This window comes from Streptomyces sp. NPDC046985 (assembly GCF_040644415.1).
Classification (GTDB): Bacteria; Actinomycetota; Actinomycetes; order Streptomycetales; family Streptomycetaceae; genus Streptomyces.
The window spans coordinates 1-56,725 of sequence record NZ_JBEYWK010000031.1 but is presented as its reverse complement, the minus strand read 5'-3'; the positions used below and the strand labels follow the sequence as shown (position 1 = coordinate 56,725).

52 protein-coding genes are annotated in these 56,725 nt (G+C 74.9%); 39 read left to right on the top strand and 13 right to left on the bottom strand.

The annotated features are described in order from the left end of the window. Positions 1-301: 301 nt before the first annotated feature. From ABZ861_RS29715 to ABZ861_RS29680, 8 genes are all read left to right on the top strand, one after another. The gene (locus ABZ861_RS29715) at positions 302-631 is read left to right on the top strand and encodes a TcmI family type II polyketide cyclase (RefSeq protein ID WP_361636526.1); all 330 of its coding nucleotides are present in this window, start codon (positions 302-304) and stop codon (positions 629-631) included. After that, complete coding sequence (locus ABZ861_RS29710) at positions 628-1,899, top strand: beta-ketoacyl-[acyl-carrier-protein] synthase family protein (RefSeq protein ID WP_361636524.1); 1,272 nt, start codon at positions 628-630, stop codon at positions 1,897-1,899. The genes ABZ861_RS29715 and ABZ861_RS29710 overlap by 4 nt, the downstream gene beginning before the upstream one ends. Beyond that, a complete protein-coding gene (locus ABZ861_RS29705; protein WP_361636522.1) occupies positions 1,896-3,110 on the top strand; it encodes a ketosynthase chain-length factor in 1,215 nt (404 codons plus the stop codon). Before ABZ861_RS29710 ends, ABZ861_RS29705 begins: the two co-directional genes overlap by 4 nt. Before the next feature lie 82 nt (positions 3,111-3,192). Continuing rightward, the gene (locus ABZ861_RS29700; RefSeq protein WP_361636520.1) at positions 3,193-3,462 is read left to right on the top strand and encodes an acyl carrier protein; all 270 of its coding nucleotides are present in this window, start codon (positions 3,193-3,195) and stop codon (positions 3,460-3,462) included. Positions 3,463-3,477: 15 nt separating this feature from the next. Further along, on the top strand, positions 3,478-4,266 hold the full coding sequence (fabG, locus tag ABZ861_RS29695; RefSeq protein WP_361636517.1) for a 3-oxoacyl-ACP reductase FabG: 789 nt from the start codon (positions 3,478-3,480) through the stop codon (positions 4,264-4,266). A gap of 52 nt (positions 4,267-4,318) precedes the next feature. Then, complete coding sequence (locus tag ABZ861_RS29690; RefSeq protein WP_361636514.1) at positions 4,319-5,263, top strand: aromatase/cyclase; 945 nt, start codon at positions 4,319-4,321, stop codon at positions 5,261-5,263. Positions 5,264-5,265: 2 nt separating this feature from the next. After that, on the top strand, positions 5,266-6,786 hold the full coding sequence (locus tag ABZ861_RS29685) for an FAD-dependent oxidoreductase (RefSeq protein WP_361636512.1): 1,521 nt from the start codon (positions 5,266-5,268) through the stop codon (positions 6,784-6,786). Positions 6,787-6,908: 122 nt separating this feature from the next. Beyond that, positions 6,909-8,420, top strand: a complete 1,512-nt coding sequence (locus ABZ861_RS29680) for an FAD-dependent monooxygenase (RefSeq protein ID WP_361636509.1) — start codon at positions 6,909-6,911, stop codon at positions 8,418-8,420. A gap of 525 nt (positions 8,421-8,945) precedes the next feature. On the opposite strand, the gene ABZ861_RS29675 is transcribed toward ABZ861_RS29680, so the two are convergent. Continuing rightward, a complete protein-coding gene (locus ABZ861_RS29675) occupies positions 8,946-10,031 on the bottom strand; it encodes a methyltransferase (RefSeq protein WP_361636507.1) in 1,086 nt (361 codons plus the stop codon). A 953-nt stretch (positions 10,032-10,984) separates the two neighbouring features. On the opposite strand from ABZ861_RS29675, the gene ABZ861_RS29670 reads away from it, so the two are divergent. The 5 genes from ABZ861_RS29670 to ABZ861_RS29650 all read left to right on the top strand — a co-directional run bounded on the left by ABZ861_RS29670 (position 10,985) and on the right by ABZ861_RS29650 (position 18,188). Beyond that, positions 10,985-12,463, top strand: coding sequence for an FAD-dependent monooxygenase (locus tag ABZ861_RS29670; RefSeq protein ID WP_361636504.1), 1,479 nt, complete (start codon positions 10,985-10,987; stop codon positions 12,461-12,463). A 72-nt stretch (positions 12,464-12,535) separates the two neighbouring features. After that, on the top strand, positions 12,536-14,008 hold the full coding sequence (locus tag ABZ861_RS29665) for an FAD-dependent monooxygenase (RefSeq protein WP_361636501.1): 1,473 nt from the start codon (positions 12,536-12,538) through the stop codon (positions 14,006-14,008). A gap of 373 nt (positions 14,009-14,381) precedes the next feature. After that, positions 14,382-16,418 carry an FAD/NAD(P)-binding protein gene (locus ABZ861_RS29660; RefSeq protein WP_361636544.1) on the top strand — a complete coding sequence of 679 codons (2,037 nt, stop codon included), beginning with the start codon at positions 14,382-14,384 and terminating at the stop codon, positions 16,416-16,418. A gap of 23 nt (positions 16,419-16,441) precedes the next feature. Further along, positions 16,442-17,863, top strand: a complete 1,422-nt coding sequence (gene pcaB / locus ABZ861_RS29655; protein ID WP_361636498.1) for a 3-carboxy-cis,cis-muconate cycloisomerase — start codon at positions 16,442-16,444, stop codon at positions 17,861-17,863. A 43-nt stretch (positions 17,864-17,906) separates the two neighbouring features. Continuing rightward, a complete protein-coding gene (locus tag ABZ861_RS29650) occupies positions 17,907-18,188 on the top strand; it encodes a hypothetical protein (RefSeq protein ID WP_361636495.1) in 282 nt (93 codons plus the stop codon). Positions 18,189-18,195: 7 nt separating this feature from the next. On the opposite strand, the gene ABZ861_RS29645 is transcribed toward ABZ861_RS29650, so the two are convergent. The 4 genes from ABZ861_RS29645 to ABZ861_RS29630 all read right to left on the bottom strand — a co-directional run bounded on the left by ABZ861_RS29645 (position 18,196) and on the right by ABZ861_RS29630 (position 20,933). Continuing rightward, positions 18,196-19,101 (bottom strand): response regulator transcription factor, encoded by a 906-nt coding sequence (locus tag ABZ861_RS29645; RefSeq protein WP_361636492.1) that lies wholly within the window; start codon positions 19,099-19,101, stop codon positions 18,196-18,198. Between the two features lie 221 nt (positions 19,102-19,322). Beyond that, positions 19,323-19,595: a hypothetical protein gene (locus tag ABZ861_RS29640; RefSeq protein WP_361636490.1), complete on the bottom strand. Its 273-nt coding sequence runs from the start codon at positions 19,593-19,595 to the stop codon at positions 19,323-19,325. A 233-nt stretch (positions 19,596-19,828) separates the two neighbouring features. Next, positions 19,829-20,065 (bottom strand): DUF397 domain-containing protein, encoded by a 237-nt coding sequence (locus tag ABZ861_RS29635; protein WP_361636542.1) that lies wholly within the window; start codon positions 20,063-20,065, stop codon positions 19,829-19,831. A 13-nt stretch (positions 20,066-20,078) separates the two neighbouring features. Then, positions 20,079-20,933 (bottom strand): DUF5753 domain-containing protein, encoded by an 855-nt coding sequence (locus ABZ861_RS29630; protein WP_361636488.1) that lies wholly within the window; start codon positions 20,931-20,933, stop codon positions 20,079-20,081. Positions 20,934-21,242: 309 nt separating this feature from the next. Between ABZ861_RS29630 and ABZ861_RS29625 the strand changes: the two genes are divergently transcribed. From ABZ861_RS29625 to ABZ861_RS29595, 7 genes are all read left to right on the top strand, one after another. Continuing rightward, entirely contained in the window at positions 21,243-22,025 is a 783-nt protein-coding gene (locus tag ABZ861_RS29625; RefSeq protein ID WP_361636485.1) for an ATP-binding protein, read from the top strand. 355 nt (positions 22,026-22,380) lie between these two features. Further along, on the top strand, positions 22,381-23,358 hold the full coding sequence (locus ABZ861_RS29620) for a radical SAM protein (protein ID WP_361636483.1): 978 nt from the start codon (positions 22,381-22,383) through the stop codon (positions 23,356-23,358). A gap of 1 nt (position 23,359) precedes the next feature. Continuing rightward, complete coding sequence (locus ABZ861_RS29615; protein WP_361636480.1) at positions 23,360-24,148, top strand: hypothetical protein; 789 nt, start codon at positions 23,360-23,362, stop codon at positions 24,146-24,148. A gap of 69 nt (positions 24,149-24,217) precedes the next feature. Then, positions 24,218-25,069, top strand: coding sequence for a hypothetical protein (locus ABZ861_RS29610; protein ID WP_361636478.1), 852 nt, complete (start codon positions 24,218-24,220; stop codon positions 25,067-25,069). Continuing rightward, positions 24,991-25,605 carry a hypothetical protein gene (locus ABZ861_RS29605; RefSeq protein WP_361636475.1) on the top strand — a complete coding sequence of 205 codons (615 nt, stop codon included), beginning with the start codon at positions 24,991-24,993 and terminating at the stop codon, positions 25,603-25,605. The genes ABZ861_RS29610 and ABZ861_RS29605 overlap by 79 nt, the downstream gene beginning before the upstream one ends. Positions 25,606-25,665: 60 nt before the next feature. Continuing rightward, a complete protein-coding gene (locus ABZ861_RS29600; RefSeq protein WP_361636472.1) occupies positions 25,666-26,097 on the top strand; it encodes an NUDIX domain-containing protein in 432 nt (143 codons plus the stop codon). Between the two features lie 58 nt (positions 26,098-26,155). Continuing rightward, positions 26,156-27,280 carry a methyltransferase domain-containing protein gene (locus tag ABZ861_RS29595; protein ID WP_361636470.1) on the top strand — a complete coding sequence of 375 codons (1,125 nt, stop codon included), beginning with the start codon at positions 26,156-26,158 and terminating at the stop codon, positions 27,278-27,280. Between the two features lie 42 nt (positions 27,281-27,322). Here the strand turns inward: ABZ861_RS29595 and ABZ861_RS29590 are convergent, their stop codons facing one another. Continuing rightward, positions 27,323-27,448, bottom strand: coding sequence for a hypothetical protein (locus ABZ861_RS29590; RefSeq protein ID WP_361636467.1), 126 nt, complete (start codon positions 27,446-27,448; stop codon positions 27,323-27,325). A gap of 118 nt (positions 27,449-27,566) precedes the next feature. On the opposite strand from ABZ861_RS29590, the gene galE reads away from it, so the two are divergent. After that, positions 27,567-28,568: a UDP-glucose 4-epimerase GalE gene (galE, locus tag ABZ861_RS29585; protein ID WP_361636464.1), complete on the top strand. Its 1,002-nt coding sequence runs from the start codon at positions 27,567-27,569 to the stop codon at positions 28,566-28,568. A 184-nt stretch (positions 28,569-28,752) separates the two neighbouring features. Here the strand turns inward: galE and ABZ861_RS29580 are convergent, their stop codons facing one another. Next, complete coding sequence (locus tag ABZ861_RS29580) at positions 28,753-29,994, bottom strand: ParB/RepB/Spo0J family partition protein (RefSeq protein WP_361636460.1); 1,242 nt, start codon at positions 29,992-29,994, stop codon at positions 28,753-28,755. A 406-nt stretch (positions 29,995-30,400) separates the two neighbouring features. Between ABZ861_RS29580 and ABZ861_RS29575 the strand changes: the two genes are divergently transcribed. Then, complete coding sequence (locus ABZ861_RS29575; RefSeq protein ID WP_361636457.1) at positions 30,401-31,135, top strand: gamma-glutamyl-gamma-aminobutyrate hydrolase family protein; 735 nt, start codon at positions 30,401-30,403, stop codon at positions 31,133-31,135. A 288-nt stretch (positions 31,136-31,423) separates the two neighbouring features. Here ABZ861_RS29575 and ABZ861_RS29570 read toward each other — a convergent pair whose 3' ends face one another. Beyond that, the gene (locus tag ABZ861_RS29570) at positions 31,424-31,858 is read right to left on the bottom strand and encodes a YdeI/OmpD-associated family protein (protein WP_361636454.1); all 435 of its coding nucleotides are present in this window, start codon (positions 31,856-31,858) and stop codon (positions 31,424-31,426) included. 151 nt (positions 31,859-32,009) lie between these two features. Continuing rightward, on the bottom strand, positions 32,010-32,423 hold the full coding sequence (locus ABZ861_RS29565; protein WP_361636451.1) for a VOC family protein: 414 nt from the start codon (positions 32,421-32,423) through the stop codon (positions 32,010-32,012). 293 nt (positions 32,424-32,716) lie between these two features. Between ABZ861_RS29565 and ABZ861_RS29560 the strand changes: the two genes are divergently transcribed. Beyond that, positions 32,717-34,258, top strand: coding sequence for an alpha/beta fold hydrolase (locus ABZ861_RS29560; RefSeq protein ID WP_361636449.1), 1,542 nt, complete (start codon positions 32,717-32,719; stop codon positions 34,256-34,258). Positions 34,259-34,379: 121 nt separating this feature from the next. Here ABZ861_RS29560 and ABZ861_RS29555 read toward each other — a convergent pair whose 3' ends face one another. Next, on the bottom strand, positions 34,380-35,576 hold the full coding sequence (locus ABZ861_RS29555) for an MFS transporter (protein ID WP_361636446.1): 1,197 nt from the start codon (positions 35,574-35,576) through the stop codon (positions 34,380-34,382). A gap of 77 nt (positions 35,577-35,653) precedes the next feature. On the opposite strand from ABZ861_RS29555, the gene ABZ861_RS29550 reads away from it, so the two are divergent. Then, complete coding sequence (locus ABZ861_RS29550; RefSeq protein WP_361636444.1) at positions 35,654-36,937, top strand: ATP-grasp domain-containing protein; 1,284 nt, start codon at positions 35,654-35,656, stop codon at positions 36,935-36,937. On the opposite strand, the gene ABZ861_RS29545 is transcribed toward ABZ861_RS29550, so the two are convergent. Then, a complete protein-coding gene (locus ABZ861_RS29545; RefSeq protein WP_361636441.1) occupies positions 36,928-37,773 on the bottom strand; it encodes a phytanoyl-CoA dioxygenase family protein in 846 nt (281 codons plus the stop codon). The two genes, ABZ861_RS29550 and ABZ861_RS29545, sit on opposite strands and share 10 nt — an antisense overlap. A 117-nt stretch (positions 37,774-37,890) precedes the next feature. Here ABZ861_RS29545 and ABZ861_RS29540 point away from each other — a divergent pair, with 117 nt between their 5' ends. The 10 genes from ABZ861_RS29540 (at position 37,891) to ABZ861_RS29495 (ending at position 49,606) form a co-directional block, all read left to right on the top strand. Further along, positions 37,891-38,013 carry a hypothetical protein gene (locus ABZ861_RS29540; protein ID WP_361636438.1) on the top strand — a complete coding sequence of 41 codons (123 nt, stop codon included), beginning with the start codon at positions 37,891-37,893 and terminating at the stop codon, positions 38,011-38,013. Positions 38,014-38,088: 75 nt separating this feature from the next. Then, positions 38,089-39,465 carry an SUMF1/EgtB/PvdO family nonheme iron enzyme gene (locus ABZ861_RS29535; RefSeq protein ID WP_361636436.1) on the top strand — a complete coding sequence of 459 codons (1,377 nt, stop codon included), beginning with the start codon at positions 38,089-38,091 and terminating at the stop codon, positions 39,463-39,465. Continuing rightward, positions 39,456-40,865 (top strand): MBL fold metallo-hydrolase, encoded by a 1,410-nt coding sequence (locus ABZ861_RS29530; protein ID WP_361636433.1) that lies wholly within the window; start codon positions 39,456-39,458, stop codon positions 40,863-40,865. Before ABZ861_RS29535 ends, ABZ861_RS29530 begins: the two co-directional genes overlap by 10 nt. Continuing rightward, positions 40,862-41,866 carry an alpha/beta hydrolase-fold protein gene (locus tag ABZ861_RS29525; RefSeq protein ID WP_361636431.1) on the top strand — a complete coding sequence of 335 codons (1,005 nt, stop codon included), beginning with the start codon at positions 40,862-40,864 and terminating at the stop codon, positions 41,864-41,866. The genes ABZ861_RS29530 and ABZ861_RS29525 overlap by 4 nt, the downstream gene beginning before the upstream one ends. Beyond that, positions 41,854-43,698 (top strand): asparagine synthetase B, encoded by a 1,845-nt coding sequence (locus tag ABZ861_RS29520; protein WP_361636429.1) that lies wholly within the window; start codon positions 41,854-41,856, stop codon positions 43,696-43,698. The genes ABZ861_RS29525 and ABZ861_RS29520 overlap by 13 nt, the downstream gene beginning before the upstream one ends. After that, positions 43,640-44,737 carry a hypothetical protein gene (locus tag ABZ861_RS29515; RefSeq protein WP_361636426.1) on the top strand — a complete coding sequence of 366 codons (1,098 nt, stop codon included), beginning with the start codon at positions 43,640-43,642 and terminating at the stop codon, positions 44,735-44,737. Before ABZ861_RS29520 ends, ABZ861_RS29515 begins: the two co-directional genes overlap by 59 nt. Then, complete coding sequence (locus ABZ861_RS29510; protein ID WP_361636423.1) at positions 44,734-46,137, top strand: aldehyde dehydrogenase family protein; 1,404 nt, start codon at positions 44,734-44,736, stop codon at positions 46,135-46,137. Before ABZ861_RS29515 ends, ABZ861_RS29510 begins: the two co-directional genes overlap by 4 nt. 6 nt (positions 46,138-46,143) lie before the next feature. Continuing rightward, positions 46,144-47,265 (top strand): GntG family PLP-dependent aldolase, encoded by a 1,122-nt coding sequence (locus tag ABZ861_RS29505; protein ID WP_361636420.1) that lies wholly within the window; start codon positions 46,144-46,146, stop codon positions 47,263-47,265. Continuing rightward, positions 47,262-47,717 (top strand): pyridoxamine 5'-phosphate oxidase family protein, encoded by a 456-nt coding sequence (locus ABZ861_RS29500; protein ID WP_361636417.1) that lies wholly within the window; start codon positions 47,262-47,264, stop codon positions 47,715-47,717. The genes ABZ861_RS29505 and ABZ861_RS29500 overlap by 4 nt, the downstream gene beginning before the upstream one ends. 137 nt (positions 47,718-47,854) lie before the next feature. Beyond that, the gene (locus ABZ861_RS29495) at positions 47,855-49,606 is read left to right on the top strand and encodes an FAD-dependent monooxygenase (RefSeq protein WP_361636414.1); all 1,752 of its coding nucleotides are present in this window, start codon (positions 47,855-47,857) and stop codon (positions 49,604-49,606) included. Between the two features lie 345 nt (positions 49,607-49,951). Here the strand turns inward: ABZ861_RS29495 and hemG are convergent, their stop codons facing one another. Then, positions 49,952-51,430 carry a protoporphyrinogen oxidase gene (hemG, locus tag ABZ861_RS29490; RefSeq protein WP_361636411.1) on the bottom strand — a complete coding sequence of 493 codons (1,479 nt, stop codon included), beginning with the start codon at positions 51,428-51,430 and terminating at the stop codon, positions 49,952-49,954. A gap of 364 nt (positions 51,431-51,794) precedes the next feature. Here hemG and ABZ861_RS29485 point away from each other — a divergent pair, with 364 nt between their 5' ends. Then, the gene (locus ABZ861_RS29485; RefSeq protein ID WP_361636408.1) at positions 51,795-52,523 is read left to right on the top strand and encodes an SDR family oxidoreductase; all 729 of its coding nucleotides are present in this window, start codon (positions 51,795-51,797) and stop codon (positions 52,521-52,523) included. Positions 52,524-52,627: 104 nt separating this feature from the next. Next, positions 52,628-53,503 (top strand): NmrA/HSCARG family protein, encoded by an 876-nt coding sequence (locus tag ABZ861_RS29480; RefSeq protein ID WP_361636406.1) that lies wholly within the window; start codon positions 52,628-52,630, stop codon positions 53,501-53,503. 44 nt (positions 53,504-53,547) lie between these two features. On the opposite strand, the gene ABZ861_RS29475 is transcribed toward ABZ861_RS29480, so the two are convergent. Further along, positions 53,548-54,165: a DsbA family protein gene (locus ABZ861_RS29475; RefSeq protein ID WP_361636403.1), complete on the bottom strand. Its 618-nt coding sequence runs from the start codon at positions 54,163-54,165 to the stop codon at positions 53,548-53,550. Positions 54,166-54,399: 234 nt separating this feature from the next. Here ABZ861_RS29475 and ABZ861_RS29470 point away from each other — a divergent pair, with 234 nt between their 5' ends. The 3 genes from ABZ861_RS29470 to ABZ861_RS29460 all read left to right on the top strand — a co-directional run bounded on the left by ABZ861_RS29470 (position 54,400) and on the right by ABZ861_RS29460 (position 56,613). Further along, on the top strand, positions 54,400-55,428 hold the full coding sequence (locus ABZ861_RS29470) for a methyltransferase (protein WP_361636400.1): 1,029 nt from the start codon (positions 54,400-54,402) through the stop codon (positions 55,426-55,428). Positions 55,429-55,498: 70 nt separating this feature from the next. Continuing rightward, the gene (locus ABZ861_RS29465; RefSeq protein WP_361636397.1) at positions 55,499-55,930 is read left to right on the top strand and encodes a carboxymuconolactone decarboxylase family protein; all 432 of its coding nucleotides are present in this window, start codon (positions 55,499-55,501) and stop codon (positions 55,928-55,930) included. 20 nt (positions 55,931-55,950) lie between these two features. Beyond that, positions 55,951-56,613 carry a sulfotransferase family protein gene (locus tag ABZ861_RS29460; RefSeq protein WP_361636394.1) on the top strand — a complete coding sequence of 221 codons (663 nt, stop codon included), beginning with the start codon at positions 55,951-55,953 and terminating at the stop codon, positions 56,611-56,613. Positions 56,614-56,725: the final 112 nt, after the last annotated feature.

The window sequence follows — 56,725 nt, the reverse complement described above, 5'->3', positions numbered from 1 at the left end:
CGGGGGCCGGGCGTCCCGCGCGCCCGCCCGCGCCCGCCCGCGCGAGACCCGAAGGGCGACGGGCCGCCGCGCGCCCCCGCGCGTCCCGGGGGCCCGGCCGCGCGCGCGAGCGGCCGCCGAGGCGTGCGGCCGGCGCCTGGCCGTCTCGCTCCGGTGGAATTCGAGAACGCTGCGGGCGCGGCCCTACCGGCGTGCGGAACCGTCGAAAGCGGCTGGCGAGTGCAGTTTCGGCCGCACGATTCCCGAAGGCTCGGCCCGACCGCGATTTCCCTCCCATGCGACCGCTGAGGAGATACACCGTATGCACAGCACGCTGATTGTCGCCAGGATGGCAGCTAAATCCGCCGCCGATGTGGCCGATCTTTTCTCCGCGTTCGACGCGACGGAAATGCCTCACAGGATGGGGACGCGCCGCCGCCAGCTCTTCTCCTACCGGGGCCTGTACTTCCACCTCCAGGACTTCGACGAGGACAACGGGGGCGAGCTGATAGAGCGGGCGAAGTCCGACGCGCGGTTCGCCCGGATAAGCGAAGACCTCAAGCCCTTCATCGAGGCCTACGACCCCCAGACGTGGCGCTCGCCGGCCGACGCCATGGCGCGGCGCTTCTACGCATGGGAGGCGCGCGCGTGAACCGGCGACGCGTCGTCATCACCGGGATCGAGGTGATCGCGCCCGGCGGCGTCGGCAAGGAGAGGTTCTGGAGTCTGCTGAGCGAGGGCCGCACGGCCACCCGCAAGATCACGTTCTTCGACCCGGCGCAGTTCCGCTCCCGGGTGGCCGCCGAGGTCGACTTCGACCCGCACGCGCACGGCCTGACCCCGCAGGAGGTGCGCCGCCTGGACCGGGCCGCGCAGTTCGCGGTCGTCGCCTCGCGCGGCGCGGTCGCCGACAGCGGCATCGACCTGGGCGGCTACGACCCGCACCGCGTCGGCGTCACCGTCGGCAGCGCCGTCGGCGCCACGACGGGCCTGGACCGGGAGTACCGGGTCGTCTCCGACGGCGGCCGCCTGGACCTGGTCGACCACGCGTACGCGGTGCCGCACCTGTACGACTACATGGTGCCCAGCTCCTTCGCGGCCGAGGTCGCCTGGGCCGTGGGCGCCGAGGGCCCCTCCACCGTGGTCTCCACCGGCTGCACCTCCGGCATCGACTCGGTGGGCTACGCCGTCGAGCTGGTGCGCGAGGGCGCCGCGGACGTCGTGGTCGCCGGCTCGTCCGACGCGCCGATCTCGCCGATCACCATGGCCTGCTTCGACGCGATCAAGGCGACCACCCCCCGCTTCGACGAGCCCGAGCGGGCCTCGCGGCCCTTCGACGGCACCCGCAACGGCTTCGTGCTGGGCGAGGGCGCCGCCTTCTTCGTCCTGGAGGAGCTGCACAGCGCCAGGAAGCGCGGCGCCCACGTCTACGCGGAGATCGCCGGCTACGCCACCCGCTCCAACGCCTACCACATGACGGGCCTGCGGCCCGACGGCGTGGAGATGTCCGAGGCGATCGACCTCGCCCTGGCCGAGGCCCGGCTGGCCCCCGAGGCCGTCGACTACGTCAACGCGCACGGCTCGGGGACCAAGCAGAACGACCGCCACGAGACGGCCGCGTTCAAGCGCAGCCTGGGCGAGCACGCCTACCGCACGCCGGTCAGCTCCATCAAGTCGATGGTCGGGCACTCGCTCGGCGCCATCGGCTCCATCGAGATCGCCGCCTCGGCGCTGGCCATGGAGTACGACGTGGTGCCCCCCACGGCCAACCTCACCACGCCCGACCCCGGCTGCGACCTCGACTACGTCCCCGTGACCGCGCGCGACCAGCTCGTCGACGCGGTCCTCACGGTCGGCAGCGGATTCGGCGGCTTCCAGAGCGCCATGGTGCTGGCCAGCCCCGAGAGGAGCCTGGTATGACCGCGTCGGCGGTGGTCACCGGCCTGGGCGTCGCCTCCCCCAACGGGCTGGGCGCCGAGGACTACTGGAACGCGACGCTGGGCGCGAAGAACGGCATCGGCCGGATCACCCGCTTCGACCCGGCCGGCTACCCGGCCAGGCTGGCCGGGGAGATCCCCGGCTTCGCCGCCGAGGACCACCTGCCCAGCCGCCTGCTGCCGCAGACCGACCGGGTCACCCGGCTCGCGCTGGTCGCCGCGGACTGGGCGCTGGCCGACGCCGGCGTCGACCCCCGGGAGCGGCCCGCGTTCGGCATGGGCGTCATCACCGCCTCCGCGGCCGGCGGCTTCGAGTTCGGCCAGGGCGAGCTGCAGAGCCTGTGGGCCCGCGGCAGCCAGCACGTCTCGGCGTACCAGTCCTTCGCCTGGTTCTACGCCGTCAACAGCGGCCAGATCTCGATCCGCAACGGCATGAAGGGCCCCTCCGGCGTCGTCGTCAGCGAGGGCGCCGGCGGCCTCGACGCGGTCGCCCAGGCCCGCCGCCAGATCCGCAAGGGCACCTCGCTGATCGTCACCGGCGGCGTCGACGCCTCGGTCTGCACCTGGGGCTGGGTGGCGCAGTTGTCCACCGGCAGGCTCAGCACCAGCGACGAGCCCACCCGCGCCTACCTGCCCTTCGACCGCGAGGCCTGCGGCTACGTGCCCGGCGAGGGCGGCGCGATCCTCATCGCCGAGGACGCCGGCGCCGCCCGCGCCCGCGGCGCGCACGTCTACGGCGAGATCGCCGGCTACGGCGCGACGATCGACCCCAGGCCGGGCAGCGGCCGCGAGCCGGGCCTGCGCAAGGCGATCCAGATCGCGCTGGCCGACGCCCGCACGCCCGCGGACCGGGTGGACGCGGTCTTCGCCGACGGCGCCGCCGACCCGGCCCTGGACCGGATCGAGGCCGAGGCGATCAGCGCCGTCTTCGGACCGCGCGCCGTCCCGGTGACGGTGCCCAAGACCATGACGGGCCGCCTGTACGCGGGCGCCTCGCCGCTGGACCTGGCCGCCGCGTTCCTCTCGATCCGCGACGGGGTCATCCCGCCGACCGCGCACGTCGAGCCGTGCCCGGACTACCCGCTGGACCTGGTCCTGGGCCAGCCCCGCGAGGCCCCGGTGCGCACCGCCCTCGTCCTGGCCCGCGGCAGCGGCGGCTTCAACTCCGCCATGGTCGTCCGCGCCGCCGACTGACCCCCCGCCCGGTCCCCGGGGCGCGGCCCCTCGCGCGCCCACCGAACCCCACACCAGCCCACGGACGAAAAGGACTTCCACCATGGCCACCAAGGCGTTCACCCTCGACGACCTCAAGCGCATCCTGCGGGAGGCCGCGGGCGTCGCCGAGGGCGTCGACCTCGACGGCGACATCCTCGACACCGAGTTCGACGTGCTCGGCTACGAGTCCCTCGCGCTGCTGGAGGCCGGCAGCCTCATCGAGCGCGAGCACGGCATATCCCTCGACGAGGAGGCCGTCAGCGACGCGGACACCCCGCGGGCCTTCATCGAGGCCGTCAACGCCCAGCTCGTCCCGGCCTCGGCCGCCTGAAAGGGGGATCGGGACATGACGCAGCACACCACCGCCAGAGTCGCCCTCGTCACCGGCGCCACCAGCGGCATCGGCCTGGCCGTCGCGCGGCTGCTGGCCCGGCAGGGCCACCGGGTCTACATCGGCGCCCGCGGCGCCGAGAACGTCGCCGCCACCGTCAAGGACCTCCAGGCCGAGGGCCTGGACGTGGACGGCGCGGTCCTCGACGTCCGCGACACCGCCTCCGTCGACGGCTGGGTCCAGGGCGCGGTCGACCGCTTCGGCGCCGTCGACGTCGTCGTCAACAACGCCGGCCGCTCCGGCGGCGGCCCCACCGCCGACATCGCCGACGAACTGTGGGACGACGTCGTGGACACCAACCTCAACGGCGTCTTCCGCGTCACCCGCGCCGCCCTGACGGTCGGCGGGATGCGCGCCAAGGACCGCGGCCGGATCGTCAACATCGCCTCCACCGCGGGCAAGCAGGGCGTCGTCCTGGGCGCCCCCTACTCGGCCTCCAAGCACGGCGTCGTCGGCTTCACCAAGGCCCTGGGCAACGAACTGGCCCCCACCGGCATCACCGTCAACGCGGTCTGCCCCGGCTACGTCGAGACCCCGATGGCCCAGCGCGTGCGCCAGGGCTACGCGGCCGCCTACGACACCTCCGAGGACGCCATCCTGGAGAAGTTCCAGGCGAAGATCCCGCTGGGCCGCTACTCCACCCCGCAGGAGGTCGCCGGCCTGGTCGGCTACCTGGCCTCGGACACCGCCGCCTCCATCACCTCCCAGGCGCTCAACGTCTGCGGCGGCCTGGGCAACTTCTAGCCGGGCCCGCCCCCACGCGCCCGCCGAACACCACCCGTGAGGAGAACCCGTCATGACCACGCGTGAGGCCGAGCACCAGATCACCGTCGCCGCCCCGGCGGCCGCCGTCTACCAGTTGCTCGCCGACGTCACCAACTGGCCGCGCGTCTTCCCGCCCACCATCCACGTGGACCGGGTCGAGGCCGAGGGCGCCGAGGAGAGGATCCGGATCTGGGCGACCGCCGACGGCCGCCCCAAGAACTGGACCTCGCGCCGCACCCTGGACCCCGAGAACCTGCGCATCGCCTTCCGCCAGGAGGTCCCGGCGGCGCCCGTCAAGCACATGGGCGGCGCCTGGATCGTCGAGCCGCTCGGCCGGGCGCAGTCCCGCGTCCGGCTGCTGCACGACTACAGCGCCGCCGGCGACGACCCGCACGACCTGCTGTGGATCGAGCGGGCGGTGGAGGAGAACAGCGTCTGCGAGCTGGCCGCCCTCAAAGTCAACGTCGAGGCGGCGCACGCGGCGCAGACCCAGGAGCTGACCTTCTCCTTCACCGACACCGTCCAGGTCGCGGGCTCCGCCAAGGACGTCTTCGACTTCGTCGAGCAGGCCCAGCTCTGGGCCGAACGGCTCCCGCACGTGGCCGTGGCGCGCCTCACCGAGGACGCGCCGGGCCTGCAGGAACTGGAGATGGACACCCGCGCCAAGGACGGCTCGGTGCACACCACCAAGTCCTACCGGGTGGTCTTCCCCCACGACAGGATCGCCTACAAGCAGGTCACCCTGCCGGCGCTGATGACCCTGCACACCGGCGAGTGGACCTTCGCCGAGACCGACGAGGGCGCCGCCGCCTCCTCGCAGCACACCGTCACCCTCAACACGGACAACATCGCCCGCGTCCTCGGAGACGAGGCCACCGTCGCCGACGCCCGCGCCTACGTGCACACGGCGCTGTCCACCAACAGCCGCGCCACCCTCGCGCACGCGAAGGCCTACGCCGAGTCCAAGGCCTCCTGAGCGTGGCGCCCCACCCCGCAGCCGCCGCCCGGCCGGCGCCGCCCGGCGCCGGCCCGGCCCGGCGGGACGCCCAGGTCCTGGTCGTCGGAGCCGGCCCCGTCGGCCTGCTGCTCGCCGGGGAACTCGCCCGCGCCGGCGTGGACGTGGTCGTGCTCGAGAGGCGCAAGACCCCCTCCACCGAGTCCCGGGCCTCCACGCTGCACGCCCGCACCATGGAGATCCTCGACGCGCGCGGCCTGCTGCCCGCCCTGGGCGCCCCGCCCAACGAGCCGCGCGGCCACTTCGGCGGCCTCCCCCTCGGCCTGAACCTGCCCGGCGCCCACCCGGGCCAGTGGAAGACGCCGCAGACCAAGACCGAGGCCGTCCTTCAGCAGTGGGCGCTCTCCCACGGCGCCGACGTCCGCCGCGGCCGCGAACTGGTCGCCGTCGCCCAGACGGGCGCCCACGTCGAGGCCGAGGCCCTCGCAGAGGACGGCGTCCTGCGGCTGCGCGCCGCCTACCTGGTCGCCTGCGACGGCGAGGACAGCACCGTGCGGCGCCTCACCGGCGCGGACTTCCCCGGCCGCGACGCCGGCCGGGAACTGCTGCGGGCCGACGTCGCGGGCGTCGAGATCCCCGACCGCCGCTTCCAGCGCCTCGAGCGGGGCCTGGCCGTCGCCTGGCGCAACGACCGGGGCGTCACCCGCGTCATGGTCCACGAGTTCGGCGCGCCCGCCCGCCCGCGCACCGCGGACGTCTCCTTCGAGGAGGTCGCCGCCGCCTGGAAACGAGTCACCGCAGAGGACCTCAGCGGCGGCCGCCCGCTGTGGGCGAACTCCTTCGGCGACGCCTCCCGCCAGCTCGCCTCCTACCGGCACGGGCGCGTCCTGTTCGCCGGGGACGCCGCCCACCGGCAGATGCCGGTCGGCGGCCAGGCCCTCAACCTCGGCCTCCAGGACGCCTTCAACCTCGGCTGGAAGCTCGCGCTCACCGTGCACGGACTGGCCCCCGACAGCCTCCTGGACACCTACCACGAGGAGCGGCACGCGGTCGGCCGCCGGGTCCTGACGAACATCGGGGCCCAGACCCTGCTGCTGCTCGGCGGCCCCGAAGTGGAGCCGCTGCGCGCGCTGATGGGCGAGCTGACCGCGCTGGAGGAGGCACGCGCCCACCTGGCCGGGACGATCAGCGCACTCGACGTGCGCTACCCGGCGCCCGGCCCGCCGCACCCGCTGCTGGGCGCCCGGCTCCCGCACACCCTCGTGCGCAGCGCCGGGGGAGAGCGCGCCGCCACCGCCGCGCTGCTGCGCGCCCCCGGCGGTCTGCTCCTCGACCTGGCCGGGACCGGCGTGCGGACGCCCGCCGGCTGGGCCGACCGGGTCACCGCCGTCGCCGGCGACCCCGAGCCCGGCACGCTCCCCGGCGAGCCGGCGGCCCTGCTCGTACGGCCCGACGGCCACGTGGCCTGGACCGGCCGGGACGAGGAGGGGCTGGCCCAGGCGCTCGAACGGTGGTTCGGCCCGGCCCGCCCCCCGACCCCCTAGGCCCCGCCCGCGAAGCCCCGCCCGCCCCCCGCCCCCCGCTCGCCGACCCCCCTGCGTCGCGTCCCCACCGCCGCGCGCACGCCCCCCCCCAGCCGATCCCCCCCCGTCAGGAAGGACAACCCATGGAAGGGACAGCGGCGGACACCGACGTCATCGTCGTCGGCGCCGGCCCGACCGGACTGATGCTCGCCGGCGAACTGCGCCTGGGCGGCGCCCGCGTCGTCGTGATCGAGAAGCTCGCCGCGCCGACCGGGCAGTCCCGCGGCCTGGGCTTCACCGCCCGCGCCATGGAGGTGTTCGACGAGCGCGGGCTGCTGCCCCGGTTCGGCCAGGGCGAGACCCTCGCCACCAGCCCTGTGGGGCACTTCGGCGGCGCCCAGTTCGACTTCACCGCCCTCGAGGACGCCCACTTCGGCGCCCGCGGCATCCCGCAGGGACAGACCGAGGCCGTCCTGGAGGGCTGGGCCGCCGAGCTCGGCGCCGACGTCCGGCGCGGCTGGGAGTTCCTCTCCCTCGCCGACGGCTTCCTCGACGGGGACCGCGCCGAGATCGCCGTCCGCACCCCCCAGGGCGACGAGCGGCGGCTGCGGGCCGCCTACCTGGTGGGCGCCGACGGCGGCGCCAGCCGCGTCCGCAAGGCGGCCGGCTTCGGCTTCCCCGGCGCCGACGCCACCCAGGGCATGTACCTCGCCGACGTCACCGGCTGCTCCCTGCGGCCGCGGTTCCTCGGCGAGCGCCTGAACGACGGCATGGTGATGGCCGCCCCGCTCGCCGAGGGCGTGGACCGCATCATCGTCTGCCCCGACGGGGCCCCCGCCCACGACCGCGAACGCACCGTCACCTTCGAGGAGGTGGCCGCGGCCTGGAAGTCCATCACCGGCGAGGACATCTCCCACGGCGGCGCCCGCTGGGTCTCCTCCTTCACCAACGCCACCCGCCAGGCCTCCCAGTACCGTCGGGGCCGGGTGTTCGTGGCCGGCGACGCGGCGCACGTCCACCTGCCGGCCGGCGGCCAGGGCCTGAGCACCGGCGTGCAGGACGCCGCCAACCTCGGCTGGAAGCTGGCCGCCGCAGTCCGCGGCGACGCCCCCCGGACGCTGCTGGACACCTACCACGCCGAGCGGTGGCCGGTCGGCCGCCGCCTGCTGGCCAACACCCGCGCCCAGGGCGCCGTCTTCCTCGGCGGCCCCGAGGCCGACCCGCTGCGCGAGCTGTTCGCCGAGCTGGTCCGCTACGACGACGTCAAACGGCACCTGGCCGGCGCGGTCAGCCACCTCGACATCCGCTACGACCTCGGCCAGGGCGAGGACGCCCACCCGCTGGTCGGCCGCCGGACGCCGCCGCGGCTGCTGGTCGGCGCGGACGGCGAGCAGCGCACCGCGCGACTGCTGCACCCGGGCCGCGCCGTGCTGCTCGACTTCGCCGACGACGCCGGGGCGCGCCGCACGGCGGCCGGCTGGCGGGGCCGCCTCGACGTGCACACCGTCTGCGCCAAGCCGGTCGACGGCCCCGACGCGCTGGCCGGCGTGCCCGCGCTGCTGATCCGCCCCGACGGGTACGTGGCCTGGGCGGGCGAGCCCGCGCACGGCCTCGAGGCCGCGCTGGAGCGCTGGCTGGGCGCCCCCTCCGCCTGACCCCCGAGGCCCCCGGAGCCTTCCGCCCCGCCGGTCCGACCGGCGGGGCGGAAGACTCGCGCGCGCGGTCACGTTCGGCGCCCGCCCCCGCCGGACCGGGGACGTGCCGGGCCGGAAACGTGCGGGCCGGACGGGAACGTGCGGGCCGGGAACATGCTGGACCGGGAACATGCCGGACCGGGGCCGTGCCGGACCCGGGAACGTGCGGGCCGGGGGTGTTCCGGACTGGGAAAATGCCGGGCCGAGAACATGCCGGACCGGGGGCGTGCCGGGCCGGGAACATGCCGGCCCGGGGCCGTGCCGGGGCCGGGAACGTGCGGGCCGGGAGCGTGCCGGGCCCGGGGACGTACGGGCCGGGGGCGTGCCAGACCGGGAGCATGCCGGCCCGGGGCCGTGCCGGGCTCGGGAACGTGCGGGCCGGGGGCGTGCCGGGCCCGGTGCGCCGTGCGGGGCGGGCGCGTGGAAGGCCCCGGGGCCGCGTCAGGGGAGCGCGGCGCCGGGGCCCGTTCGGGGGGCGGGGGTCGCTCAGACCGCGACGGCCTCCACGACCGAGACGGCCGCGGCGGTCTCCACGACCCGCTCCAGCCTGAAGCCGGCCTTCGCCACCAGCTCCGCGTACTGCGACCGGGTGCGCTCCTTGCCGCCCACGAGCAGCAGCAGCCACAGGTCGACGAGCTTGCCGGAGTGCGGCTCGTCGCCGTCCTCCGGGACCACCATCTCCACCAGCAGCAGCTTGCCGCCCGGCTTGACCGCCGCGCGCACGTTCCGCAGGATCCGCAGCGCCTGCTCCTCCGGCCAGTCGTGCACGATGTGCTTGAGGACGTACGCGTCCGCGCCCGAGGGCATCGGGTCGAACAGGTCGCCGTCGGCCAGGGTCACGCGGTCGGCGACGCCCCGCTCCTCCAGCAGCCGCGCGGCGCCGTTCCCGGCGACGCGCGGGTCCGACAGGACGCCCTTGGCGTCCGGCGCGCTCTCCAGGACGCCGGCCAGCAGCGCGCCGTCGCCCCCGCAGAAGTCCACGACCGTGCCGAACCGCGAGAAGTCGTAGGCGGCCACGACCGGCGCGGTCTCGGCGGCGGACATGTTCCCCATCCCGCCGATGAACACCGCGCCGTACTCCGGGTTCCGCGTCAGGTACTCGAAGGCGCCCATGCCGCGCCGCTTGGGCAGGCTCGGCTCGCCGGTCCGCACCGCCTCCAGGAAGCCGTTCCAGTCGTCCCAGTGCGTGGGGTGGCCCATCAGCACGCAGACGTCGCGCATCGTCACCGGGTGGTCGGCGCGCAGCGCGTCGGCCATCGGCGTCAGCGCCCAGCGGCCGTCGTCCTCGCGCGCGAACACGCCCTGGGAGGCGAGCAGGCGCAGCACCCGGCCCAGCGCCTCGGCGTCCGCGCCGACCCGCGCCGCCAGGTCCTCGACCGGCAGCGGACCGTCCCGCAGGGCCTCGGCCACGCGCAGTTCGGCCGCGGCGTACAGGGCCTGGGTCACCATGGAGCCCATGGCCAGCTCGAGCAGAGCGAACGGGGCGGGGGCCAGCTCCCGGACCTGCCTCTGCAGACCCGCCCGGGTCCTCTCCGTGGCGCGGACGACTTCGGGGGACGGCAAAGCGGGCATGTCTCTCCTCCATGGCAGAAAGCGCGAGTTCTGTCCCCACCGCCGGAAGGGACCCGTCCCGCCACGGTAGGCAGCGGGGATGGACCCGCCCTGGACGGCGGCTTGCGCACCTCTGGAGCGCGCCCGCCCCCCGCGGCGGCGCAGCCGACCGCGCCCGGCCCCCCGGCGGCGGCGCTCCCGGCGCTCCCGCTCCCGGCGCGGGCGGCGCGGCGCGGGGCCGGACGGCGGCCCGGAACCGCTCGGCGGCCGCTCGACGCGCACCGCAGACCGGGTCCGTCCGGGACGAGGCGCCCGGCGCCCCGGCCGGGGGCCGCCCCGCGCGGTCCGCCGCCCCCACAGGCCGCCGGCGTCCGTGTCCGCCCGCCCCCACACCCGCCCTGCCCGAGACCCGTCCCGGCCTGAGACCCGTCCCGGCCCGAGACTCGTCCCGGCCCGAGACTCGCCCGCACCCAGACTCGCCCGCACCCAGACCCGCCCGCACCCAGACCCGTCCGCACCCAGACCCGTCCGCACCCAGACCCGTTCGGTCCGAGACTCGTCCGGTCCGAGACTCGTCCGCACCCAGACCCGCCCGGCCTGAGACCCGTCCCGGCCCGAGACTCGCCCGCACCCAGACCTGCCCGGCCCGAGACCCGTCCGGCCCGAGACCGGACCGGGGCGCGGCGGACCGGGGCCCGGCCGGGGCCGCCGTGACCCCCGGCCCCGCCCCAGCCCCGGCGGCGGCCCGGCCCGCCTCGCCCCGGCGGCGGCCCGCCCCAGCCTCGCGGCGCCCCAGCCTCGCGGCGCCCCGCCCCGCCGCGGCCGGCGCCGGGGCGAGTCCCGGGGCCGGGGCGGGGCCCGGTGCCGGGGGCGGACCTCAAGGATCGCCTGAGCGATCCTGCGGTCCGGCTGCACCGCCCTTCGACCCCCCTGGTCTTCCCTGGTGACCCATCGTCTGCAACGGAGGAATCGAAATGGCGAAGAGCGCGATCATCGTGGGCGCCGGGCCGGTCGGTCTGATGCTCGCGGGCGAGCTGCGGCTCGGCGGCGCGGACGTCGTCGTCTACGACAAGCTGCCCGCCCCCAGCGGCGAGTCGCGCGGCCTGGGATTCACCAGCCGTACCGCGGAGGTCCTCGACCAGCGCGGGCTGCTCGACCGGCTCGGCGACGTCCGCTGGGGCAAGCAGGGCCACTACGGCGGCGTCCGCATCGACTTCTCCCTCCTGGACGAGAGCCACTTCGGCGTCATGGGCCTGGCCCAGTCCGTCACCGAGGACATGCTCGGCCGCTGGGTCGCCGAGCTGGGCGTCCAGGTGCGCCGCGGCTACGAGCTGACCGCCCTGACCGAGACCGAGGACGGCGTGGTCCTCGGCTTCGAGGGCCCCGACGGACCCGCCGAGGCCGCCGGCGCGTACGTCGTCGGCTGCGACGGCGGCAAGTCCACCGTGCGCGCCCTGGCCGGCATCGACTTCCCCGGCCAGGAGGCCACCCGCGGCATGTACCTGGCCGACGTCGTCGGCGCGCACGTGCGCATGCGGCCCATCGGCGAGCGCGTCGAGGGCGGCGGCATGGTGCTGTCCGTCGCCCTGGAGCCGGGCGTGGACCGCATCGTCGTCCACGAGCCCGGGATCCGCCCGCACCACGGCGAGGGCGAGCTGGAGTTCTCCGAGCTGGCCGACGCCTGGCAGCGCATGACCGGCGAGGACGTCCACGGCGCCTCCGCCTCCTGGATGTGCGCCCTGACCAACGCCACCGGCCTGGCCGCCCAGTACCGCAAGGGCCGCGTCCTCCTGGCCGGCGACGCCGCCCACGACCACGCCCCGCTGGGCGCCCAGGGCGTCAGCGTCGGCCTCCAGGACGCCGTCAACCTCGGCTGGAAGCTCGCCGCCGTGCTCGGGGACCGGGCCCCTGAGTCCCTGCTCGACACCTACCACGCCGAACGCCGCCCGGTCGGCGAGCAGTTGATGCGCGACGTGCACTCCATGTCGCTGCTGTACCTCTCCGGCGAGGAGATGGAGCCGCTGCGCGCCGTCGTGCGCGAACTCGTCGCCCTGCCCGAGGCCGCCCGCCGCCTCGCGGGCCGCGTCTCCGGCCTGCACATCAAGTACGACGTGGGCCCCGGGGAGCACCCCTGGCTGGGGCTGCGCCTGGCTCCGCACCGCGCCGTCGAGCGCGCCGACGGCGCCCGCACGAAGGTCGCCGAGCTGCTGCACGCGGCCCGCGGCGTGCTCATCGTCACGGACGCGGACGACGGCCCCGCCCGCCTCGCCGCCCGCTGGGCCGACCGCGTCGACGTCGTCGCCGGCGCCTGGGCCGACCAGGACGCCGACCGCCGGGACGCCCCGCGGGCCGTGCTGGTCCGCCCCGACGGCCACATCGCCTGGGCGGCGCCGGCCGGCGGCGACCTCCAGGCCGCCCTCACCCGCTGGTTCGGCCCGCCGACGGCCGCCTGACGTCCCGCCGGCGGCCGCCCGACGGGCCGCCGCACGACACCCCCCGCCCACCCCGCAGTTGAGGAGCAGGACATGGCAAAGGGCGCGATCATCGTAGGCGCCGGGCCGGTCGGGCTGATGCTCGCCGGCGAACTGAGACTGGGCGGCGTGGACGTCGTCGTCTTCGAGAAGCTCCCCGCGCCCAGCGGCGAGTCCCGCGGCGTGGGCTTCACCCGGCGCGCGGCCGAGGTCTTCGACCAGCGCGGCCTGCTGGAGCGCTTCGGCGACGTCGCCTGGGCCCAGGGCCACTTCGGCGGGGTCCACATCGACTTCTCCAAGCTGGACGACAACCACTTCAGCGTCCGCGGCGTCCCGCAGTACCGCACCGAGGAGATCCTCGAAGGCCGGCTGAAGGAGCTGGGCGTCGAGGTCCGCCGCGCGCACGAGGTGCTCGGCTTCCGCGAGACGCACGACGGCGTCGTCGTGGAGTACGAGGGCCCCGACGGCCGCGGCGAGGAGAGCGCCCGCTACCTGGTGGGCTGCGACGGGGCGCGCAGCGTCGTGCGCCGCCTCGCCGGCATCGGCTTCCCCGGCTGGGAGCCCACCCGGGGGATGTACATGGCCGACGTCGTCGGGGCGGACGTGCGTCAGCGCCCCATCGGCGAGCGCGTGCCCGGCGGCATGGTCATGGCCTTCGACCTGGAGGACGGCGTCCACCGGATCGTCGTCCACAACGAGTCGCTGCGCCCGCCCGAGGACCGCAGCGGCCTCACGTTCGCGACGATCGCCGACGCCTGGCAGGACATGACCGGCGAGCGCCTGCACGACGCCGAGGTCCGCTGGATCAGCTCCTTCACCGACGCCACCCGCCAGGCCGCCCAGTACCGCAAGGGACGGGTCTTCCTGGCCGGCGACGCCGCCCACATCCACATGCCGGCCGGGGCGCAGGGCATGAGCGTGGGCGTGCAGGACGCGGCGAACCTCGGCTGGAAGCTGGCGGCCGCCGTCAACGGCTGGGCGCCCGAGGGCCTGCTCGACACCTTCCAGTCCGAGCGGCACCCGGTGGGGGAGCTGCTCATGCGCAACACCCGCGCCCAGACCAGGCTCTACCTCTCCGGCGAGGAGATGGAGCCGCTGCGCGCGGTCATGCAGGAACTCGTCCAGGACGCCGCGGTGGCCCGCCACCTGGCCGGCCAGGTGTCCGGCCTCGACGTCCGCTACGACATGGGCCCCGGCAGCCACCCGCGGCTCGGCCTGCGGCTGCGCCCCGACACCCCGCTCAAGCTCGCCGACGGCAGCCCCGCCGCCGTGCGGGACCTGCTTCAGCCGGCCCGCGGCGTGCTGTTCGTGACCCCCGCGGCGGCCGGCGCCGACGCGCTGCGCGCCACCGCGGCGCGCTGGAGCGACCGGGTGGACACGGTCGCCGGCGACTGGGCCGAGGGCGAGGGCGGCGCGCCGGACGCCCCGCACGCGCTGCTGCTGCGCCCCGACGGCCACATCGCCTGGGCCGCCCCGGACGAGGCCGCCCTCAAGGACGCGCTGGCGCGCTGGTTCGGCGCCCCCTGACACGCCCGGCGCCCGCGCCGGACCCGGCCGCAGAGTCCCCCCAGGGGTGCTCTGCGCGCGGGGCGGCGCCCCGCAGGCGCGCCCGCCCGGCCCGGAAGGCGCCCGGAAGGCGCCCGGAAGGCGCCCGCAACCGGGCCGGGACGGGTCTGCGCCCGCGACCGGCCCGGCCCGGAAGGCGCCCGCAACCGGGCCGGGAGGGGTCTTCCACCCGCATCCGAGCCCTGGTTGAGCGACGGGGCCGACCGTGGGCGGACACCACCCTGACCCCCGGGGGGAGCAGGCCGGTCCGGCGCGCCGGCGGGGCCGGCGCGGCGGCGCCGCGGTCCGGCCCTCCCCCGTCTCCCGAGCGGAGTGCTTTGTGAGCAGCGGACGCATGGAAGTGTGCCTGATCGGCGCCGGACCCCGCGGGCTGTCCGTACTGGAACGGCTCTGCGCGCAGGAGCGGAAGTCCCCCCGCTGGGACCGGCTGACCGTGCACGTAGTGGAACCGGACCCGCCGGGCGCCGGCCGGGTCTGGCGGCCCTCCCAGTCCCGGCACCTGCTGATGAACACCGTCGCCTGCCAGGTCACCGTCTACACCGACGCCAGCGTCGCCGTCGAAGGGCCGCTGGAGGAGGGCCCGAGCCTGTACCAGTGGGCCAAGGCGCTGGGCCCCAGCGCGCTGACGCCCGGCGCGGGCGCCCCCTACGACGACGAGACCCTCGCCGAGGCCCGGGACCTGGGGCCGGACACGTACCCCACCCGCGCCCTGTACGGCCAGTACCTGACCTGGGTGTTCGGCCGGGTGACCGCGAGCGCGGCCGCGCACACCACCGTCCGCCTGCACGCCGCGCGCGCCGTGGCCCTTCAGGACGCCGATCCCGGCGCGGGCGACGGCGGGGCGCAGACCGTGCTCCTGGAGGACGGCGCCCGCCTGACGGGCCTGGGCGCGGTGGTGCTCGCGCAGGGCCACGTGCGGGTGCGGCCCACCGACGAGGAGCGGGAGTTCGCCGCGTACGCCGCCCGGCACGGGCTGACCTACATCGCGCCGAGCAACCCGGCGGACGTCGACCTGTCCGCGATCGCCCCCGGCGAGACGGTGCTGCTGCGCGGCCTGGGCCTGAACTTCTTCGACTACATGGCGCTGTTCACGCGCGCCCGCGGCGGCCTGTTCGAGCGCGTCGACGGCCGCCTGGCCTACCGCCCCTCGGGCCGCGAGCCGCGGCTGTACGCCGGCTCCCGCCGCGGCGTGCCCTACCAGGCGCGCGGCGAGAACGAGAAGGGAGCGCACGGCCGCTGCCGCCCGCGGCTGCTGACCACCGCTTTCGTGACGGCCCTGCGCGAGCGGGCACGGGGCGGGGAGCCGATCCGCTTCGGCGCCGAGCTGTGGCCGCTGATCTCCAAGGAAGTGCGCACCGTCTACTACGAGACGCTGCTCGCGCGGCGCGCGGGGCCGGCCTCGGCGGCCGCCTTCGCGCAGGCGTTCCTGCGGGCCGGGGACGAGAGGGCCGAGGACGCGCTGCTCGCCGCGGCCGGAGTCGGCGACGACGAGCGCTGGGACTGGGACACGGTCGCCCGGCCCTACGGCGAGCGGGTCTTCCAGGACCCCGCCTCCTTCCGCGGCTGGCTGCGCGGCTACCTCGACGAGGACGTGCGCCGGGCCCGGGAGGGCAACGTCAGCGGCCCCTTCAAGGCGGCCCTGGACCTGCTGCGGGACCTGCGCAACGAGCTGCGCCTGGCGATCGACCACGGCGGCCTGGACGCCGACTCCCACCGCGACGAGCTGGACCGCTGGTACACGCCGCTCAACGCCTTCCTCTCGATCGGCCCGCCGGCCTCCCGCATCGAGGAGATGGCCGCCCTGATCGACGCGGGCGTCCTCGACGTGACCGGTCCGGGACTGCGGGTGGCCGCCGACCCCCTCGACCCCGCGGGCCCGGCCTTCGCCGGCGCCTCCCCGGACGTCCCCGGCCTGCGGGTGCGGGCCACCGCGCTGGTCGAGGCCCGGCTGCCGGAGACCGACGTGCGGCGCACCGCCGACCCGCTCATGGAGCGGCTGCTGCGCACCGGCCAGGCCCGCGCCCACCGCGTCGCGGGCGCGGACGGCTCGTCCTACGAGACCGGCGGCCTGGCCGTCTCCGAGCGCCCCTACCGCCTGCTCGACGCGCAGGGCGCGCCGCACCCCAGACGGTTCGCGTACGGGGTGCCCACCGAGGCCGTGCACTGGGTGACCGCGGCCGGCATCCGGCCGGGCGTGGGCTCGGTGACGCTGGAGGACTCCGACGCCATCGCCGCGGCGGTGCTGGCGCTGCCGGAGCCGCGCCCCGCGCCGCGGCCGCACGGGGCGCCGGCGGTCGCGGCGGGCCCGGCGCCGTCCGGCGACGCGCAGGCGGCGCTGTCCGGCAGCGCGGGCGCGGGAGCGGTCGCGTGAGCCGCCCCCGCGGGAGCGGTCGTGTGAGCCGTCCCGCCGACCGGGACACCGGGCTGCTGTCCCCGGTCCGCGCCGGCGCCCCCGTCGAGGCCGCCGTCGCCGACGGCGCCTGGGTCCAGGCGATGCTCGACGCGGAGGCCGCGCTGGCCCGCGCCCAGGCGCGCTGCGGCACGGTCCCGCCCGCGGCCGCCGCCGCGATCACCGCCGCCGCCCGAGCCGCCGACTTCGACGCCAGGGAGCTGGCGCTGGCCTCGCGGGAGACCGCCAATCCGGTGGTGGCCCTGGTCGCGGCGCTCACCGCGAAGGTCGCGGCCTGCGCGCCGGAGGCCGCCGAGTACGTGCACCGCGGCTCCACCAGCCAGGACGTCTTCGACACCGGCGCGATGCTGGTGGCGACCCGCGCCCTGCGGCTGATCGCCGCGGACCTCCAAGAGGTGGCCGGCGCCCTCGCCGCGCTGGCCGCCGATCACCGGGACACGGTGATGGCGGGACGCACCCTCGCCCTGCACGCCGTGCCCACCACCTTCGGGCTGAAGGCGGCGGGCTGGCGCCAGATGGTCCTGGAGTCCGCGCAGCGGCTGGAGCGGCTGGCCGAGGGCGGCCTGCCGGTCTCCCTGGGCGGCGCGGCCGGCACGCTGGCCGGCTACCTCCAGCACGCGGGCGACGACGCCGACCCGGCGGCCGTCCTGGAGGAGCTGACGGCCGCCTTCGCGGACGAGACCGGGCTGGCCGCGCCCGTGCTCCCCTGGCACGCGCTGCGCACGCCGGTCGCCGACCTGGGCGCGGCCCTCGCGCACACCGCCGGGGCGCTGGGGAAGATCGCCGCCGACGTGCTGGTGCTGGCCCGCACCGAGATCGGGGAGGCGGCCGAGCCGGCGGCGGCCGGACGGGGCGCCTCCTCGGCGATGCCGCACAAGCGCAACCCGGTCTTGTCGACGCTGATCCGCTCCGCCGCCCTCCAGGTCCCGGCGCTTGCCGCCGTCCTCGCCCAGTGCCTGCCGCACGAGGACGAGCGGTCGGCGGGGGTCTGGCACGCCGAGTGGCAGCCGCTGCGCGAGGCGCTGCGGCTGACCGGCGGGGCGGCGCACACCGCCGTGGAGCTGGTCCGCGGGCTCGCCGTGCGCCCCGAGCGGATGGCGGCCAACCTGGAGGCCACCGGCGGACAGCTCGTCTCCGAGCGGCTCTGCGCCGTGCTCGCCCCGCGGCTGGGCAGGGCGGCCGCGAAGGACCTGCTCACCCGGGCGTCGCTGCGGGCGGCGGAGACCGGGCGCCCGCTGGCCGCCGTGCTGGCGCACTCCGGCGCGCTGCGCGGGGTGCTCGCGCCCGCGGAGCTCGCCGCGCTGCTCGACCCGGCCGGTTACACCGGCGCGGCCGGCCCGCTGGTCGACCGGGCGCTGGCCGCCGGCCGCGGCCCGGCCCGCCCCGCCCCGAAGGACACGCCCTGACGCCCTGACCGGGAAGAGGGCCCGGTCCGGCGCGCTGCGCGGGGTGCTCGCGCCCGCGCAGCTCGCCGCGCTGCTCGACCCGGCCGGTTACACCGGCGCGGCCGGCCCGCTGGTCGACTGGGCGCTGGCCGCTCGCCGCGCGTGCGACGGGATCGCCCGCGGCCCGCCCCGCCGGTCCCCGCCCGCCGGTCCCGGCCCGACCTCGTCGGACGCGCGGGGGCGCCTCCTGACCCCGCACCCGCTGAACGTGGACACGGCGGATCCCGTCGGACGCAGGGGGAGGGGGGCTCTCGACGACGACGCGGGCGCGGGGAAGGGGGGGTGAGGGGGCGTCAGACGGCGCCGAGGCGGAAGCCGACGCCGCGGACGGTGACGATCCAGCCGGGGTCGCCCAGCTTGCCGCGCACGCTGCTGACGTGGGTGTCCACGGTGCGGCGCGACCAGGAGTCGCCCCACACCCGCTGGAGCAGCTCCCGGCGCGGGACCACCGCGCCGGGATGCTGCGCCAGCAGACGCAGCAGGTCGAACTCCTTGCGCGTGAGGGCGACCGGCGCGCCGTCCACGGTCACCTCGCGGGCGCCCGCGTCGATGCGCAGCCGGCCGTGCCGGATCTCCCGGACCGGGGCCGCGGCGGCCGCCGACTGCCACTGGGCGCGGCGCATGACGGCCTCGATCCGGGCCGTCAGCTCACGGATCCCGAAGGGCCTGGTGACGTAGTCGTCCGCGCCCGCCTGGAGTCCGAGCACGCAGTCGGTCTCGGACTCGCGGGACGTGACGATGATCAGCGGCACCCGGCTGACCGACCGGATCGCCCGGCACACCTCCAGCCCGTCCAGGTCCGGCAGCTCGAGGTCGAGCAGGACGAGGTCGGCGCCGCCGTAGGCGTGCAGGGCCGCGCCGCCGTGGGCCGCCCTGGTGCAGGTGTGGCCGTGCCGGCGCAGCTCGTGCGCCAGCCCGTCCCCGGCGTCGGCGCCCACGACCAGGACGCGCCGCCCGGAGACCGCCGGCGCCGGCCGGGGCGCGTCCCGGCCCGGCACGTCCCGTACCGAGGTCTGGCCGAAGTCGCCCGGCCCGGGGGCGCTCTGGCCGGGCGGGTGCTGGCCGGGGGGCCGGGAGTCGGCGCCGGGGCGCGGCAGCCGCGCTCCCCGGACCGGCGTGGGGGCCCGCCGCCCGTCGTGCTCGGGGTGCGGAGTGGACCTCTGGTGCTCCAGCAGTGCCTGCGCCTGAACCTGGCTCATGCCTCCCCCGGGGGGTCGTGGCGGTCCCGGACCGCTCCGGCCGCCTCCGCGCCGACGCTAACGGCGCACGGTCGAGCCCCGATGCAGCACCGATCCAGGCCCCGCCCGCCCGCCCGGCCGCCCGGCCGCCCACCCGGCCCGGTGCGTGGCCGAGGCCCGCCCCCTGCTGCCGCGCACGCCTCGGCGGCCGCGGCAGTCGTGAGCGGCCGCGGCGCCTCAGATCACACGAAGCGGGCGGCGGCGAAGCCGAAGACGACGAGCGTGGCGGCCGCCGCCGAGCGGTTCCGGCCCGCCGAGCGGAAGCTCGACCAGGACGGCGGCTGTCCGGCGAGGGCGCCGGGGGCGTGCTGGGAGCGGATGCGGGCGCTCCTGCCGCCCGCGCGCGCCCTGCGCGCGGCGACGCACGCGGAGAAGGCCCTCGGGCCCGGGTCGCGGACTGGCGCGTACCGGCTGATCGGCGCCGTGGAGAAGGGCGCCGCGGCCGGCGGGGACACGGGGGCCACGGCCTACGGCACGAACCGGCCCGAAGTCCTCAACTCCGCCCGCGATCCGCCGGACCGGCCCGACGCGCGCCCGATCGAGCAGGGCGCGCGGCCCTCTCGAACGACTGACCGGGCCACCCTGGACGGTGACGCACCGCCGCCGGCGGTTCCGGCGCGGGCAGAAGGCCGGCGGCGGCCCCCCTCAAGGACTCTGAGGGCGGCCGCCACGTTCGTCGGGCGGACTCTCAGGACCGGACGTCCGCGGGGACGTCACCGGCGCTCACGCTCTGAACGAAGGCGCCCCAGGCGCCGCGCGGAAAGAGCAGCGCGGGCCTCTGCTTGTCCTTGGAGTCGCGGACTCCGACCCGAGTGGTCAGGTCGGCTGCCTCGATGCAGTTGTTGCCTGTTCCGTCGCTGTAGGAGGACTTGTACCAGGCGTCTTCCGGTGCGACGTCAGTGGAGGGCTTGTGGTCTCGGTTGATGTCGATGGCTCCGCTACTTTCCAGTGAGTGCTTCCAGGAATTCGATGGTCTCCTCGAGGCCGAGCGCGGCCCCGACCATCGCGTTGAACCGGCGTGTGAACCGGTCGACCTCGCGCGGCTTGTCTGACGTGGACACAGCTCCCCACGCGTTGTCCGTCTGAACCCGCGACGGAAGCTCGCCGAGGTCCAGGATCGTGAAGTCGTTGCTCGACCGGTAGCCGCGTTTGAACGGCAGCACCTGGACCGAGATGTGGTCCTGACGGGCCAGCTTGACGACCTCGCGATACTGGTCCTGCATGGTGTCCTCGTCGCCGACGGGGATGCGCAGGGCCGCTTCGCCGAGTATGACGCGGAGCCGGAGGTCGTCACGCTCCAGGACTCTCCGCTTGCGTTCCATCCGGAGGTCCACGTTGCGCTGTATGAACTCGCTGGTGGTGTCCTCGACAGGGCGCTGGACTTCGAACAGGGCTCGCGCATACGCCTCGGTCTGCAGGAGGCCGTACACGACGGTCGGGTGGTAGGCCAGGATCTCCGTGGCCTCGGCTTCCAGGCCGACGAAGTGCGGCATACCGGCTGGCATGAACGCGCGGTACTGCGTCAGCCAGTCGTCGTGAGGAGCCTCGCGGTTCAGCTCGACCAGCAGTTCGATCAATTCGAGATCGACGACTGAGTACCGCTTCAACAGGGTGCGCAGGTCGCCGACGTTGCGTCGGAAGTTCAGCTCGCCGTTCTCGACCCGGGCGAGAGACGCTTCCGACAGCGCCTTCAGTCCACGCACGGCGGCTCTACGAGTCATGCCGCGCGCCCTGCCGTCTTCGACGGCTGGGCAGTTCTCGCGCAACTGTCTGAGCTGGATGCCGAGTTCCAAGCGCCGCCCGGTTGCCCCACGCCTTGCAGCCATCTGTGCAACACCCCCATGCGTCTGCGTCGGTTGAGTACCGCCCTGCGCACAGTCTGGCATCCGCTGTGCGCTCATCGCAGCCCCTGTGCAGATTCCCGCATAATCCATTTACGGTCTCGCTGATTTTTCAGCGGCGATCCAGTTGCCTCGCAATGCGGTCTACCGCCACGGTAGTTGAGCCAACGCAAACCGCGGCAGGCGAGTGGGTTATGAACCGCATTCTTGTGCGATTGCACTGCGCCCTGCATGCCGCCCTGTAGGCCCGGAGGTATCGGTATGACACCTGCACTCGCCATGCAGGAGGGAAACGCCCCTCGGTCAGGCTTCGAGCTGTCCATCGGGCGGCGACCGAACCACGACGGCAGCGGTCTCTCCAGCGTGGATGCCAAGTGGCCCGGCAGATGCCGGCGCATCGTCCGCGCGGCCTTGAACCTCTGGCGTCAGACCGGCCTCGCCGACACGGCGGAGCTGCTGACCAGCGAGCTGGTCACCAACGCGCTCCAGCACGGCGCCGGGCCGGACGTCGGGATGCGTCTCTACCTCACCGCGCACCACCTGGTGCTCGAGGTCCGGGACGGCTCCACCGGGCGCCCCGTCGTGCGCCAGGCGCAGCCCGACGACGAGCACGGCCGCGGCCTGGCGCTCGTCGAGGCCCTCTCCGACGCGTGGGGCACCAGCCCCGACGGCACCCGGACGTGGTGCGCTCTCGCCCTCACCCCCTGCGAAGGGCCGACCCGCATGCAGCCCGCTGCCGCCAACGCCCCCGTCTTAGGGTCGTTGACTCCCCTGCGCCTCCCCGGCGACCCCGGCGCGGCCACCTGCGCCCGCGCCTACGCCCGCCAGGCCCTCGCGCTGATGCGATGGGACGGACCGATTGACGCCGCCGCGGTGGTGGTCGGACACCTCGCCGCCAACGCCGTCCAGCACGGCGTGATGCCTGGTCACCCCGGGGAGAGGGTGACCCTCGAGCTTCGCATCGAGGAGGAGGGCCGGCTCCTCGTCGACGTCACCGACCCGAACCCGGAGTTCGGCGACTTCGAGGCCGCTCAGAAGGGCTAGGAGGGCCGCGGCCTGCGAGCGGTGGCAGTAGAAGGAGTGGGCGCGTGAGCGGCTGAGGACATCGCCCGATCTACGACCGCGCAAGGGCGACCCGGACGGCGCCCGTCATCGTGCAGCAGAAGGTGGACGTGCTGGCGGCCAACACGAGAGGCCTGCGCTACTGGGTCCGACTGCCTGAGCAGTGGCCCGCCGACCTCGCCGACGGCCTGGACCTTCTCGCCTATCGCCAGGAGGAACGCCCCCCGCCTCCAGACCTTGACCGGCGCCACGGGGGAGACAGACGTCTGCTCGGTGCTCGAACGCGCCCAGAGCGCCGAGCGGCTTCTCACCGCACACCTAGCGCACCGGAGGAACCATGACCGACCTTGGAATGCTCAACGTCCCCAAGCAGACCCGCCGAGACCTCGGCGGCGGCTTGGGGTACGCCTTCAACGGGCAGCACTTCGACGCCCCGGCCGACCTCGACGTCACCGCAGCGGCCGACGCCCTCACCAAGCCGCTGTCCGTGATCGTTCAGGTCACCAAGCGCTGCGACTTCGACTGCTCGTTCTGCTCGGAGGTCCTACAGAAGCCGGACCCGACCCTCGACCAGCTCGCCGCCATCCAGAAGAACCTGGCCGGCGTCGGCCGGATCTTCCTGTCCGGCGGCGAGCCGCTGCTGCGCAAGGACTTCGGCGCGGTCGTCGACGTCTTCCACGGCCACCACATCGTCGCCGTGCCCACGAACGCCACCCACGCCCCGGACCACGCCCGGAACATCGCGGGGAAGGTCTCGTACGCGAACGTGGGCTTCGAGGGGCCTCGGGCCGCCTTCCGGCGCGTGCGCGGCGACTACGACAAGACCATGGCCGGCGTCCGCGTCCTGCAAGAGGCCGGCATCCCCCTCGCTCTGTCGGCCGTCGTCTACCGCTCCACCCTGTCCGTGCTGCCGTACACCGTGCAGATCGCGGACGTCCTGGACGCCACGAAGGTGAAGTTGATCCTGCCCCTGCGCAAGGGCAACGCGCTGAACCTCGCCGACCACGAGTTCATCACGACCGAGGAGGCAGAGAGCACGTTCGCGCGGCTCAAGGAGCAGCGCGCCGAGATGCAGTGGTCCCCCGCCCTGCGGCTGACGGCGTGGACCCCGCAGAACCAAGGCCACATGATCGTGATCGAGCCCGACGGGGCGGCGCGGGCCTGGCCGGTGTACGACGCGCCGGACCTGTGGGAGTACCTGGGCAACGTCCTTGAGGAGCCCATCACCGAGATCTGGAAGCGGTACCGCTTCAAGGACAACCACGTCTCCAAGTACGTCGGCCGGTCGATCCTCGCCGTCGACCAGGGGGTGTGACGTGCAGGAGATGACGAACCTGTCGTGGCCCGAGACGCCGCTCGGGTCGGTCACCCGCCCCATCCAGAAGCAGGGGACGTGGCTCACCGCGCTGTCCCTGCTCTGGGGGGAGGCCGACGACGAGCCGGTCCTCATGGGCGCCGCCGCGGTGTTCATGAAGATCCACCGGACGCAGTCCCTGCCGGTGTCGGCGCCGCTCATCCACTTCGGCTACCGGGTCCTCCTCCCGGACAGCCTGGGGCAGACGGCGGAGATCGTCCGCCATCTCGACGTCGCTCTCGTCCAGTCCCGCCGGAAGGCGCAGTTCGTCGCCTGGCACAACGGCGCCGACGACCTGCACGTCCTCACTCAGCTCCCGCGCGCCGAGGGGGAGCCGCGGCACCCGGGCGTGAGCGCGGTCGCCGCCGGCTGGCGAAACCGCACGGCCCGGGAGAAGGGCGTGGCGCGCTACGTCGACACCAGCCACGACCTCGGGCCGGTCGGGCTCGTCAGCGACACCGCCGCCGCGCACGGGCTGGAGCCGCTGAAGCGGTTCGCCGGCCCCCAACAGCAGGAGAGCGCGCAGCAGGCATGCGACGCCCTCGCCGCAGGGCGCAGCGCAGGCGATTCGCGTGACGCTCTCGCCGCGAGCGTCCTGTCCTCTGCCGTCATCACCGCCCTCCTGTGCGGCAAGCACAGCGGGCGACTGCACTGGGACGAACCCCTACGCCTCTTCGACGTCCTGTTCGCAGCCGCATGGCAGATCGCGCCTTCCGTGCTGGGCGGCGTGGCGTCAGCGCGCACCGAGTAGCGTCCGCCGGAGGCCGCCCGCAGCGGGCGCGCGGCCCCCGGCCTACGGCAGGGACACCGCATGATCATCATGAGCAGCTCGCCCACCGGACACGCACTGACGCCTCCGCCGCTGCGTGCCGGCACGGCACGGATCGCGTCCGTCGACGTCGAGTGGTCGAAGAACTACCGGATCAAGAACGGGCAGCGACCCTTCTGCTTCAGCGCGGTCTGGCTCGACCTGCCCACGGACCGTGCCCGCGATCTCGCCGACGCGACGTTCCAGTGGACCAGCCTCTACGTCGAGGAACCCGACGAGATGGGACCGCTGATCCAGCAGGCCGCGACGTGCCTCACCGCAGCCTCGGAGACCGCCGACATCGTCACCGGCCATCAGTTCTGCGCCGACCTGTCCGTCCTGCGGGCCAACGCCCCCACGAGCGTCGTACCCGCTCTGGAACGGGCCCGCGAGCAGTGGCTGCGGCGCCGTGACGCCGACCCTGCCGCAAGCCGCTACGTCGACACCCGATACGACACAGGGCACCTCCTCGCCGGGACCTCCCGCCGCCTGGTCGACGTGTGCACCGAACTCGGGCTCGACGTCACCCAGCCCGAGCTGCGCGGTGCGAGCATGCCCGCCCTGCACCGCCGGTGGATCGAGAACGGCGACGAAGAGGGCCGGGAACGCGTCAGCGTCCTCAACCTGCGCCACTCCGTCTCCACGGCCTTCGTCGCCGCCCTCACCGCCGAACTCGCCCACTGGCCGGACACCGGCCTGAACGTCAACCGAGCCATCGCCGACAGCGCGAAAGGCGCATGGGGATGGCTGGAAACCCCTACCTTCACCGCTCTCCTGGAGGACTCGTGCCCATCCGCGACTGCCGGGTCATCGCCGTCGAAGGCACTCAAGCGGCCGGCAAGACAACGTTCGTCCACGCGCTGACCGCGCGCCTGCGCGAGCAGGGCGTCAACGTCGCCTGCACCGGCGAACCCGCTCGGACCAGCCCGTTCATGGAGGACATCGTCCTTCACGGCGAAGGGGGCTTCGACCTGGTCGCCGAGATGGACCTGTTCGCGCAGCACTTCACCGTGCCGCTCCGCGCCGCCCGTCACCACCGGGTCCTGATCACCGACAAGACGCCGCTGAACGTCTTGGCGCTCGCGGGTCTGGTTCTGGATCTCAGCGAACCCCGCGTCGGGGCATGGCTGCGGTCCGCCGAGCGCATGTGCCAGGTGTGGATGCCCCTCGCGTACGACATGGTCGTGTACTGCGGGGACCGCTACGACCAGAAGGCCGGCGGCGACCGGATGCGGGAGAAGGTCCTGCCATTGCAGGATCAGGCGGATGAGGCTGTCCGCGCGGCTCTCCGCAAGGTCCCCGAAGTGCCGGTCCTCTCCATGCCGCTCAACCTGACCGTCGCGGAACGTGTCCAGTGGACCGTCGAACGCGTTGAGGAGACGGGACTGCTCGCGGCCTGACCCACCCGCTACGGTCCTACCGGCAACGCGCACCGCAAGGGGTCGGAGGACGAGGCGGCAGTGCAGCAGCTACCCGTGAACGACGTGATGCTCATTCTGGAGCGCGGCGGCGCCGTGTGCCTTGCCGAGCGGCAGGGCACCGGCTACGCCGACGGGATGCTGAATCTGCCCTCCGGGAAGCTCGACCGGGGCGAGGACGTCTTCGACGCCGTGAGACGCGAAGCGTGGGAGGAGATCGGCGTCCGCATCGAGCGGGACGCCCTGCGGATCGTGCATGTCATGCACTTCCGCAATCCCGAGGGCGAGCCGCGGATCGGCTGGTTCTTCGCCGCCCGCCACTGGCAAGGCGAGCCCCGCAACGTGGAGCCGCACAAGTGCGCCGGTCTCTCCTGGCATGCGAGCGACCAACTCCCGTACAGCACGGTCCCGTACAACGCCTTGGGCATCGCGCACTACCTCAAGGGCGAGCCGTTCTCCGTGCACGGCTGGTAAAAGGGCCGCCGCATCTACACAGCCCTCACCCGCTACGGCCCGCAGGAGAAGTGAAGCGATGACCACGACCGCCGACTGGGCGCCCATGGCCCAGGCCCTGGCCGCCGACCTGCGAGCGAAGAACGCGATCCGCTCCGATGCGGTCGCCGCGGCCATCGAAGCGGTGCCCCGGCACCTGTTCATCGCCGGACACTACGCCGCCGGAAGGCACACACCGGTCGACCCCGCCCGGCCCACAGGCGAGCTGCTGGGGCTCGCCTACGCAGACCGCGGCATCATGACCCACACCCCCGACGACGGCGCCGGCGGCTTCTCCAGCACCTCCCAGCCCTCCATCGTCGCCAAGATGCTGGAAGCCGCCCGGCTGCGGCCCGGGATGCGCGTGCTGGAGATCGGCGCAGGCACCGGCTGGAACGCAGCTCTGATCGCACACATCACCGGCGCCGACGTCCACACCATCGACGCCTCCGGGCTCGTCGCCGCCGGAGCTCAGGCCGCCCTGGACCGCGCAGGCGCGTCGCGCGTCGCCGTGCACGCCGCGGACGGCTACCTCGGACACCGGGACGGCGGCCCGTACGACCTGGTCATCGTCACCTGCGGGATCGCCGGGACCTCCCCGGCCTGGCACGACCAGCTCGGCGACGACGGCGCCGTCCTGGCCCCCGTCGCGCACGGCGGCCTGCACCCCCTGCTCCGCGTCACCCGCACCCCCCAGGGTCTGACCGGACGACTGGTCGCCAACGCCGACTTCATGACCGCCACCGGGCCGCTGTACGCCGGAGTCACCCCGGCTCCGGCCGCCCGCGGCCACCGCCTCCCCGCCCCCGATCCAGCCGCCGCCCGCCCCGGCGCCGTACCCGACGACCTGGACCCGCGCGGCTCCTACGTCGACCTGTGGATGCACCTGGCCGCCCGCGATCCGCGGACCACCTGCGCGGGCGCCGAAGGCGCCACCGACTACACCGGCGCCGCCCTCGTCGAAGACGACTCCACAGCGGTGTTCGTCCAGCCCAACGGCCTCTACCCCACTCCCGGCGCCCAGACGCTGGCCGACCAGGCAGAGCAGCGCATCGCCGAGTGGGCGCAGACCGGACGCCCCGAACTCACCGCCTGGTCCTGCTCCCTCGCCCCGGGCGGCAACGAAACCCACCCGCTCCTCACCCCCACCGAGTGGAGGCTGTAGACGGGCGCCGACCGCGTCGGCCCCCCGTCAGGGCGCCTCAGATCACGCGAAGCCGGCGGCGGCGAAGCCGAAGACGACGAGCGTGGCGGCCGCCGCCGAGCGGAAGTTCGACCAGGACGGCGGCTGTCCGATCAGGACGGCGGCTGTCCTGTGCTTGACGTAGGGCACGATGCCAGCAGCGCCCCGGGCGGCACGGGCTCCCCTGCCGACCGGAGCCGTGCCGCCGCCCCCTGCGGCGCCGAACGCCTGACCCGGCAGGACGACCGCCCGAAACGAGGGACAGACTTTGAAGGCTCTGATCGCCGGAGGCGCCGGCTTCATCGGCAGCACCGTCGCCTCCGCCTGCATCGACAGCGGCATCACCCCCGTCGTCCTGGACAACCTGGCCACCGGCCGGCGCGAGTTCGCCGACGGCCGGATCTTCTACGAGGGCGACATCGGCGACGGCGCGCTGATCGACCAGGTCTTCGCCGAGCACCCCGACATCGAGACGACCGTCGACTGCGCCGCACTGATCGTCGTCCCCGACTCGGTCGCCAACCCGCTCGGCTACTACCGCGAAAACGTCGCCAAGGGCATCGAGTTCCTCGAGCACCTCGTGCGCAACGGCTGCCGGAGACTCCTCTTCAGCAGCTCCGCGTCCCTCTACCGGGCCGACCCCTCGGACTTCTCCGTGGACGAGCAGTCCCCCCTGGAGACCCTCAGCCCCTACGCGCGCACCAAGGCGACGTTCGAGACGATCCTGAGCGACGTCGCCGCCGCCGGGACCCTCGACGTCGTCTCCCTGCGGTACTTCAACCCGATCGGCGCCGACCCGCAGTTCCGCACCGGTCTCCAGGTCCGCACCCCCACGCACGCCCTCGGCAAGATGATCGACGTCCACCACGCGGGCCAGCCGTTCTCCATCACGGGCGCCGACTACCCCACCCACGACGGAACCGGCATCCGCGACTACGTCCACGTCTGGGACCTCGCCGCGGCCCACGTCAAGACCATCGAACAGTTCGACGCCGTGACCCGCGCCGCCCCCTACCGCGTCGTCAACCTGGGCACCGGCCGCGGAACGACCGTTCGAGAACTCGTCGCCGCCTTCGAAGCCGTCACCGGGACCCCGCTTGCGACCGTGGAGACCGGACGCCGCCCCGGCGACTCGGCCGGCGCCTACGCCCGCGTCGACCTCGCCCGCGAGCTTCTCGACTGGAAGGCGAAGCACTCCGTGGAGGACGGCATCCGCGACTCCCTGCGGTGGCACGAGATGCGCGACACGGTGATCGGCGCCGCCGAATAGGCCGCTCCTCTTTCTGCGACGCCGTCACCGCGGCGCCGCAGCGAGCCCGCGGCGCCGTCCCGCTCGACGCGTCGAAGCGCCCCCGGCCGGTTCCGCCGGCTGACGCGAGACGGCGGGGGACGGGCCGCCGGCGCCGGCGCACCGCTTTGCGACGCCGAGGACCGGAGGCGGGCGCGTCCTCAGTTCACGGCAGCGTGTCCTGCTTGGTCTTGAGCCGTTCGGCGAGCAGGCTCCATTCCATGCCGATGCGCTCGGCGATCGGGGCGATGACGCCGAGCCAGTGGGCCGGGACCGCGTCGATCAGCTCCCGCCAGCCGTCGTCCGGCCCGGCGGCGTGCGACTGCATCCAGCGCAGGAACTCCCGGCCGCCCGCGGTGTAGCGGACGGCGGGATCGCTGGCCATCTTCGCCGCCACCGCCGTCCAGGCCGGAGTCTCCTCGGTGCGGTTCCTGCGCTGCGGCGCGCCGTCGGCGACGGGCGCCGCCCGCAGCGGCGCACGGGCCGCGCCGCCGGAGTCCGCGCCGCCGGGAGCCGCCGGGGCGGGCCGCGACGGCTCTCCGGGCAGCCGCACCGACCGCACGGGACGGACGGAGTGAACAGAGGAGACGGAGGGGGCGGAGGGGCTGGGGTGGGCGGGGCGGACGGACCGCAGCGGCTGCGGCGCCGCGTCGGCCGTCCGGCGGCCGCCGCACTCGGGGCTCTCGCCGCGCCGCAGCCGGGCGCTCACGTCGTGGACCGTGCCGAGCGACACGTCGGTCTCCCGGGCGACCTGACGGAGCGGGGCGCCGGGGTGCGCGGCGATGTACTCGGCGGCCCGCCGCCGGCCCTCGCCCGGACCCACCGGACGCCGCCTGCCGTCCCGGCCGACGCGCTTGGCGTCCAGCGGCGTTCCCTCGCCGTGCCGCTCGCGGATCGAGGCGATCGTCTTCGCGCTCAGCCCGGTGACGCCGGCGACGGCGCGGTCGGACCAGTCGGGGTGGCAGCTCAGGACGCGCCGGGCCCCGGCCACGCGGTCGGCCTTGGACAGCGGCAGGCCGTGCGAGCCGTTCGCCTTCATGGCGATGACGAGCGCCTCGGAGTCCGAGCAGTCCACGAAGCGCGCCTTGACGCTGCTGTCGCCGCGCAGTCTGGCGGCCTCCAGCCGGTGCAGGCCGTCGATGACGCGGCGGCCGTCGATCTGGACCAGGATGGGCGGCAGCTCCGCCGCGCCGGCCGCGTCGGCGAGGAGCTGGACGTGCGCGGCGTCCGTGCCGCTCCGGCGCACGGACACGCTCGCCGAGAGAGCGTCGACGGAGACGTCGCGGGCCGGAATCCGCTCGAAGCGCTTCAGATCGAATGCGCCGCCGGCCGACGCGTCGACGTCCTCCGTCCCGACGGAGCCGAACGCGTTCGTGAGCAAGACGGCCTGCGCGCTGCTCTGAGCCATTCCTTCACTCCCTCTCTGCCGCCGCTGCCGACGAGCGTCGCAGGAAGTGCTCCAGCAGCAGTCGAGGGGAGATCGACGCTTCCTGGAAACGCGCTGCAGCGCCGCCGCGCCCGGCCGCCTCGCCCGGAAGGGGGGGCGAGGCGGCCGCGCGGGGGAGAGGGGCGCCCTTCCTGCGGTCAGGGGCGCCCTTTCCGCGGTGTCGGGAGGACCGTCTCCTGCGGCGCCAGGAGGGCTGTCTCCCGGGGCGCCAGGAGGGCCGCTTCGTCCGGCAGGCGCCGGGCCGCCGGGATCTGAACCGTGGACGCCGCTTCGCGCACGCGGCTATTTTGCCGTGGCGGCCGTCTGGAAACGGCCGTCTCATCTGCCTGCTTTCCTCAGTCGAACCCGGAAACCCGTGAAGGTGGTCATGGAATCAGTCATGAACGGCTCGGCCCGCACGGGGCCGCCGGTGATCGGGATCTGCGCGCGGACCGCGCCGGTCGCGTTCCAGGGCGACGACATGGTCGTCAGCTTCGCGCTCCAGGCCCACCTGGCCTTCCTGGCCGCGGCGGGCTGCACGCCCCTGCTGCTTCCGCTGCTGCCCGGCGTCGAGGCCGTGGCGGACCGGATCGACGGCCTGCTGATCCCGGGCGGCCCCGACCTGGACCCGGCGCTGTACGGCGAGGACCCGCACCCCGGCACGCGGGCCGCGACCCCGGACGCCGACCGCGTCGAGCTGGCGCTGACCCGGGCGGCGCTCGACGCCGGGCTGCCCGTGCTGGGCGTCTGCCGCGGCATGCAGTTGCTCAACGTGCTGCACGGAGGCACGCTGCACCAGCACCTGCCCGAGGTCGCCGGCCACGACGGCCACCGCCCCGACACGCCGTCCTTCACCCTCGGCGCCCACCCGTTGAAGCTGGAGCCGGGCAGCCGGATCGCGGGCGTCCTCGACGAGGACGCCCCGCAGACGGCCTGTCACCACCACCAAGCCGTCAACCGGCTCGGCGCCGGCCTCACCGCCACCGGCTGGGCGCAGGACGGGACCGTCGAGGCCGTCGAGGTCACGGATCACCCCTTCGCCGTCGGCGTGCAGTGGGAGGCGGGATTCACCCCCGACCGACGACTCCACCAGGCACTCGTACGCGCCGCCCGACGCCCCTGAACCGACTGCGTCCGCCGCACGCGCGGGAACCCCGCATTCAGCGGAACGGTCGTATCCGGCGGAACGCCCGCATCCGCGGGATGGGAGCAACGCCCGCGGTCAGCGCCGCGGCGGCGGGGGCGGCCGGCGCACCGGCCCGCCGTGCGCGGCCGCCCGGGCACGCCGCCTCCTAGCCGAAGGCGGCCGCGCACGCCGCCTCCTCGCCGCGGGCGGCCGCGGTCGCCTTCGGCGGGCGGGCAGCGGGGGAGGGGACCGGCCGCGCCGCCGCCGGGGTCCCGCCCCGCGGGATCAGCCCCGCAGAGCGGCTATGGCCTTCTCGATGCGCCGCCGGCGCGTCTCGGGCTTCTTCGCGCTCTCGACGGCGCGCACGTGCTCGCGCTTGCGGCTGTACGTGAGGCTGTCGTAGGCGGCGCGGGCGGCCGGCTCCTCGTCCAGGGCCTGGGCGAAGTCGGCGGGCTCGACGACGACGCGCGGCTCGGTGTCGAGCTCCACCTCGACCTCGACCTCCTCGCCGATCTCCACGCCCGCGGCGCGCCGGTTGGCGTTGCTCAGGCCGAGCAGGTGGCGGCCGCGCAGGAGGGCGACCCGGCTCCTCCAGGAGTGCCCGTTGAGGGTGATCGTCACCGGCGGCCGCGAGCCCTCGCCGAGCGCCGCCACCACCTCGGGCGGGACTTCCAGACCCCGCATGGGCTCGGGCGGCTCGACGCAGGTCCGAAACTTCAATGCCTTCTCCCGTCCGTCCTGCCGGTTCTCCGCGGACCCCGCCCGCCCGGCTCCGATGCACCGCTCCCGCCGCGCCCCGGTCACGGCCCTCCGGGACGGCGCGGCGGCACGCGCCCCGCCGTCCCGGACCGCCGTGCGAGGAGGACCGCGGCTACTCCGCGTAGGACTGGTCGGTCCCCTGGTCGCTGTAGCCCAGACTCCAGATGTAGCCCTCCGGGTCGGCGAAGGCGCCGCCGTACCCGCCCCACGGCAGAGCGCCGGCGGGCTTGAGGACCGTGGCGCCGGCCTTCTGGGCCTCCGCCATGACCTCGTCGACCCGCGCCTCGCTGCGGACGACGTAGGTCAGCACCAGTCCGCTGAAGCCGCTGCCCTCCTGGTCCGTGCCCACCTGCTCGGCCAGCCCTTCGCGGCCGTAGAAGCCGACGGGCGAGGCGCCGTCCGAGGCGAAGAACACCGAGACGCCGTAGTCCCTCTCGATCTTCCAGCCGAGCCCCTCGGTGTAGAACCGCTTGGCCCGGTCCATGTCCCGGACGCCGAGAAGGATCGAGCTGACGTGCGCTTTCATGCCCCGCTCCTTGAACTGTTGGAGGCGCACGCGCGCCGGACGCCCCCTGCCCGGGGACGTCGCGTCGGCGCGTGTCCGCCGGTCGACCGCTGGGAGAGGCCGGGGGAGTCAGGACCGCGAGGGGCGAGCCGCTGAGCACTCCCGGCGTCGGTGTTCCAGCCGGATTCTAGGGAGATCACCGCGACGAAGCTTATCGGCCCGCGCTGACTCCAGCGGATTTTGAGCCAATGTCAACTGCCGTCGGAGACCCCCTTGCCACCCTGTGAGCGCCGTGCATCCAGATAGGGGAATCCATGAAAAAGCTCGCATTGGCCACCGCGGTGATCGTGACCGGCCTGTCGGTCCCGGCCGTCGCCCCCGCGGCGGCGGCCGGGGAGGCCGCCGCGCCGGCCGCCGGAACCATCGCCTGGTCGCCGTGTCCGGACGCCGACCCGAACCTCGGCGCGCTGCTCAAGGGCCTGGAGTGCGGCTCGGTGGAGGTCCCGCTGGACTACGCCCGGCCCGAGGGCCGGAAGATCAAGCTGGCGCTGACCCGCGCGGTGCACACCGTCGCCGACGACCAGTACCAGGGCGTCGTGCTGCTGCACCGCGGCCAGTGGCCCGGCCCGATCAGCCGCGACATGCCCACCCGGTACGCCAAGGGCACGACCGGGCTGGCGAGGGACGTCGGCGCCGCGTACGACTGGATCGGCTTCGACCCGCGCGGCGTCGGGGCCAGCGAGCCGGCCCTCGTGTGCGACCCGTCCTACATCGAGCCGCTGCTGCCCGACCCGGTGCCCAAGACGGCCGCGGACGAGCAGAACTCCGTGAACAGGGCCGAGGCGTACGCCAAGAGCTGCGGCGACCGGTACGGCGACGCGCTGGACCACTTCACCACCAAGGACTCCGCACGCGACCTGGACCGGATACGGATCGCGCTCGGCCAGGAGCGGATCAGCTACTACGGCATCGACTGGGGCGGCTACCTCGGCGCGGTCTACGCGACGATGTACCCGACCCGGGTCAGGCGCATGCTGCTCGACAGCGTGCCCAGCCCCACCGGCGCGGGCTACCCGGACCAGATGGCCAAGAACGTCGCCTCCGAGCACGACGGCGGCCTCTTCTTCGCCTGGGTGGCCAAGTACGACTCCGTCTACCGCCTGGGCACGACCGCGGACGAGGTCGAGGCGAATTACTACAAGGCCCAGGACGCCCTGCGCGCGGCGCCGGTCGACGGCAGGATCGGACCGGCGGAGTGGACGAACTCCTTCGAGCAGGTCGTCTACCGCAGTTGGACCTGGGCGAGCCGCGCGAAGATATTCTCCGACTTCGTCGTGCGCGGCGACGCCACCGCGCTGCGGGCCGACTCCCCGGCCCCCGGCTTCCCGCAGCAGAACCGCGTCGCGGCGACCAACGCGGTCAACTGCACCGACGGCCCCTGGCCGAAGGACTGGAAGGTGTGGAGCGCTGCTCTCGCCGGTCAGTACGCCGCCGGGAACCGCCTCCTGACCTGGAGCAACGGCTGGTACAGCGCGCCTTGCGCCTTCTGGCCGGCGCGGGCCCAGGCCCCGGCGCGGGTCGGCGGCGCCGGCGTCGACATCCTGCTGGTGCAGCCGCAGTACGACGCCGCGCACGGGATGTTCGGCGCCCTCGACATGCGGGTGCGGTTCCCCGACTCCCGTCTCATCGTGGAGCTGGGCGGCCACAACGTCGGCTCGGCGCTGTCGGCGAACAACAACGCCTGCCTCAACGCCTACGCCAGCGACTACTTCAGGGACGGCGCCCGTCCCGCCTCGCGGTGGGGCGTCGACGCCACCTGCCAGGCGGCCGCGGACCCGGTGCCCCCCGCCGCCTGACCCGTCCTCGGCCGGGCCCCGCACGATCCGCCGTGCGGGGCCCGCCGCCCTTCAGCGCCCCGCGCCTCGCTCCGCGCCCCGCCGCCTTCCGCGCCCCGCCTCGCTCACGGTCCCGCCGCGCTCACGCGCTCCGCAGGCGCCGTCTCCAGTGCCGGGCGTCCGCGGTCGCGGCGGTGACCGCGACCGTGACGCAGGCGACCGCGAGGGCCGCGGGCAGCGGCCCCGCCAGGTCGCACAGCGCGCCCACGACGAGGATGGACACCGCCACGCCCGAGGGCAGCAGCGTGGCCCGCAGCGTCACCACCGACGCGAGCTCCTCGTCGGACGCCGAGGCCAGCAGCCGGTTGTTGTAGTGGACGAACGCCATCTCGAAGAGCACCAGGAACAGCGCGTACAGCACGATCGTCGGCGCCGTCCGGCCGACCGCCACCGCCGCCAGCAGGGGCGCCAGCGGCAGCAGCGCCCACGCCGTCGAGGGCACCCGGGCGAGGTAGCGCTGGGCCGGCAGGGCGGCGAGCGAGCCGGCGAAGACGGCGAGCGCCGACACCGCGACGAACACCCCCACCAGACGGGTTCCGCCGCCCAGCACGCGCAGCGGGACCACGGTGACGGCGACCGTGTGGAACCCCTGCCAGAACGCCACCAGCAGGAAACGGGCGAAGAGCCGGCGCAGCACCGGGTCCTGCACGCGCAGACGCGCGCCGGCCCGGGAGCCCGCGCCGTCCTCGGCGCCGGCCGCGGCCCTCTCCGGCGCGGGCGGCAGCGCCCAGGCCAGGAGCGCCGAGAGCGCCAGCGTGGCCGCGTTCACCGCGATCATGCCCCGCAGCGACAGGACCGAGGAGGCCGGCCCCGCCAGCGCCGCCCCGACGCTGACCCCGGTCAGCTTGCCGATCTCCGCGACGGTGTTGGCCTGGTCGAGCCGCCGCGAGGGCACTACGGTGCGCAGGAGGACCGAGGCGGCCGAGCGGGTGACCGCCTCGAAGAACCCGCGGACGACGACGAGAGAGGCCGCCGCCGCGAGCAGCGCCCCCTCCGGCGCCGCGAGCGCGGCCGCGGTCACCGCCAGGCTCGCCGCCTCGGCCAGCCGGATCAGGCCCTGCGGGGCGCGTCCGCTGAGCAGCCGGTTGAGCACGGCGCTCAGCAGCAGCGCGGGGAGCCACGGCGCGCTGAGCACCGCCCCGGCGAGCAGTCCCGACCCGGTGGCCGAGCCCACGCGCGTGGAAAGGGCCACGAGAACCATGAAACTGCCGACGGAATTCACGAACAGCAATACGGGCGTGAAATGCGGCGAGCGGACCCGCGCGAGATGAAATGTCATCAGGTCATCCTCCAGGGTCGGAGGATGGCAGAGCTGAACGGATTTCGGCTATCGGCGCCCCTGTCTATGTTGAACTCATGACAGCAGCCAATCAGAGCAAGCCGTGCATCGTGATGGTCGACGCCTACGCCGCGGTCCGCTCCCTCGTTCTGGAATTCGTGCGACAGGGATGCTCCGTCGTCCGCGTGCAGAGCACGCGGGAGGTGCCGTTCGTCTACCGCGCGGCGCCCCACGTCCCGGACGACTTCGTCGCCGACATCGTCCACGAAGGAGACACGGCGGCCACGGCCGACGCCGTCGCGGCGTTCTCCCCGCTCGCGGTGATCTCGGGCGGCGAGCTGGGGGTGGAGCTGGCGGACCTGCTCGCGCAGCGCCTCGGCCTGCCCGGCAACGGGACCGCCCTCAGCGCCGCCCGGCGCGACAAGCACCTCATGGTGGAGGCCGTGCGCGCCGCCGGGCTCCGCGCGGCCCGTCAACTGCGGGCCGCCGACGCGGACGAGCTGGCCGCCTGGCACCGGGCGCTGGGCGGCCGCGTCGTCCTCAAGCCGCCGCGCAGCGCCGGCGGCCAGGGGGTCTCCTTCTGCGACACCCCGCAGGAGTCCGTCGCCGCGTTCCGCTCCCTCGCCCCCGCCGACGACGTCTTCTCCCAGCCCAACAGGGGCGCCGTGGCGCAGGAGTACCTTCCCGGCGCCGAGTACATGGTGAACACCGTCAGCCGCGACGGCCGCCACCACCTGTGCGACGTGTGGCGCACCGCCCGGGTCAGCGCCAACGGCGTCGTCGACCTCTGCGACGCCCTCCTGCTGATCGACTCCGCGGAGCGGGTCGTGGAGCCCCTTCGCCAGTACGCCTTCGGGGTCCTGGACGCCCTCGGCGTCCGGCACGGCCCGGCGCACGTGGAGATCAGGATGACCCCCGCCGGGCCGTGCCTGGTGGAGGCCGGCGCCCGGATGGCGGGCGGCGGCATCCCGGCCGCCGCCGGCCTGGGCATCGGCGAGTCGCAGGTGGAGCGGACCGTCGAGGCGTACCTGCGCCCCGAGCGGTTCCACGCCCGCGCCGGGACCCCCTACCGGGTGCGGAGGTTCTGCGCCATCGCCGGCATGGTCTCCCCGGTGCAGGGCGTGCTCAGCGAGTACCGGGGCATCGAGGAGATCGAGGCGCTGGAGAGCTTCCACGCCCTGGCGACCCCGGTGAAGCCCGGCCAGGAGATCCGCCGCACGGTCGACGACCTCACCTACCCGGTCGTCGTGACGCTGCTGCACGAGCTCGAAGAGGTCGTGCAGCGCGACCTCAACACGATCCGCCACCTCGACGGCGCCGCGTTCTACGCCCTCGACCGCGGGAGCGCCCCTCAGTCCTGAGCCGCGCCGTTCGACTGAGGATCCGCCGCGGTCGAACGTCGTGCGGGAACCGCCGCCGGCCCCCGCCGCGCCCAGGACGGGCGCGGGACCTCGTAGACGAAGCTGACGGCGGTGCGGGGCTCCGCCGCCGTCGTGTTGGGCGCCGAGCGGTGCACCGTCAGCCCGTCGAACACGACGGCCGAACCCGGCTCCAGGGGCACGGCGACCGGCGCGGCCGCACGGGGCAGGTCCGCGTCCGCGATGTGCGGCTCGACCGCCCTCAGCCGCGGCGCCTCGCCCGGCAGCCGCTCACGGTCCCCGCGGTGCGGGAACAGCCCGTGCAGGTGGGAGCCGGGGAGGAACTCCAGGCAGCCGTTGCGCGCGGTGGCCGGCTCCAGCGCGATCCAGACCGTCACGATGCCGTGCTCCTCGGCGTCGAAGCCGGGCGGCGCGAAGGCGAGGTCCTGGTGCCAGGGCTTGGCCGAGCCCACGACGGGCGGCTTGGCCCACAAGAACGCGTTGACCAGCTCCCCCGGGCCGCCCGCGCACCGGGCGACCGGCCCCTGGGCCAGGCCCAGCGCGCGCTGCACGGCGTCGAACTCCGGGACGCGCTCGTGGACGCGGTCGGCCGAGCGGAGCACCCCCTTCAGGGCGCCGGCCCCCTGCTGCCAGGCCGCCCACCCGCCCACCCCGGGCGCCTCCAGGACGAACTCCCCGCCGGAGACGACGCGGTCCGCGGCGAGCTCCTCGATCCGGGCCGCCGCGCGCCGCAGCCGGGCGAGCGCGTCGCCGGCCGCGAGCCCCGGCAGCCGTGCGAACCCGTTCTCCCGCAGGTCGCGGGAAGCGGTGTCAACCATTCTTTCCTCCCTCTTCGAACGTCCATTTCCGCTGAACTCGCCCGCAGGTTATCGAAGAATGCGCTTTCCCCGTTCACCGTTGCGGCGACCGGCCGGGCCTGCGTTAGTGTGTGAGCCGTGAGGCCGGCAGGCCGCACGAATACCGACCCCGATCCCGCACCCCGGAAGGGAGTGAACGACATGAGCGACCGTGACTTCATCGAGACCCGCGACGCCAAGCAGGAGTGCTCCAAGTGGTAATCCGCTGAGCCGCGAATTAGCCGCCCGTACGGAATGCATTCCGTACGGGCGGCTCGTCGTCCGAGAGAGGTAGAGATGGTAGGCAATCAGGTTTCAGAGGTCATCGACCTTCCCGCTGACCTGCTGGCGATCGACGACTCCACCGACGCCCGCTACTGGGCGTCGGTGCAGCGCGTCCTCGACCTGGCCGAGGACAAGGGCCGCCCCGCCGACGGGATACCCCTGCTGGCGAGCCTGACGGCCGCCCACCCCGAGTGGCCGGTGCGCGCCGGCGCGGCGCGGCTGCTGGCCGCGCACCACGCGGGCGACCCCGCCGCCGACGCCGCCGTGGCCGCCGCGACGCACGACACGGTCGACTGGGTCGCGTTCACCGCGCTCAAGGTCATCACCGAGCACCGGATCGCCGCCGCCGTCCCCGACCTCATCCGCATCTCCGGCTGGCCCAGCAACTTCACCCGCCCCGACTGGGCGCGCAAGCCCGTCGGCTGCGGCGCCGCGCTCACCAAGCGCGCCCTGATCGCCGTCTTCGGCACCCGCGACCCGGCCGAACTGCGCCGCCTGGAGGACGAGTACTTCACGGACATGCGGGCCCGGGTCGACGCCGCCCGCACGCGCCCCCGCCGCCACGACGACGTCGTCCACGTGCCGGCCGGCCCGGCGATCATCGGCGCGGACGAGCAGCCCGACGCGTTCCGCATGGCGCAGGACGACGCCGCGCTGCGCGCCGTGGACGTGCCCGCCTTCCTCATCGACCGCACCGCCGTGACCAACGCCCGCTACCGCGAGTTCCTCCACGAGGCGGGCGACTCCGGCGAGTTCGACCACCCCGACCAGCCGCTGGGAGGATCGCACCGCCCCGCGCACTGGCACGACCCGCGCTTCAACGCGCCCGAACTCCCCGTCGTGGGCGTCGACTGGTACGACGCCTTCGCCTTCGCGAAATGGGCCGGCGGCGCGCTGCCCAGCGAGGTGCAGTGGGAGAAGGCCGCCCGCGGCACGGACGGGCGCCGCTTCCCCTGGGGCGAGGACTGGGACCCCGACCGGGTCAACTACGTCGAGCGGTCCTTCGGCCAGGCCGTCGCCGACCTCGACTCCCTCGAAGCGCTCCTGGTCACCGTCGAGCAGGGGGAGAGCCCCGCCCGCCCGGTGCTGGCGGCCGACGCCCTCCCGCAGGGCGCCAGCCCCTACGGCGCCCTGCAGATGTCGGGCAACGTCTGGGAGCTGACCCGGACCAACTTCTACACCGGCGAGGACATGGACCCCTTCTTCCGGGGACGCCACCCGCTGGACTTCATGAACCGCAAGGAGGCCTTCCACGTGCTGCGCGGCGGCACCTTCACCTCGCCGCCCGCCTGCCTGACCACGTTCTACCGCGGCAAGGACCTGATCACCGACCGCCACATGGAGGTCGGCTTCCGCTGCGTGTACGAAGGGGCCGACCGATGCGCCTGACCTCGCTGGGCCACGCCGCCGTCCTCGTCGAGACGGGCACGGAGCGGATCCTCTTCGACCCCTGGCTCACCCAGCGCCTGGACCGCTTCTGGGAGCACCACCCGCCGCTGCCGGACGACCTGGTCCGCGCGGTGCTCGACGACGGCGTCGACTACGTGGTCCTCAGCCACCACCACTACGACCACCACCACTTCCCCTCCCTGCTCCGCCTCGTCGACGGCGCCGACGTGGACTTCGACGACAGCCCGCGCCAGAGCTCCGAGGTCGCCTGCCTCTACCCCGCCGGACCGGTGCCGCCGACGCTGACCGCCTCCGGACTGGGGCACCAGGCGATCTCCTGGACGCTGCGCCGCTTCGGCTTCGAGCGCCTGCGCCCCCTCACCCCGGGCGACACGCTCACCACCCCGGGCGGCACGATCCTGCGGACGTTCCCCTCGGCCGTGTCGTTCCCCGAGATGAGCGTGCTGATCCAGAGCGCCGACGCGACCGTCATGCTGTGCGGCGACGCGCTCCTGCACGAGGACACCGTCGCGGCCTTCGCGCGCGAGGACGCGCCGCGCGTCGACGCCCTGTTCGTCCCCGCGCACAGCGTCTCCCCGCCCGGCGTGCTCACCGAGCGCCGCCCGCTGAGCGACGCCGACGCGGTCCGCGCCCGCGCCGTGGCGACCTTCGACCGGTACGTCGCCTCGATCCCCGCGACCGTCACCGTGCCCTCCTCGTTCGGCTGGCGCATCAGCGGCGACGGCGCGCGCGACTACTCCTGGTGCAACAAGACGATGTTCCCCTTCACCCCCGTCCAGGCCCTGCGCCGCCTGGAGGAGCTGGGACGCGACGGCCTGCTCTGGGGCCCCGGCCAGACGATGGAGGCGGCGCACGGCAAGGCCGCCCTGACCGACGGGCCGGTCCCGCCCGGCGCCTACGACTTCGACGAGGTCTACTCCGAGATCACGCTCGACCCGGCCGCGCCCGTGCCGCCGTTCGACGCCTCCCTGGACCGCTACGGCCGCCAGACCCGCGCCGCCCAGGACATGCTCCGCGAGCTGCTGGACCGGCTCGTGGCCACCGACTACTGGTACCGGGCGCTGGACGACGGCGCCGGACGGCACGTCGTGTCGCTGCACGAGGACGACGGCGCCGAGACCGCCTTCCTGCTCGACCCGGTCGCCGACCGGGTGACCGCGCTCGGCCCCGGCCCGGCCCGCAGCCACGTCACCGGCGCGGAGGGCTGGACCGAGACGGCGGCGAGCACGCTGGAGGCCCTGCTCGGCGCCGACCTCCTGATCGGCAGCTCCTACGGCCTGTGGGTCAGCGACGGCGTGCTGCTCTCCGCCGTCTTCCACCACCCGTCCTTCTACACGCGCCACGTGGAGCGCGCGCTGCGGGAGGCGAGCCAGGCGTGAACGGCCCGGTCGTGCTCGACCACGAGAGCGCCTGCCTGCGCGGCAACCCGCCCGGCGACCCCTGCCGGCGCCGCATCGAGGTGCACCTGCCCCCCGGCTACGACGGCGTCCGGCGGTTCCCGGCCGTGTACTGGCTGCCCGGGTTCGGCGCCCACCCCAGCCTCGCCGGCAAGGCGCTCGCCTTCGGCGCGTCCGTCGCCGACCGGCTCCGCCGGGCGATGAGCGAGGGCCGCGTGCCGCCCGCGCTGCTCGTCGTGCCCGACTGCACGACCGCCTACGGCGGCTCGCAGTACATCGACTCCGCCGCCTGCGGCTCCTACGCCGGCTACCTGGCCGAGGTCGTCGCCGAGACCGACCGGCGGTTTCCGACCCTGCCCGAGCCGCGGTGGCGCGCCGTGGGGGGCAAGTCCAGCGGCGGCTACGGCGCGCTCGTCGCGGGCATGACCTCCGAGCTGTTCGGGGCGGTGATCGCCTGCTCGCCCGACGCCGGGTTCGAGCACAGCTACCTGCCGCTGCTGCCCCGCGCGCTCGACGCCGTCCGGGAGGCCGGCGGCGTCCAGGCGCTGCTGGCCCGCCGCGACAGCGGCCCCCTCGACGCCCCCTTCATGGTCGCGATGAGCATCGTCGCGATGGGCGTGTGCTACGCCGACGACCCCCGCACCACCGCGGCGGACGCGCTGCCGTGCGACCCCGCCACGGGCCTGTTCCGCGACGAGGTGTGGCAGCGCTGGCTCGCCCACGACCCGGTGCGGATGCTCCCCGCGCACGCCGGCCGGCTCGCCGCACTGGGCCTGCTGCACCTCAGCGTCGGCCGCCGCGACGAGTACGGCATGCACTGGGGCGCCCGCGCGCTGCACGCGGCCCTCGACGCGCACCGCGTCCCCCACCTCTACCGCGAGCACGAGGGCGGCCACCAGGGCATCGAGCACGTCTACACCGAGGCTCTGGCGCAGCTCTGGAAGGTGTGGCGGGAACCGGAGGGCGACGCATGTGCGGCATAGCGGGCTTCATCAGCTTCGAGGGACGGCGCGATCCGGGCTGGCTGGACGCGCTCGGGCGGACCATGACCGACGCCATGGCGCACCGCGGCGAGGCGGCCCGCGCCCCCTACGTCTCGCCCTGCGGCGCCGTCATGCTGTGCGCGACGCGGCTGGCCGTGCGCGACCGCAGCCACGCCGGCGACCAGCCGATGACCGACCCCAGCGGCCGGATCGTGCTGGTGCACAACGGCGAGGTCTACGGCTCCCGCGCGCCCGCGCCGCCGCTGTGGCCGCGCCGCACCGCCTGCGACACCGAGTTCGCGCTCCAGCAGGTCTGCCGCGAGTCCGACCCAGCCGCCGCGCTGGCGCCGCTGGACGGCATGTTCGCGCTCGCCTGGCACGACACCTGGAGCGGACGCGTGGTGCTGGCCCGCGACCACTTCGGCGTCAAGCCGCTGTTCTACGCCTTCGCCGACGGCGGCCTGCTGTTCGCCTCCGAGCAGGGGGTGCTGCTGCGCACCGGCCTGATCTCCCCCGAGGTGGACCGGGAGGAGTACCTGCTGCGCTCCTGGATCCGGATGGACGCCGCCGACGACCGCACCTGGCTGCGCGGCGTCCAGGCCCTGCCGCCCGCCCAGTGCCTCGTCGTGGACCGGCCCCGCACGAGCAGACGGCGCTACTGGCATCCCGCGGCGGTGGACGACCCGGTCGGGCCCGAGGAGATCAGAGCCGCCTTCGACCGGGCGGTCCGCCAGCGGTCGGTGTCCGACGTCCCCCGGGCCGCGGTGCTCAGCGGCGGCGTCGACAGCACGGCGATCGTCGCCGGCCTGACCGCCCTGGGACTGCCCGTCGACGGATACGTGATGCGCTACCAGGACGGCGTCGGCGGCTCGGGCGACGACGTCGCGCACGCCACGGAGGCCGCCCAGCGGCTGGGCGTGCCGCTGACCGTCCTCGACCTCGACCGCGACGCCGCCGCCGACCTGCTGCCCGTCCTGCCCACCCGGCTGATGCGGCCGCTGCTGCACGGCGCCGAACTGGCCATGCACCGCCTCTACCGGGCCATCGCCGCCGACGGGAAGGTCGTCGTCTACTCGGGACACGGCGCCGACGAGCTGTGGGGCTACCAGGCCGGCCGGTACTTCCCCGTCGTCGACCCCTACGCGCCCACGTTCATCCACGGCCGCCACTACCTCACCCACCGCCTCCACGCCGACGAGCGCCCGGTCTGGGCCCGGCTCGTGGAGTGGATGGCCCGCGAGCTGGACGTCCCCATGACGACGGTGACCGACATGGTGTGGGAGCGCACCATGGCCGAGTACCGGGCGCTCAAGACGGCGTCCCCCCTCAAACGCGGCAGGCACCACCTGATGCGGCGCTTCCTGGTCTACGTCAACGACATGGTGGACGCCACGTCGTCGACCTTCACCCTGGAGGACCGGCCGGTCTTCCAGGACGTCGCCCTCGCCGAGCTCGCCTTCCGCTGCCCCGAGCACCTGAAGGACGCCAACGAGCCCGGCACCCACAAGGGACTGCTGAAGGCCGCGCTCGCCGACCTGCTGCCCGAATCGGTGCGCCGCCGCCCCAAACAGGGCTTCCCCACCCCCTCCGACCCCGCCTACGTCCGCCGGCTGACCGACCTGGCCGACGGGCTCGGCGCCCCCTTCGGGCTGCCCCCGCTGCCCGCCGCGCTCCGCGCCGAGCTGGGCGTCGGCGAATGGATGTTCCTGGCCTCAAGCTCCGCCTGGCTCGACCACCTCGCGGAGCTCCGAACCGACCACCCGAGGAGTCGCGGTGAGCAGTCCCCTCCCCCCCTGGCGCTGGCGCGTCCTGGACAGCGCGGCCGCCCTTGACCCGGCGCCGCCGGCCCTCGCCGAGGAACGCGCCCAGGAATGGTGCAACTTCGTGCTGTGGCGCCCGGCCGCGCTCCCCGAGGGCTGCCGCACCAGCACCGGCACGCTCCGGCGCGAGGCGCCCCCCGGACGCGTCCCGGCCGAGGGCCGCAGCCCGTGGAGCGACGCCAACCCCAGCGGCTACCGCACCGAGATCTCCGGCGGCGGACGGCGGCTGCGGCTGAAGCAGTTCCTGTACGACTGGGCGTTCCCCGCCGCGGACCATCCCTGCCTGTGGGGCAGCGCGACCCGGCCGCACGAGATCGGCGAGGGCAGGGTCGTCTGGCTCGGGACCGACTACCTGGGCCACCGGGCCGCCAGCGCCCGCATGGCGCGCACCACCGTCGAACTCTCGGTGCTGGAGGGAGAGTTCGCCGACGACGAGCTCGTCGCCCTCTTCGCCGCGCTGCGCCCGGCCGTGCCGCAGGCGCTGCCCAGGGTGCTGGCCACCCCCTTCGCCGAGCTGAGCTACTGGGCCCGCCGGCCGGCCGAGACGGTGTCGGTGCCCACCGGCGTCTTCTCCTTCCACCGGCGCGGACGCGCGCACGAGGGCGACTGGGTCCCCACCGGGGAGCTGACCGCCTTCCTCGCCGCACAGGGGGCGCCGGCGTCGGTCGGCGACTACCGCGCCGACAGCGCCGCGACGTTCGGCGACGGCGCCGCGGTCCGCGAGCTGGACGTCGTCTACGCCTCCGCGTCCGGCGGCGAACTGCGCCTGACGGCGCAGCGCACCGGAGGCGGCCGCCTGGAGTTCCCGCCGAAAAGGGACCAGCACCCCGCCGTCGAGGAGGTCCTCGACCTCGACGGCCGCCCGCTGCACCTGGGCTACGCGGACGCCGAGTTCGGCGCCTGCGACGCCTGGTGGCAGCACCCCGACGGCTACGAGCTCAGACTGCTGGGCAGCGCGGGCGCGGGCCTGGGCCGGGACGCCTTCCTCGCCCTGGTCGCCCAGGCCGACGCCGCGCTGCGGCTGGGCGGCCGCGCCGGGACGCTGGGATGACCGCGCCGGGGCGCCCGGTCCTCGACCCCGCCACCGGACGGGCCTTCGCCCACCTGCCGGACACCTCCGGGCCCGGCGTCGCCGACGCCGTGGCACGGGCGGCGTCGGCCTACCGCGACGGCTGGGCCGACACCTCCCCGGCCCACCGCTCCGGCCGCCTGCGCGAGCTCGCCGCCCTGCTGCGCGAGGACCGCGACGCGCTCGCCGCCCTGGAGCGGCGCAACGCCGGCAAGCCCGGCGCCCGCGCCCTGGGAGAGGTCGACTTCGCCGCCCAGGTCGTCGACTGGTTCGCCGCGGCCGCCCGGTACCCGGTGGGCGAGACCCATCCGGCCGGCCCCGGCATGCGCACGTACACCGACCGCGTCCCGGTCGGGGTGTGCGCGGCCATCGCCCCGAACAACTACCCGCTCCTGCTGGCCGTCTGGAAGATCGCCGCGGCGCTCGCGTACGGCAACACCGTCGTCGTCAAACCGGCGCCCGAGACGCCGCTGTCGACCCGGCGGCTGGTCGAGCGCGCCGCCGACGTGCTCCCCCCCGGCGTGCTCACCGCCGTCTACGGCGGCGCCGGCGCCGGCCGGCTGCTGTGCGAGCACCCGGCCGTCGGCATGGTCTCCTTCACCGGCTCCACGGCGGCAGGCCGCGAGGTCGCCCGCCGCTGCGCCGACGGCCTCAAGCCCGTCTCCCTGGAGCTGGGCGGCAAGAGCCCCGTCGTCGTCTTCCGCGACGCGGACCTGGAGGAGGCCGCCCGCGCGGTCGTCACCGGCTTCACCGGCAACACCGGCCAGGTGTGCGTGGCCGGGACGCGCCTGGTCGTCGACCGGGCCGTGCACGCCGAGTTCGTCGCCCGCGTGGCCGAACTGGCCGCCGCCCTCCGCGTCGGCCCGCCCGAGGACCCGGCCACCGACCTCGGACCGCTGATCAGCCGGGCGGCCGTCGACCGCGCGGCCGAGGCGGTCCAGGAGGCGGAGAACCGCGGGGCGAAGGCCCTCCTGCCGCCGGGCCGGTCCGGGATCCGCCGGGAGATCGGCGGCGGCTTCTTCGTCGACCCGGTCGTCCTGGACGGCCCGCCCCCCGACAGCCGCGCCTGGCGCGAGGAGCTCTTCGCCCCCGTGCTGTCCGTGGCGGCGTTCGACACCGACGCCCAGGCCCTCTCCCTCGCCCAGGACACCGCCTACGGCCTGTCGGCGTCCGTGTGGACCTGCGACGCCCACCGCGCCGAGCGCTTCAGCCGGGCCCTGCGCGCGGGCATGGTGTGGGTCAACACCTGGGGAAACACCGAGGAGACGGTCAGCGTCTCGGGTCTGGGCCAGTCCGGATACGGCCGCGAGCTGGGCATCCACGCGGTGGAGGGCTACACCAGGCCCCGCGCCGTCTGGGTGGCCCACCGGACGCGGGGGTAGGCCGAGATGGCTTACACCGGCCTCCCCCCGCTCGACTTCCGCAGCGACACCCGCACCGTGCCCGACGCGCGGATGCGCGCGGCGATGGCCGCGGCCGAGGTCGGGGACGACGTGTACGGCGACGACCCCACGGTCGCGCTCCTGGAGGCGCGGGCGGCCGAGCTGCTCGGCGCCGAGGCCGCGCTGCTCACGCCCACCGCCACCATGGCCAACCTGCTCGCCCCGCTCGCCGCGGCCGCCTCCCCGGGGCCGCGGGCGCCGCGGCTGGTCGTCGGCGAGGACACCCACATGGCCTTCCTCGAAGCGGACGGCCTGCGCCGCTTCGCCGGAGTCGAGCCGCTGCCGGTGGCGCAGCGCCCCGACGGCCTGCCCGACCTCGACGCCGTCGACGCGCTGCTCGCCGCCGGGGACGGCCGGCCGGCCGTGGTGTGCCTGGAGAACACGAGCATGCTGCGCGCGGGCAACGCCCTGGACGCCGCGGCGACCCGCGCCCTGGCCGACCTGGCCCACCGGCACGGCGCCCACGTCCACCTCGACGGCGCCCGGCTCGCGAACGCGGCCGTGGCCCTCGGGGTCCGCCCCGCGGAGCTGGCGGCGCCCGCCGACAGCGTCGCCTTCTCGGTCTCCAAGGGGCTCGGCGCGCCGGTCGGCGCGCTGCTGTGCGGGACGCGCGCCTACGTCGCGCGCGCCCGCGCGCTGCGGACCGCGCTGGGCGGCTCCCTGCACCAGGCGGGCGTCGTCGCCGCGCCCGCCCTCGTCGCCCTGGAGCGCCTGCCCGACCTGGCGGCCGACCACGCCGCGGCCGCCGCGCTCGCCGCCGGCCTCGCCGCGGTCCCCGGCGCCGAGCTGATGCGCCCGCCGCGGCCCACCAACATGGTCATGGCCCGCCTTGCGGGGCTGACCCCGCAGGAATGCGCCGGCCGCCTGGCCGTTCACGGGGTGCGCGTGCTGCCCCTGCCCAACGGCTTCGTGCGTTTCGCCGTGCACCGGGCGCACGACATGATCGGCGTCCGTGCGGCCGTCAGGGCGCTGGCGGCGGTCGCCGCCGACGCGCCGGCGGCCCGTGCGACGACAGGAGGAGACCTCCCCGGACGGGGGCTCTCCACGACATGGACGGAGGAAGCATGACGGCTGTGCCACCGCGGGGGCTGCGCGAGCGGCTGGAGGACACCCGCAGGAGACTGGAGGACGACGTCGATCTCTGGGTCTCCTCGGCGGGCGGCTCCGGCGGCCCCTACCTCGTCCCGCTCTCGTTCCTCTGGGACGGGACCGCCCTCCTCGTCTCCACCCCCCGCGCCTCCGTCACCGGCCGCAACCTGCTGGCGGACGGCCGGGTGCGCGTCGGCCTCGGCCCCACGCGCGACGTCGTGATCGTCGACGGCGCCGCGGAGCCGGTGGACGTCGCCGACCTCGGCGAGGAGAGGGCAGACGCCTTCGCGGCCAAGACCGGGTTCGACCCGCGCGCACTCGACCAGCCCTACCAGTACTTCCGCATCCGGCCCCGGCGCGTCCAGGCCTGGCGGGAGGCCGACGAGCTGGCCGGACGCACGCTGATGAGCGACGGCGTCTGGCTCGGCTGAGCGCCCGCGCGCAAGCCGGCCGGCCGCCCGCGCGGCCGGCCGGCGGCCTCTTGGGAGTCCAGCCGTCCTTGACCGCGGTTGCGGCCGCCGTCGTCAGGCTGTGCGGGAGAAGCCATCTGAATCCTGGAAGGGCGAACATGACGTCAATCGAGGTTCCCGTCCTGATCGTGGGCGGCGGCGGGTGTGGCCTGTCCGCCTCCGTCTTCCTCTCCGACCAGGGCGTCGAGCACCTGCTGGTGGAACGGCACGCGGACACGTCGAGGGTGCCGAAGGCGCACTACCTCAACCAGCGCACCATGGAGATCTTCCGCCAGCACGGGATCCGCGACGACGTCCTCGCGCAGGCGGCGCCGCTGGAGAAGTTCGGCAAGGTGCGCTGGGCGACCACGTTCGCCGGCGACGGGCCGCTGGACGCCCGCCAGATCCACGAGATGGACGCCTTCGGCGGCGGCGGGTTGACGGAGCGCTACGCGGCCGCCGGACCCGAACTGCCCTCGAAGCTGCCGCAGATGTGGCTGGAGCCGATCCTTCGCCGGCACGCGGAGCAGCGCAACCCGGGGCGGATCCTCTTCGGCCACGAGGTGACCGACTTCCGCGACGAGGGTGACCACGTCGCCGCCGAGGTGCGCGACCTTCGCACCGGCGAGACCCTCACGGTCAGGGCGCGCTACCTCCTGGGCGCCGACGGCGGCCGCTTCGTCGGCTCCCAGGTCGGCATCCAGATGCAGGGCCCGCCCAGCGGCGTCAACACCACGACCGTCTACTTCTCCGCGGACCTCTCGCAGTGGTGGGAGGAGGGCACGCTCATCACCCACTACCTCAGCCCCGAGGACCCCGACCTCTCGGTCAACCTCATCGAGATGGGCCCGAGCTGGGGCAAGGACTGCGAGCAGTGGGGCCTGCACATGGCCCCCGGCCCGGCCGGCCGCTGGGACGATGAGACGGTCGTCCCCCGCATCCGCGAAGTGCTGAAGGTCCCGGACCTGGACGTGACCGTGCACAAGGTCACGGACTGGATCGTGAACGCGGTCCTCGCCGACAAGTACCGGGTCGGCCGGGTGCTGATCGCCGGCGACGCCGCGCACAAGCAGCCGCCCGCCGTGGGCCTCGGCCTCAACACCGGCGTCCAGGACGCGCACAACCTCGCCTGGAAGCTGGCCGCGGTGCTCAACGGCAGCGCGCCCGACAGCCTGATCGACACCTACGAGGCCGAGCGCCGGCCCGTCGGCCGGGAGAACGTCGACTGGGCGCTCTCCGCCGCCCAGCACCACCAGGCGGTCATCGACGCCGTCGGCGGCGGCCACAACATCCCGGCGGGCCGCCGCGGCCAGCGTCTGGCGGCGTACTTCGACCCCTCCCCGCTCGGCGACACCGTGCGCGCGCGGGCCCTGGAGCTGTTCCACACCCACCGCGGCGGCTGCCAGTCCTTCGACATGGAGATCGGCTTCGCCTACGAGGAGGGCGCGGTCGTCCCCGACGGCGCCGAGCGCCCGGCCCGCGTCCCCATGCGCGACGAGCACACGCCGACGTCGCGCCCCGGCCACCGGCTGCCGCACGCCTGGATCGCCCGGGACGGCGAGCGCCTGTCCACCCTCGACCTCACCGGCAGGACCGGCTTCACGCTGATCACCGGCCCGGAGGGGACCGCGTGGTGCGAGGCGGCCGCGCGCGTGGCGCAGAAGTTCTCCGTCCCGGTCGACGCGGTCCGCATCGGCGAGGGCGCCGAGTACGCCGACCCGGACGGCGGATGGGAGGCGGTCCGGCAGATCACCGGCGCCGGCGCGCTCCTGATCCGCCCCGACCAGCACGTGGCCTGGCGCAGCGCCGGCGCCGACGAGGACGCGGAGCAGACCCTGACGGAGGTCTTCGCCGCGATCCTCGACCGCTGACCCGGCCGGACACCCGGCCGCTGACCCGGCCGCTGACCCGGCCGGACACCCGGCCAGAAGCCCGGTCAGAGCCCGGCCGGAGACCCGGTCAGAGCCCGGCCAGAGACCCGGTCTCTGGCCGGGTCTTCCGGTTCCGCGACGGGCGTCCGCCGTCTCCGCGACGGGCGGCCGCCGGCTCGGCGACGACGGCCGCCGGCTCCGCGGCCGGCGGCCGGCACGAGGAGAGGCGGGAGGGGCGAACGGGCGGGGAGAGGCGGAACGGGCGGGAGGAGAACGAGAGGGGGCCGTGCCCGATCGGGCACGGCCCCCTCATCGTCCCGCCGGGACCGCCCCGGGGGATCGGGCTCAGACTCCGGCCGCGACCGGGGAGGCGGCGGCCTTCTTCACGAAGGGGAGGATCTGGTCGACGGCCCTGCGCGAGGTCATCATGCAGACGCCGACGCCCACGCCGTCATACGCCGCGCCGCACACCGCCAGTCCGGGCTGGGTCGCCACGGCCTCGCGGATCTGCCGCACCCGGTCCACGTGGCCGACGGTGTACTGCGGCAGGGCGCTCTCCCAGCGGCTCACGCGGGACGCCACCGGGACGCCGGTCACGCCGGTGGCCTCGGCCAGCTCGGCCGCCGCCAGCGCGACCAGGTCGGCGTCCTCGCGCTGGAGCAGGCGCTCCTCGCCGAACCGTCCGAGCGAGCAGCGCACGATCTCCACCTCGCCCGCCAGGTGCGGCCACTTCACCGTGGCGAACGTGACCTCCTTGACGGCCTTGCCCTCCTGCGCCGGCACCCGGTAGGCGGCGTAGCCGCGGCCCGACAGCCCGCCGGGGAACGCCGACTTGGGGTAGGCGAGCGTCACCACGGCCACGCTGGAGTACGGCACCTCGGCGAGCGCCGAGACGGCGGAGGCCGTGCCCGCGACCTGGGAGAGCAGGCTGCCCGTCGGGCCGGCCGGGGCGGCGAGGACGACCGCGTCGGCCTCGATGACCTCCGCGTCGGCGCCCGACCCGACGGTCACCCGCCAGCCGTCGCCGCTGCGCGTCAGCTCCCGGACCTGGGCCCCGGTGCGCAGCGCCGTGTCCGGCGCGGCGTCCCGCACCTGCTGGACGATCGCCGCGGGCAGCGTGCCGAAGCCGCCCTCGAGGGTGGCGACGCTGATGGGCGGGGGCTTCTCGCCCTCCCGCAGGCGCGGCACCAGCGAGCCGGCCGCGTCCGCGAGCGAGACGTGGTCGCGGGACGCCCGCGCCAGCGGGGTCAGGGTGGCCTCGAAGGACAGGTCCGCGGCCCGCCCGGCGAACACGCCGGCCAGGAACGGCTCGACGAGGCGGTCCACGACCTCCTGGCCGAACCGGCCGCCGACGAAGGAGGCGACCGAGACGTCTCCCTCCAGGTCGAACGAGGGCAGCACGAGGTCCTGCTGCGCCCGCTCCAGGCCCTCGGCGGAGAGCACTGCGGACCGGGCGAGGTCGTCCATGTCGCAGGGCACGCCCATGAACTGACGGTCGGGCTGGCGCCGGATCGCGCCCCCGGTCCAGATCGCCGACGCGGTGACCGGGCCCGCCGACACGATCTGCTCGCCGAGCCCCGCCTCCTTGATCAGGCCGGTGGTCTTCCTGCGGTTGGCGTACAGCGACTCGGCGCCCTCGTCGACCGCGACCCCCGCCACGTCGGAGACCAGCAGCTTTCCGCCCAGCCGGGACGAGCCCTCCAGGAGCGTCACGCGCACCGGCTCGTTCCGCAGGTGGAACGCCGCCGCCAGTCCCGAGATGCCGCCCCCGACGATGACCACGTGGGGCTTGCCGCCCGCCTGAGCCTGTTCGCTCCCAGTCATTCCACCAGCTCCTTCATCGTTACGGTGCAGTCAGGACCCGCACGGGCGACGACGGTCGGCGCCGGAACAGGCGTGGGCAGTCTGGCCGGGCCGCCCGGAACCCGGCTGGAGGGCGCCTAGAAGACGGGCGCCGCTCGCGCGGCGGCGCGCCGGTCCGCCGTTCGACCGCGGACTTTCGGCGCTCGAACAGGGATTTCCGGCGGCGCCGCGGAAGGCGCCCAGGCGTTTGCGTTTCGTGTCGTGAACGTATTAATTCATTCCTCGGAAACCGGGCGCACCGCGTTCCGCTCGCCGCCTCCCCGCATCCGGCGAAGCGGCGTTTCCGGGGGCCGGCGGCGCCCCGGACCTCACGAAAGGAAAAGACGTGCCGGTCGAGAAGATCGCGCTCATCACGGGCGCCAACAAGGGCATCGGATTCGCCGTCGCGCGGCAACTGGGCGAGCAGGGGATCACCGTCGTCGTCGGCGCCCGGGACGAGGCGCTCGGCAAGCAGGCCGCCGACGCGCTCGCGGACGACGGCGTCACGGCCGTGCCGCTCCGGCTCGACGTGAGGGACCCGGCCTCCGCGCAGGAGGCCGCCCGCGAGATCGAGCGCCTGTTCGGGGGCCTGGACATCCTGGTGAACAACGCCGGTGTGGCGGGCGCCTTCACCGGGGCGCCCAGCGAGGCGACCGCCGCCGACCTGCGGGAGGTCTACGAGACCAACGTGTTCGGCGTGGTCACCGTGACCCACGCGATGCTGCCGATGCTGCGCCGCTCCCCGGCCGGCCGCATCGTCAACCTCTCCAGCCACGTCGGCTCGCTGACCCTGGGCTCGGCCCCGGACGGCCCTCTGGCGGGCGTCAGCATGATCGCCTACCAGTCCTCGAAGACCGCCCTGAACGCGGTGACGCTCGCGTACGCCAAGGAGCTGCGGGAGACCCCGGTCAAGGTCAACGCCGCGCTCCCCGGCGTGGTGGCGACCGACATCAACCGCCGTCGCGGGGGCCGGTCGCCCGCCGAGGGCGCGGCGATCGCCGTCCGGCTCGCCACGCTGGACGCGTCCGGCCCCTCGGGCCGGCTGCTGGCGGACGAGGGGCCCGTCCCGTGGTAGCGCGCGCCGCCGCCGGCCCGCGAGGAGCCGCGGCGGTCCGCGGCCTGCACACCCGATAGCCGGGCCGGGCGAGGCCCGGCGGGCACACGACATGGAGGCAGACAGTGGCGGTTGCAGAGACGATCCTGGTGACGGGCGGCACCGGCCGGCAGGGCGGGGCGGTCGCCCGCGACCTGCTGCGGCGCGGCTTCGCCGTGCGCGCCCTGGTCCGCGACCCGGGCAAGGAGCAGGCGCGGGCGCTTCAGGAGGCGGGCGCGGTCCTCGTCCGCGGCGACATGGACGACGAGGCGTCGCTGGCGGCGGCGACGGACGGCGTGCACGGCGTGTTCAGCGTGCAGACCTTCCGGGGGCCGGGCGGCGTCGAGGCCGAGATCCGCCAGGGCAGGGCGGTGGCCGACGCCGCGGCGCGGGCCGGGGTGAAGCACTTCGTCTACAGCTCGGTCGGCGGCGCGGACCGCGACACCCGCGTCCCGCACTTCGAGAGCAAGCTGGCGGGCGAGCGGCACCTTGCCGCGCTCGGCATGCCGACCACGGTGCTGCGGCCGGCGATGTTCTACGACGTCCTCCTCGACATCGCCCCGCGCCCGGCGCAGGGCGGCCTCGTCCTGGCCATGTGGCTCGACCCCCGCACCCCGGTGCAGGTCATCGCGACGAGCGACATCGGCGCGTTCGCCGCGGACGCCTTCGAGAACCCGCGGGAGTGGATCGGCCGGACGGTCGACATCGCCGGCGAGGAGCTGACCGGGCCGCAGATGGCCGCGGCGTTCGAGGCCGCCTCCGCCATCCCGACCCGCTTCAGGCGACTGCCCATCGAGCCGCTGCGCGCCGGCCGCCCCGACCTCGCCAACATGTTCGACTGGTTCGAGCGCGAGGGCTTCCAGGCCGACCTGGCCGAGCTGCGCAGGAGCAGGCCCGGCCTGCTCTCCCTGGAGGCGTGGCTGAAGGACAACTGGACCCCCCCGGCGGTCGCGGCCGCCTGACGCCGGCGCCGGCGTCGGCGTCGGCGTCAGGCGGGCGCCGGGACTCAGGCGAAGACCGGGTCCCGGGTCCGGGTGCGCTTGAGCTCGAAGAACCCGTCGGTCCCGGCCACCGCGAGCACGCCGTCCCACAGCTTCACCGCGGCCTCCCCGCGCGGCGCGGGCGTCACCACCGGGCCGAAGAAGGCCACGTCCCCCACGGCGATGACGGGGGTGCCCACATCGGCGCCGACGCGGTCGATGCCCTCGCGGTGCGAAGCGCGCACCGCGGCGTCGAACGCGTCGGACCCGGCCGCCTCGGCCAGGGCGGGATCGAGGCCCGCGGCGGCCAGGGCCGCCGCGTAGGTGGCCCGCTCCTTGGGCGCCTTCTCCAGGTGGAACCGTGCGCCCAGCTCGGTGTAGAGCCGGTGCAGCGCCCCGGGCCCGTGCGCGCGCTCGGCGGCGGCGCAGACCCGCACCGGCTCCATCCGCAGGGCCAGGTCCCGGTGCCAGCGCTCGTCCAGGCCGGCGCGGTCCTCGTTGAGCACCGTCAGGCTCATGATGCGCCAGCGGATCTCCAGGGGCCGCCGCTGCGCGACCTCCAGGACCCACCGGGACGTCATCCACGCCCAGGGGCAGGTCGGGTCGAACCAGAAGTCCACCGGGGTCGAGATGTCGTGCGCCAACGTCGGCCTCCTTCAGGGCGACTGCGGGGTCGCGGTCGGCACAGCCTGACAAGCGGGGTCGGATTCCCGGTCGAGCGTCAGTAGAGGTGGGCTCCGTTCAAACACGAGAATTCCCGGCCGAAACATTCCCGTCGGCGATCTGAGAAAATCGGCCGGTGGCGGCGGAGAGAAACGCCGCCCGTCGTCCGGCCCGTCGTCTGGAATCCGCGAGAAAGACAATCCGAGGGGAAAGTGATGTCCGCATCGGCCGAGGTCCGCGACCAGTCGGATTCCTACGCGCTGCTCGAATTGATCCAGGGCGCCGTCATCACCCAGGCGATCTCCGTCGCGGCCAGGCTCGGCATCGCCGACGCGCTCGCCGCCGCGCCGCTGTCCGCCCAGGACATCGCCCTGCGGGTCGAGGCCGACGCGCGGGCGGTCCACCGGATCCTGCGCGCGCTGTCGGGCCACGGGGTCTTCGCCGTCCGCGCGGACGGCCGGTGGGAGAACACGGCGCTGTCCGACAAGCTCCGCGAGGACGCGCAGGACTCGATGCGGAAGTTCGCCCTGCTGATGAGCCACCCCCTGCTGCACGAGGAGTGGGGCCACCTGCTCGCCTCCGTGCGCACCGGCGAGGCCAACCTGCCCAAGCTGCGCGGCATGAGCACGCTGGACTTCTTCCACGCCAACCCCGCCTACGCCGCCGCGTTCTTCCAGGCGTTCGGCAAGGTCTCGGAGTCGGAGACCGACCCGGTCCTGGCCGCCTACGACTTCTCCCGCTTCCGCACCGTCGTGGACGTCATCGGCGGCCGCGGCCACCTCCTGGCGGGGGTCCTGCGCCAGGCGCCGCACGCCAGGGGCGTGCTGTACGACTTCGAGATCGCGACCGCGGACTCCGCCTCGCTCTTCGAGGAGGCCGGCGTCGCGGACCGCTGCACCGTCCGACACGGCAGCTACCTCGGCGAGCTGCCCAAGGGCGCCGACGCGTACCTGTTCAAGCGGATCATCCACAACTTCTCCGAGGAGGACGCCCTGACCGCCCTGCGCAACGCGCGCGAGGCGATCGCCCCCGACGGCAGGCTGCTCTGCATCGAGTACCTGCTTCCCGAGGGCAACGAGCGCCACATCGGCCACACCGTCGACCTCTGGCTGATGCTGATGATCGGCTCCCAGGACCGCACGCTCGCGCAGTACGCCGAGCTGTTCGCCAGGGCGGGCTTCGAGATCGCCAGGGCGATCCCCACCACGTCGCCGATCTCGATCATCGAGGCCATCCCCGTCTGACGGCCCGCCCGACGGCCCGCTCCGGCGGCCCACCTTCCCGCGCACCCCTCTCACCACAGGAGAACTCCCGATGGCTCCACGGATGGACAACCCCTCCCTGGCCGTTCCCGGCGCCCTGCAGCCCCTGCTCGACCTGTCCGCGGCCATCGGCGAGGCCGGCGTGCCGCAGTCGACCCTCGACCTCGTCCGGCTGCGCGTCAGCCAGATCAACGGCCGCGTCTACGTCCTCCCGGCCGAGCCCGCGGACAAGCGCCTGCCCCTGGTGGCCCAGTGGCGCTCCGAGGCCTCCTTCGCCGACGCCGAGCGCGCCGCGCTGGAGCTGGCCGAGGCCGTCACCCTGACGACCGGCGCGCAGTCCAGGGCGTCGGACGAGGTCTGGGCGCACGCCGGCGCGCACTACACCGACGTGCAGCTCGGCGCCCTGGTCATGCACATCAGCCTGGTCAACTTCTGGAACCGGGTGAACCTCACCACCGACCAGGACGACGCGGCCTGGCGCTGAGACGGGAAGGGCGCATCACCGTGCTGAAGCTCATCAACGCCGGCCTGGGCAGGACCGGCACGACATCGCTCCAGGCGGCCCTGGAACGGCTGGGCCTGGGCCCCTGCTTCCACATGTTCGACGTCGTCGACGACGACCGGCGCCTCGCGCAGTGGGAGCGGGTCGTCCGCGACGGCGAGCGCCCCGACTGGGCCGCGCTGTACGACGGCTACGCCAGCGCGGTGGACGGCCCCTCCACCGTCTACTACCGCCAGCTCAGCCAGGCGTTCCCCGACGCCAAGGTGATCCTCACGGTGCGCGACGCCGAGGACTGGTACAGGAGCACGTACGACACGCTCTACCAGTTCGCGCTGCGGACCCTGGCGCACCCGCCCGAGCCGGGCTCCCGCCAGGCCCGGCTGTTCGGCGTCGTCGACGCCCTGGTCTGGGACGGCCTCTTCGGCGGCCGGTTCTCGGACAAGGACCACGCCATCGAGGTCTACCACCGGCACACCGAGGACGTCGTGCGCGCCCTCGGCGCGGAGAACGTCCTCGTCTACGACGTGCGGGAGGGCTGGGAGCCGCTGTGCGCGTTCCTCGGAGTCGAGGCGCCCGCCGAGGAGTTCCCGCGCGCCAACGACTCCGCCTCCATGCACCGGCGGATAGCCCAGGCCGCCGGCGCCGGCCCGGTCTCCGCCGGCTGAGCGCGACCCGGACGGCGGCCCGCGTCCCTCGGGACGCGGGCTCCCGGGCTGGGGCCCTCCGGCGCGCCCGAAGGCCGGACCCGGGGCCTGATCCACAGGAGCCGTACCGTTG

Bases quoted from the DNA above. Each gene is read 5' to 3' on its own strand.
- ABZ861_RS29520 (WP_361636429.1), top strand. From the start codon at position 41,854: ATGTGCGGCATAGCGGGCTTCATCAGCTTCGAGGGACGGCGCGATCCG.
- ABZ861_RS29535 (WP_361636436.1), top strand. From the start codon at position 38,089: ATGGTAGGCAATCAGGTTTCAGAGGTCATCGACCTTCCCGCTGACCTG.
- ABZ861_RS29690 (WP_361636514.1), top strand. From the start codon at position 4,319: ATGACCACGCGTGAGGCCGAGCACCAGATCACCGTCGCCGCCCCGGCG.
- ABZ861_RS29575 (WP_361636457.1), top strand. From the start codon at position 30,401: ATGGAATCAGTCATGAACGGCTCGGCCCGCACGGGGCCGCCGGTGATC.
- ABZ861_RS29680 (WP_361636509.1), top strand. From the start codon at position 6,909: ATGGAAGGGACAGCGGCGGACACCGACGTCATCGTCGTCGGCGCCGGC.
- ABZ861_RS29595 (WP_361636470.1), top strand. From the start codon at position 26,156: ATGACCACGACCGCCGACTGGGCGCCCATGGCCCAGGCCCTGGCCGCC.
- ABZ861_RS29675 (WP_361636507.1), bottom strand. From the start codon at position 10,031: ATGCCCGCTTTGCCGTCCCCCGAAGTCGTCCGCGCCACGGAGAGGACC.
- fabG (WP_361636517.1), top strand. From the start codon at position 3,478: ATGACGCAGCACACCACCGCCAGAGTCGCCCTCGTCACCGGCGCCACC.
- ABZ861_RS29580 (WP_361636460.1), bottom strand. From the start codon at position 29,994: ATGGCTCAGAGCAGCGCGCAGGCCGTCTTGCTCACGAACGCGTTCGGC.
- ABZ861_RS29560 (WP_361636449.1), top strand. From the start codon at position 32,717: ATGAAAAAGCTCGCATTGGCCACCGCGGTGATCGTGACCGGCCTGTCG.
- ABZ861_RS29470 (WP_361636400.1), top strand. From the start codon at position 54,400: ATGTCCGCATCGGCCGAGGTCCGCGACCAGTCGGATTCCTACGCGCTG.
- ABZ861_RS29505 (WP_361636420.1), top strand. From the start codon at position 46,144: ATGGCTTACACCGGCCTCCCCCCGCTCGACTTCCGCAGCGACACCCGC.
- ABZ861_RS29500 (WP_361636417.1), top strand. From the start codon at position 47,262: ATGACGGCTGTGCCACCGCGGGGGCTGCGCGAGCGGCTGGAGGACACC.
- ABZ861_RS29665 (WP_361636501.1), top strand. From the start codon at position 12,536: ATGGCAAAGGGCGCGATCATCGTAGGCGCCGGGCCGGTCGGGCTGATG.
- ABZ861_RS29645 (WP_361636492.1), bottom strand. From the start codon at position 19,101: ATGAGCCAGGTTCAGGCGCAGGCACTGCTGGAGCACCAGAGGTCCACT.
- ABZ861_RS29715 (WP_361636526.1), top strand. From the start codon at position 302: ATGCACAGCACGCTGATTGTCGCCAGGATGGCAGCTAAATCCGCCGCC.
- ABZ861_RS29700 (WP_361636520.1), top strand. From the start codon at position 3,193: ATGGCCACCAAGGCGTTCACCCTCGACGACCTCAAGCGCATCCTGCGG.
- ABZ861_RS29660 (WP_361636544.1), top strand. From the start codon at position 14,382: ATGGAAGTGTGCCTGATCGGCGCCGGACCCCGCGGGCTGTCCGTACTG.
- ABZ861_RS29510 (WP_361636423.1), top strand. From the start codon at position 44,734: ATGACCGCGCCGGGGCGCCCGGTCCTCGACCCCGCCACCGGACGGGCC.
- ABZ861_RS29555 (WP_361636446.1), bottom strand. From the start codon at position 35,576: ATGACATTTCATCTCGCGCGGGTCCGCTCGCCGCATTTCACGCCCGTA.
- ABZ861_RS29495 (WP_361636414.1), top strand. From the start codon at position 47,855: ATGACGTCAATCGAGGTTCCCGTCCTGATCGTGGGCGGCGGCGGGTGT.
- ABZ861_RS29550 (WP_361636444.1), top strand. From the start codon at position 35,654: ATGACAGCAGCCAATCAGAGCAAGCCGTGCATCGTGATGGTCGACGCC.
- hemG (WP_361636411.1), bottom strand. From the start codon at position 51,430: ATGACTGGGAGCGAACAGGCTCAGGCGGGCGGCAAGCCCCACGTGGTC.
- ABZ861_RS29610 (WP_361636478.1), top strand. From the start codon at position 24,218: ATGAGCAGCTCGCCCACCGGACACGCACTGACGCCTCCGCCGCTGCGT.
- ABZ861_RS29545 (WP_361636441.1), bottom strand. From the start codon at position 37,773: ATGGTTGACACCGCTTCCCGCGACCTGCGGGAGAACGGGTTCGCACGG.
- ABZ861_RS29625 (WP_361636485.1), top strand. From the start codon at position 21,243: ATGACACCTGCACTCGCCATGCAGGAGGGAAACGCCCCTCGGTCAGGC.
- ABZ861_RS29465 (WP_361636397.1), top strand. From the start codon at position 55,499: ATGGCTCCACGGATGGACAACCCCTCCCTGGCCGTTCCCGGCGCCCTG.
- ABZ861_RS29530 (WP_361636433.1), top strand. From the start codon at position 39,456: ATGCGCCTGACCTCGCTGGGCCACGCCGCCGTCCTCGTCGAGACGGGC.
- ABZ861_RS29620 (WP_361636483.1), top strand. From the start codon at position 22,381: ATGACCGACCTTGGAATGCTCAACGTCCCCAAGCAGACCCGCCGAGAC.
- ABZ861_RS29565 (WP_361636451.1), bottom strand. From the start codon at position 32,423: ATGAAAGCGCACGTCAGCTCGATCCTTCTCGGCGTCCGGGACATGGAC.
- ABZ861_RS29705 (WP_361636522.1), top strand. From the start codon at position 1,896: ATGACCGCGTCGGCGGTGGTCACCGGCCTGGGCGTCGCCTCCCCCAAC.
- ABZ861_RS29670 (WP_361636504.1), top strand. From the start codon at position 10,985: ATGGCGAAGAGCGCGATCATCGTGGGCGCCGGGCCGGTCGGTCTGATG.